Here is a 56,733-nt window from a genome sequence, read left to right as displayed (position 1 = left end):
CGCTGCTGACCGATATGGGCGTCGTTCCCGCCACGATCGCGGTGCTCGACGGGCAACTCAAGGCCGGCCTCACCGACGAAGAGCTCATTCGGGTGGCGAATGAGGACATCCCCAAGCTGAGCGTCCGCGACCTGCCGATCGCACTGGCGCGTGGCGGCAGCGGTGCGACGACGGTCGCCGCGACGTCGTACATCGCCGATCTGGCCGGGATCCGTGTCTTCGCGACGGGCGGGCTCGGCGGCGTGCACCGTGGGGCGAACGAGACCTTTGACGAATCGGCCGACCTCACGATCCTGTCGAAAGTGCCGATCACGGTGGTGTCGGCCGGTGTGAAGTCGATCCTCGACATCCCCGCCACGTTGGAGCGCCTCGAGTCGCTCAGTGTCGTCGTACTCGGCTACGGCACCGACAAGTTCCCGAGTTTCTGGCTGACCGATTCGGGCTACCAGCTCGACTGGTCCGTCCCGGACGCGAAATCGGTTGCCGACGTCATGATCTCGCGCGATGCGCTGGGTCAGGAAGCCGCGATCCTGGTCGCGAACCCGCTACCCGTCGAGGACCAGCTCGATCCGGCGGTGCACGACCGTGCGCTCACCGACGCCCTGCTCATGGCCGACGAGAAGGGCCTTTCCGGTAAGGACGTCACGCCGTTCCTGCTGCAGACCATCGTGGGTCTGACCGACGGCGACAGTCTCGCGGTCAACCTCAAGATCGCCGAGAACAATATCCGCGTCGCCGGTGAGATCGCGCTGTCCTGGTCGTCCCGATGAGGACGGCGTGGTGATCCTCGTCGTCGGCGATCTGGTCGACGACATCGGCGTCCGTCCACTCGGCACCGTCAACGCCGCGAGCGACACGGTCTCCGAGATCCGGATGACGGCCGGTGGTTCGGCAGCGAATGTCGCAGCGTGGCTCGGGCATCTGGGGGCCCCGGTCCGGTTTGTCGGACGTTGTGGCGCCGACGCCGTCGACCGTCACACCGGGGCGCTGCAGGCCTACGGTGTGGACGCCCGCATCACGGGCGACCCCGACCTGCCGACCGCCACGATCGTGCTGACTCTGGACGACGACGCCGATCGCACGATGTACGTCGACCGGGCTGCCAACACGACGCTGACCGCCCAGCACATTCCGGAAGATGTCTGGGATGACGTGACCTGGCTCCACTTGACGGGTTACTCGTTCTTCGATGACGGTGTACGCCCTGTCGTCACCGGCTTGATCGCCGAGGCCCGTCGTCGAGGCACAGGGGTCAGCATCGATCCCAGCTCATTGGGATTCTTGGAGGTTGCCGGCCGTGAGGTCGTCCTCGGTTGGTTGGCCGAGGCTGACCTGGTTCTTCCCAATGAGGACGAGCAGGGCTTCCTGCAGCTGACCGGCGACGGTGTCGTGTTGACCCTGGGAGCGCGGGGCGCGAGGTTCGCGGGTACCGAGGTTGCGGCGCTGGAGGCCGATGTGGTCGACACGGTCGGCGCCGGGGATGCCTTCGCCGCAGGATTTCTCAGCCGTTGGGTCACCGACAAGGATCCGGAACAGTCCTTGCAGACTGGGGCCGAGGCTGCTGCCGAATGCGTCGCGATCCGAGGCGCGCGGCCCCCTGGGCTGAAGGCCGTTGCAAACGGAGCCTAAGGCGTCATGTCTCTGGTGCGAGGCGGGTCGGCCCCCGGACGCGAACACGTGATCGCGGCGGCGCTCGCGGCATACATCGCCAGGTCCGTCAGCTCGGTCGTGTCCAGCTCACCGGCCCCGGGCCAGTCGTAGGTCGCCGACCAGGCGAGCATCGCAGCCATGAACGAGTCGCCTGCGCCGATCGTGTCGATGACTCGGGTTTCGGCCGGCGGGATGATTGCGAATCCACCGCCGCCGGCGATGACCGCACCCTCGCTCCCCAGAGTCACCGCGACGATCCCGTGGTCGGCGGCCAGTCGGCGTGCCAGATCGGCGGGATCCTCCCCGGGGAACAGCGTCGCGGCATCCTCGTCACTCAGTTTGAGGATCGAGGTGTAGGGCCAGATCATTTCGAAGACCGCCAGCCACCGGGCCGGATCGGGTTCCACAGCGAGTCTGACATTGGGGTCGTACGACACCGGGATGCCGAGTGCGTCGGCGCTGAGCACGAGCCCGGCGACCAAGGAGGCGCCGGGTTGCACCAGGGTGCCGAGCGATCCGACATGAACTGCGTCGAAGCGGGCGGGATCAGGCAATTCGGTCGGATTCCAGGTCAGGTCGAAGTCGTACGATGCAGCGCCGTCGGCCCCGATCGTCGCGGCTGCTGTCGACGTTCGTGGAGGCGCGGGCATCAGCTCGTCGAGGCGGACGTCGGAGTAATGGAGATGTTCGCGCAGCAGGTCGCCGTGGGCGTCGGGGCCGATCTGCGCCGCGAGCACTGTCGGCACGTCGAGGCGGGCCAGACCGACCGCGACGTTGAAAGGCGACCCGCCGGGATGGGCGGCTGAATCGACGATGTCGACGAGCGCCTCACCGATGACGAGCACAGTCATGTCGTTGATCCGATCGTGAGGGCGGCACTGGGTGCGAGGGGCAGATCGGGCAGGGTCAACGCGTTGTAGGCGTGATACGCATCGGGCTTGCCGCGCCAGGTACGGGTCGACGGGGCCATCGCCGGCGAGAGCTCATGGTGCCACGATCCGGTCTCATCATCGACGAAATGCTGGTCGATGTCGGACCACCAGCGACTCGCGAAACCCGAATAGCGCGCCGACCGGGTGTACGTGTGCAAGGCTTCTGCCGCCAACACGGCCTCGGCCAGAACCCAGTGGAACCGCTCGCGCACAATCGGCTCACCTGTCCAACTGGTTGTGTACGCGAGCCCCGGAGTGTCATCGTTCGTCGTGTCCTCGACCGCCCGGGCGAACAGCGACTCGGCGGCTTCCAGCATCCACGGGCGGGGCGCGTCGAGTCCTGACGCGAGCTGGAGGATCAGGCGCGACCACTCGAAGGCGTGTCCGGGCGTCGCACCGAACGGACGGAAGGGATCGGCAGGTCGCTCCTCGTTGTACGTCGGCACCGGCGTCCAGTCGTGGTCGTAGTGCTCGGGGATGCGCCAGTCATGCGCCCGCGCGTGGATGCCGATGATGCGCTCGCAGATCGACAGTGCGCGCTGGCGCCAGACCGCGTCACCGGTGACATCCGCCGCGACGAGATAGGCCTCCACAGCGTGCATATTGCTGTTGGCGCCGCGGTACGGGTCGATCAGGGCCCAGTCCTCGCTGGTCTCCTCGAGGCACCGACCATTCGACCGGTCCCAGAAATGCTGGGTGTGGATGCGGCCCGCCTGGTCGAGCAATGCGGCGGCCCCCTCGGCACCGGCAGCCTTGGCGGTCGCCGCGGCCAGCAGCACGAATGAGTGGCCGTAGCAGCGTTTTGCGCGGTCGACCGGCGCACCGTCGAAGTCGACCTCGTCGTACCAGCCCCCGTGGACATCGTCGTGGAACAATGTCGCCAACGCTGCGACGCCGTGCTCGGCCAACTGGAGATCATCCGATTCACCGGCCAAGTGGGAGAGCGCGAAAACATACGTCATCCGCGCGTTGATCCACAGCTCGAGTCGTTTGTCGGGATCGGGTTCACCGTGATCGTCGAGCCAGATGAACCCGCCCTCGGGGCGCTTGGAACGTCGCGCGAACGTCAGCAGGTCGCGACGTGCGGCGTGTCGCCACTTCGCGCTTCCGGGGTTCTCGCCACTCATGACTCCACGTTACTCATGACCGTCGCTCATCCATCGGCGCTCACAGGTCAGGGTCGACTCAGGGGCGATCAGGGGTGGTTCCCCGATGCCCGAAACACCTGCTGACATCGAGAGTGGAGCCATGACCACAACACACGGCGGGCGGCGGACGGCATGATCCGCGCTCAGGGACTGACCAAGACGTATGGCGACAGAACCGCAGTGGATGGCATCGACTTCACGGTCGAGCCCGGACGGGTGACCGGCTTCCTGGGGCCCAATGGTGCCGGCAAGTCGACGACGATGCGGATGACGCTGGGGCTCGATGCCCCGACCAAGGGTTCGGTGTCCGTCAACGGACACCGGTACACCAACTCACCGGCACCCCTGCGGGAAGTCGGCGCGCTCCTGGAGGCCAAGGCGATCCATCCCGGACGTTCGGCGAGGGACCACCTGCGCTGGATGGCGGCAAGCAACGGCATCCCGACCACACGGGTCGGCGAGGTGCTGGACCTCGTGGGTCTCGACAGCGTCGCGGGTCAGCGTGCCGGACGGTTCTCGCTCGGCATGGGGCAGCGGCTCGGGATCGCGGCCGCACTGATCGGCGATCCACCGGTCGTGATCCTCGACGAGCCCGTCAACGGTCTCGATCCCGAAGGCATCCGATGGGTCCGCCAGCTGGCACGTCAGCTCGCCGATGAAGGCCGCACGGTCTTCATCTCGAGCCATCTGATGTCGGAGATGGCGCTGATGGCCGATCATCTGATCGTGATCGGTCGCGGGCAGATCCTCGCGGACTGCTCGATGCAGCAGTTCATGGTCGACCACGCGGCGTCGTACGTACGGGTCAAGGCGCCGCAGGCCACCGATGTCGAGGCATTGCTGGTAGGCCGCGGGCTCGATGTGACCCGCACCCAGGACGAGCTGCGTATCCAGGGACTCGATGCTGCGGCGGTCGGCGAACTGGTCGGCTCGCACGGCCTCCTGCTCCACGAGCTGACCCTCGTGCGTTCTTCTCTGGAGGACGCGTTCATGGCACTGACGGCCGACAGCGTGGAGTACCACGCAAAGGCCGCTGATGAGATCAAGGCGGCATCGCGATGAGTACCCAAACAGTGGAAACGCCACGGGCGGTCGAGCTCGAACAGGTCGGATTCACCCACGCCCTGCGGGCCGAGTGGGTCAAACTCTGGTCGGTCCGCTCGACTTGGTGGACGATGGGCGCTCTCATCGTCCTCGGTGCGGGTCTGACGACCGTGATCTGCTGGGGCAACGCCGACTGGTTGGCCAATGAGTCACCTTCGGCCGGAGGAGAATCGCCCGGCTCGTTCATCACCTGGGGCATGATGATCGCCCAAGTGTGCGCGGTGATCGTCGGCGCTCTGGCGGTGACATCGGAGTACGGCACCGGGATGATCCGCACCTCGTTCGCGGCGGTTCCTCGTAGGGGGATGGTGTTCCTCACCAAGGCGATCGTCGTCTGCGGTGTGCTGTTCGTCATCGGCACGCTGACGGCTTTGGCGGGGTACTTCGGGGGAAACTACTTCCTCGACCGTGAGGGTATCGGCCTGGCGCTCGAGGGTGATGTCGCCCGATCGATGTACGGCAGCGGACTGTTCGTCGCGACGCTCGGCCTGCTCGCGATGGCAGTGGGATTCTTGGTGCGGCACACTGCCGCGGCGATCTCGATCGTCCTGGCTACGGTCTTTGTCATCGGGCAGATGGTGATGCTCGTCCCGGGTTCCTTGGGTGAATGGTTGACCAAGCTCATGCCGGGCAATGCGGCGTCGTCGCTGGTCTCCCCGGTCTCGTTCAACCCCGATGCGCTGGGCGCGTGGACGGGCTACGGGGTCATGGTCGCCGAGGTCGGCGTCCTGTGCCTCCTGGCCTGGTGGTTGCTCAACAAGCGCGACGCCTGACCGTCCTCGGGTCCTTACTTGACCGTGGGGAGAGTCAGGACCTGACCGGCGGTTCCCGTCGTCACCGATACCGGGTTGGCCACCAGGCCACCTCGGTAATTGGTGGATCCGCCGGCCACGACCAGACGGACCGAGTGGCCCTTTGCGAAGCGGTGCACGATGGCAGGCAGCGTCGCCGTGAAGGGCTTGTTGACATCGGCGACTCGCACCGGCGCGACCAGATTGCGGATGAACCTGGCCTTGCCGGTCGCATCGACGTCGAGCAGTTTGACGAACAGCACGAGTTGGCCGGTAGGACCGGCGGTCTGCGTCAATGCCGCAGTGGGCGAGTCGACTTTGAGTCGGAGGGTCGGCGATCCCACGACGTCGAGATTGCGGGTCAAAGGAGCACCGGTCCAACTCGAGGCCGTCCCAGGAAGGTCGAACTCGGGCAGCGGTAGCGCGCTACCGACGACGTCCAAGGGATCGATCGACGTCGGCAGCCCGGCCAACGGGGTCAAGAAGCTCTGGACACCGGCCGTGATGCCGGTCGCGCTGGTATGCAGCGACGTCCCCGACAGGTAGTACTTGGTCGCGGTACCGACGGGATACGACGCGGAACTGGCATACGCAGGTGTCGCGATGCCGGTGTACTTGACCCAATTGCGGAAGTACGAGAAGCCGGGTCCGGTGTCGACCTTCTTGCCCTTGAGATATCGGTCGAACCAGGCCGCGACCCGCTTGGCGACATGCTGATTGGACGGGTTGACTGTCTTGAAGTCGAGTTCGCCAGGAGCGTTGGCACCGGAGTGTCCGCCGTTGATCCAGATCATCTTGGTCGTGGTCTTCTGCTTGCGCAGTGCCGAGTAGGTCGCGATGCCCTCATTGAGGTTGAACAAGGTGTCAGTCTGACCTTGGACCACGAGCGTCGGGACGGTGATCCTCTTGACGTAGCTGGCGACCGAGGCATGTCGCAGATTCCTCGTCGCCGTGGCGTCGACGGTGCCGGTGACCGCGGCGGTCACCAGCGCGGGGCACACGAACGTCGCGAAATTGGGACAGCCGACGATGCGACCGGGATCGGCCGGCAGATTCTGTAGGCCGTTCATGATGCCGATACCGGAGAAGCCGAGCGCCCAGATGAGCTTGGCGGCACCCGGTGTCGCGGTGCTGACGCCCGACGTCTGCGACGTGTTGTTGGGCGAGAGCGAGTACGACAGGTCGTTCCAGGTGATGATCGGCACGATGGTGTCGATCCGCTTGTCGATCGCCGCGGCGGCGTACTGCACCTGACCGCCGTAGGATCCGCCGACCATGCCGACGCGGGGGTCATTGGCGGCCTTTCTGCCCGCGTGATCGCGCTTGTCCCGTTTCACAACCTTGAGCGCCGGTGCGGCGATCGTGTGCTTGGCGTCTTTGAAGGCGATTCCGGAACGCCCGCCGAGGTAACTCACGAGCTGGCTGGCGGCCTTTCCGTCGAAGTCGGGATCGTCGAGGGTGATCTTGCATCCCGAGCCGCCGAAGCCGAGACCCGAGTAGGACAGTACGACGTAGCCGCGCTTGGCGAATGCCGTGCCGATACCGGCCTGATCGGCCTTGGATCCGCCGAAGCCGTTGGTCGTCAGGATCGCCGGCGCCGGCTTCTTCGAGCTCGCGGTCGAGGGGACGTACAGATCGCCCACGATATTGCAGGTCTGGGCCGAGGTGGGCCCGATCTTGACCTTGAAGTTGAGCGCCGTGACCCTCACCTTGGTGGTCGCCTCAGCGGTCTGGGCGGTCGCTGCCAATGTGCTGGCGGCGAGGACGGTGGCCGAAGCGGCGATCACGGCATGGCGGAAACGGCGCATGGTGCTCCTCGAGACATGTGGGACGAACGTCTAGGTTGCCCAACGACAAAGGTCCGCTCGGAGTCACGGTGCGGCCTTGGTGACTCAGTGACGAAGGCGCCTGGTGATCTCCTGGGCGGTGGTGCGCGCGGCGTCGCTGAGGTCGTCGATCGACATGTCCGAGGGATCGTGCAGTTCCCAGGTGATCGCGACCGACGCGTGGATCGTTCCGGCTTCGATCGGCGCTGCGACGGATGCGAACCCGGCGGTGACCTCGCCGTCCTCGATCGCATATCCACGCTGGCGGGTCGTGGTCAGCAACCGGCGCAGCTCGGTCGGAGTCCGCGGCCCGGCGCCGGTGCGGGTCGAGAAGGCATCGCGGTTGGGGTAGAGGGCAGTGACCTGTGAGGCAGGCAACGAGGCCAGGATCGCGCGACCGGACGCCGTCAGGTGCGCGGGCAGCCGTACGCCGACAGCCGTGACGAGGGGTGGACGTTTCGGCGCACGTTCCTCGATGACGTACAGCACCTCGGTGCCCTGGAGCACGACCAGATGCGCCGACTGGCTGACCTGATCGACGAGGCGCGCCAACGGAATACGGGCCAGCCGGGCGAGCGGCTCTTGCCGCGCGAAGCCGTGGCCGACTTCCCATGCCGCAATCCCGATGCCCCAGGTGCGGTCGTCGGGATAGTGCACGATGAAGTCTTCGGCGGCCATCGCGGTCAGCAGGTGGTACGTCGATGAGCGTGGCAGATCGAGTTCTTCGGCGATCCGAGCGGCCGGTTCCGGGACCGGCCGCCCTGACAGGTAGCGCAGGATGCGCAGAGTCGCGGTGGCGGCGGGAACGGGTCGGACCATGCTCCATTGTCTCGTATCCGAGACAAGAACGCTGGTTGGACCATAGCGCGTGGCAGCTGAGCCGGCGTCCAATGGAGGCATGGCAATCGAAGTGGGTACGGGCGCGATCAGCCCCGAGGACGTCGTGCGGGTGGCGCGGCGCGGTGCCCGGGTCGAGCTGGGCAGCGAGGCGCGCGAGGCGATCGTGCGGTCACGGAAGTACGTCGACGATCTCGCCGCGTCCGCTACTGCCGTCTACGGCATCTCCACCGGCTTCGGTGCGCTTGCAACACGGCACATCGCGCCGGGTTTACGGGCCCAGCTGCAAAAGAGCCTGATCCGGTCCCATGCTGCCGGAACTGGGCCCCGGGTCGAGGACGAAGTGGTCCGGGCGCTGATGTTACTTCGTCTGTCGACCCTCGCGAGTGGCCATTCGGGCGTCCGGTTGGAGACCGCCGAGGCATATGCGGCGATGCTCAACGCAGGCCTGACGCCGATAGTCCATGAGTACGGAAGTCTCGGCTGTTCAGGAGATCTCGCGCCGCTGGCCCACTGCGCACTTGCGGCGATGGGGGAGGGGCAGGTCGACGATCACGGTGTCATTCGTCCGGCCGCCGAGGCACTGGCAGCTCACGGTCTCAGGCCGATCGAACTCGCCGAGAAGGAGGGGCTGGCGCTGATCAACGGCACCGACGGGATGCTCGGCATGCTGGTGCTGGCGCTGCACGACCTACGCCGGCTGCTCGACACGGCAGACCTCGCCGCGGCCATGAGCATCGAAGGCCTGCTCGCGACCGATCGGGTGCTTGCAGCCGATCTGCAGGCTTTGCGTCCTCATCCGGGGCAGGCGACGTCGGCGGCCCATATGGCCGCATTGCTGGCCGGATCGCCGATCGTGGCGAGTCACCGTTTCGGCGACGGCCGGGTGCAGGACGCCTATTCCTTGCGTTGCGCGCCCCAGGTCCATGGTGCCGCCCGTGACACCCTCGATCACGCTGCAGCGGTCGCCGCCCGGGAGCTGGCCGCCGCTATCGACAATCCGTCGGTTCTGGCCGACGGCCGGATCGAGTCGCACGGCAACTTCCACGGCGCTCCTCTGGCATATGTGCTGGACTTCCTCGCGATCCCGGTCGCCGACGTCGCGAGTATGAGCGAACGTCGGACCGACCGGTTCCTCGATGCATCGCGCAGCCAAGGGCTGCCGCCGTTCCTGGCTGACGATCCGGGCGTCGACTCGGGCCACATGATCGCGCAGTACACGCAGGCCGCGATGGTCGCAGAACTCAAACGGCTGGCGTCTCCCGCGAGCGTCGACTCGATCCCGTCGAGCGCGATGCAGGAGGACCACGTGTCGATGGGTTGGTCGGCGGCCCGCAAACTGCGGACATCGGTCGATCTGCTGACGCGTGTTCTGGCGATCGAGATCCTCACGGCTGCGAGGGGAATCGACCTGAGGGCGCCCCTGCAACCGGCCGCCGCGACGGGCGCTGCGATCTCTGTACTGCGTCAGCACGTCTCAGGGCCCGGCCCTGACCGCTACCTCGCGCCGGATATCGAGGCGGCCACCGAGCTCGTCCGTTCCGGTGCACTCCTGGGAGGAGACATTCATGACTGAACGCACCATCAGGGCCGCGCGCGGGAGTTCATTGACCGCGAAGTCGTGGCAGACCGAGGCGCCGATGCGCATGCTGATGAACAATCTCGATCCGGAGGTGGCCGAGCGTCCAGAAGACCTCGTCGTCTACGGCGGCACCGGCAAGGCCGCACGCAATTGGGAGGCGTACGACGCGATCGTCCGGACGCTCGAATCGCTCGAGGACGACGAGACGTTACTGGTCCAGTCGGGCAAGCCGGTAGGCGTGTTCCGGACGCACGAGTGGGCGCCGCGGGTGCTGATCGCCAACTCCAATCTGGTCGGCGACTGGGCGACATGGCCGGAGTTTCGCAAGCTGGAGGCAGCAGGCCTGACGATGTACGGCCAGATGACCGCCGGTTCGTGGATCTACATCGGCACACAAGGAATTCTGCAAGGGACGTACGAGACGTTCGGCGCGGTGGCCCGCAAGAGATTCGGTGGGACGCTCGCCGGAACTCTGACACTGACGGGAGGGGCGGGTGGCATGGGCGGTGCGCAACCGCTCGCGGTCACGATGAACGAGGGCGTCGCATTGGTCGTCGACGTCGATGAGACCAGGCTGGCCCGACGGGTCAAGCACGGCTACCTCGACGAGTACGTCACCGACCTCGATGAGGCGCTCGAGCGGGCGCTCGTGGCCAAACAGGAGCGCCGAGCCCTCTCCGTGGGACTCGTCGGCAACGCTGCGACGGTGTTCACCGAGCTGCTCGCACGGAGGGCGGCGATCGATATCGTCACCGACCAGACCAGCGCCCACGATCCCCTGAGCTACCTGCCCGAAGGGATCGAGGTCGCCGACTGGCAGAGCGAGGCGGTGCGTGATCCGGAGGGCTTCACCGACAAAGCCAGGGCGTCGATGACCAAGCAGGTGAGAGCCATGGTCGGCTTCATGGACGCCGGGGCCGAAGTGTTCGACTACGGCAACTCGATCCGCCAGGAGGCCCGGCTGGGCGGCTTCGACCGGGCGTTCGCATTTCCCGGATTCGTCCCGGCGTACATTCGCCCGCTGTTCTGCGAAGGCAAGGGGCCGTTTCGATGGGTCGCCTTGTCGGGGGACCCGGCCGACATCGCGGCGACTGACCGGGCGATCCTCGAACTCTTCCCCGCCGATGAGCACCTCGCCCGCTGGATCACGCAAGCGCAGGAGAAGGTCCATTTCGAGGGTCTACCGGCCAGGATCTGCTGGCTCGGCTACCAGGAACGTCACCTGGCCGGACTGAAGTTCAACCAAATGGTCGCCTCCGGCGAACTCAGCGCGCCGGTCGTCATCGGCCGTGACCATCTCGACTCGGGGTCGGTCGCGTCTCCGTACCGGGAGACCGAGGCGATGGCAGACGGCTCCGACGCGATTGCTGACTGGCCGTTGCTCAACGCGCTGCTCAACACCGCGTCGGGCGCCACCTGGGTGTCACTGCACCACGGCGGAGGCGTCGGCATGGGACGCTCGATCCATGCAGGGCAGGTCATCGTCGCCGACGGATCGGACCTTGCCGCGCAGAAGATCGAACGGGTCCTCCTGAACGATCCGGGCACCGGGGTCATGAGACACGTCGATGCCGGATATGCCCGTGCCGTCGAAGTCGCCGAGCAACGCGGCCTGCGGATTCCGATGCAGGAACACGGGAGCGTGGTCGCCGATGTTTGAGCCGATCATGGGTCTTGGCCGCGATCCGCATTCTGGCGGATACCGTCGCTACGCCTGGAATGACGCCGACCTGGAATTGCGCGAGTGGTTCGTCGGCGAGGCGAACGAGCGCGGAATGGACGTCATGGAAGACGGCAATGGCAATCAATTGGCCTGGTGGGGCAGCGGTGACGATGCCCTGCTGCTCGGTTCGCACCTCGATTCGGTGCCGGACGGCGGCGCATTCGACGGGCCCCTGGGCGTCCTCGGTTCGTTCGCGGCGGTGGATCAGCTTCGCGCCGATGGCTTCACGCCGTCTCGGCCCGTCATCGTGGCCAACTTCGCGGACGAGGAGGGTTCTCGGTTCGGTATCGCCTGCGCCGGCTCGCAACTCGCCGCAGGAATTCTCGACGCGGATCGCGCACTGGCGCAAAAGGACCGAGACGGCCACACCATGGCAGAGGTCATGACATCGCGTGGACGGGATCCACGTGCCGTCGGGAAGTCGGATTGGCTCGCCAAGATCGGCACGTTCGTCGAACTGCATATCGAACAGGGTCGGTCACTTGTGCACTCGGAGGATGCGGTGGGTGTCGCCAGCATGATCTGGCCGCACGGCCGTTGGCGTCTCGACTTCTGCGGTGAGGCCAACCATGCTGGTGCGACGATGATGCAGGACAGACGCGATCCCATGCTGGCCTATGCGGCGACAGTTCTGGCTGCCCGTCAACTGGCCACCGATGCGGGTGCCCGGGCGACGTTCGGGCGCCTCGAGGTCGAGCCGGGTGGCACGAATGCGATCCCATCGAGGGTCAGAGCCTGGCTTGATGCCCGTGCGGCTGATGAGGGCACGCTGGAACGACTCGTCGAGTGCCTCGTCGCCCGGGCCGAAGCAGCCGCCGAGTCCGACGGCACGACGGTCGAACTCACGTGCGAATCGCGCAGTCCCGCCGTGGATTTCACTCCTGATCTGCGCGATCAGATCGCTGCCGTACTGGATGCGCCGGTGCTGCCGACCGCCGCAGGCCACGACGCCGGTGTGTTCAGTGCGTTCGTCCCGACCGCGATGCTGTTCGTCCGCAATCCGACGGGCATCTCGCATTCGCCGAAGGAATGGGCCAGCACCGCTGATTGCGCGGCCGGGGTCGAGGCGCTTGTCGCGGTGGTCCGGGAGCTCGCGTGACGATGGTTTCGGCCTTCGCCAACTGCCACAGTCACGTTTTCCACCGGGCGTTGCGAGGACGTGTCGCGGGCGCCGAGACATTTTGGGCCTGGCGCGACCAGATGTATGCGCTCGCTGAAATCCTGGACCCTGATCTGCTGTTCGACCTCGCCTCCGCGACATATGCCGAGATGCATCTGGCCGGCATCCGCACGGTTGGGGAGTTCCACTACCTGCATCATCAGCCCGGCGGGGTCCCCTACAGCGATCCCAACATCATGGGCGAGGTGTTGATCGCCGCGGCGCGAGAGGCCGGTATGCGGATCGCACTGCTCGACACGTGTTACCTCGTTGGCGGGTTCGGGCGTGACCTGGATCCCGTGCAGATCAGGTTCGCGGACTCCGATGCCGACGCCTGGGCCTTGCGTGTGGCGGCGTTGGCAGATCGGCACCGAAGTGCAGACGACGTTGTGATCGGCGCCGCGATCCACTCGGTCCGGGCCGTGCCGCGAGATCAGCTGCGGACCGTGGCGACGGCGTTGCCAGACGCTCCGTTGCACGTCCACGTGTCGGAGCAGGTTGCGGAGAACCAGGACTGCCTGACCGCGACCGGCCTCACCCCCGTGGCCGTGCTGGCGGAGGCGGGGGTCTGGACGTCGCGGACCACGGCGGTTCACGCCACACATCTCACCGCTGCCGATATTGCGATGCTGGGCGATGCTGGTTCGTACGTCTGCTTTTGTCCGACGACCGAGGCCGAGCTCGCCGACGGGATCGGCCCGTCTGCGGAGTTGCGGGAGGCCGGTGCCCGGCTGACATTGGGCTCCGACAGCAATGCCGTGATCGATATGTTCACCGAGGCCCGCGCCGTCGAGATGCACGAACGTCTGAGGTCGGGACGGCGCGGGGCGTGGTCGGCCGAACAGCTGTGGGACGCGGCTTCGCGGACGGGCCACGAGTCGCTGGGTTTCGCGTCGCCGGAGCCGATCGAGATCGTCGAGAGCGTCCGCACGGCAGGGTCTGTCGAACTGCTGTGGTCGGCGGCTGCCCAAGATGTCGCCGGAGATTTCGACCGCCAAGAGGTGGCCCACCGGCTGCGAGAAGTCATCGACGTCTGCTGGAGCCGCACATGACGTCGCTGTTGGTTACCAATATCGGCGAGCTGGTCACGTGGGAGGACGACCTACCCGTCCGCCGTGATGCGGCGTTCGTCGTGGAATCGGGCCGGATCGCCTGGGTGGGCGACCGCATGGACGCCCCCTCGGCCGATGCCGTCCGTGATGTGGCAGGTCTGGCCGTCATCCCGGGATTCGTCGATTCCCATACCCATGTGGTGTTCGCGGGTGACAGATCGCTGGAGTTCGAGGCGCGGATGAGTGGCGAGTCCTACGCCGCGGGCGGTATCCGGACGACCGTCGCGGCGACCCGGGCGGCGACTGATGAACAGCTCTCCGCGCAGGTGCTGCGCCATGTCACCGAGATGCGGGTCCAGGGCACGACAACTGTCGAGATCAAGAGCGGATACGGGCTCACCGTCGTCGATGAGGCCAGATCGCTCGCGATCGCCCGGGATTTCACCGACGAGACGACGTTCCTCGGCGCACATGTCGTGCCGGCCGAGTCCGATATCGCTGCGTACGTGTCTCTGGTCACCGGGAAGATGCTGGAACGCTGCGCCCCGTATGCGCGATGGGTCGATGTCTTCTGCGAGGACGGAGCATTCGGAGCCGATGAGGCGCGGACAGTTCTGACTGCCGGTATGGCTGCAGGCCTCATGCCGCGGATCCATGCCAATCAGCTGGGCTACGGCCCCGGCGTCCAATTGGCTGTCGAACTCGGGGCCGCAGCCGCCGATCACTGCACATACCTGTCGGATGCCGATGTCGATGCACTCGCCGGCTCCGTGACGGTTGCGGGCCTGCTGCCGGGCGTCGAGTTCTCGACCCGGCAGCCGTACCCCGATGCACGCCGGTTGCTCGATGCGGGTGTCACGGTCTCGATCGCCTCGGACTGCAACCCCGGCAGCTCGTTCACCTCTTCGATGCCGTTCTGCATCGCCGTCGCGGTGCGCGACATGGGGATGACACCGCGAGAGGCGCTGTGGGCGGCGACTGTGGGCGGAGCGCGATCGCTGCGCAGGGACGATATCGGGCACCTTCGAGTCGGTGCCGCGGCGGACTACGCCGTACTGGACGCGCCGTCGTACGTCCACCTCGCCTATCGTCCGGGTGTTCCGCTCGTTGCGGAGATGTCGCCGGCCTTGCCCTTGCGGCGCTGACCCCATGGTTTGGTCACCGACAGGATCGTCGCCAGGACCAACAACAGACCCGAGACGACAGGGGGAAACAGGAACATCGCCGGATCGTCCAGTGCTGCGCGGACCTGATCGCCGGTTGTCGCGCTGGTGACCTCGAGCGATGAGACGGCAGGCAGGAGCGCGACGAACACGAGTGCGGTCAGGATGATCGAGATGACGAGTTTTGTCGTGACCCACCAGTAGCGCAACAGCCCCACTTCGTCCCCAGGCCGAGGACGATGCCGGTCGTCAGGATCAGCAGGGACAGCGCCGGAACGGTCCAGGGCACGAGGACCGCGATCGCCCGGTAGCTGGCAGCCGCGGCTTCGCCGTCATCTGTCGTGAGACCTGTGATGACGAGCGGCAGCAGGGCCAGGTCGACGCCGATCCACCCGACACCGACCATGATGTGCAGGACCAGGATGGCTTTGCGCCATCGTCGGGGCAGTCGTGGAATGGTCATACCGACATCGTCACCCGATCAGGTCGTGCCGTCGAGGTAGAGCCACGTGCCCGCTTCGCGGACGAACCGGCTGGTCTCGCGTTGGCTTCCGGGGCCCGACGGCGACCGGTAGAACGCCTCGAACTGCACGATGCCCGCCGATTCGAAGGGGCCGCCCTCGCGTGTGGAGATGATGTCGAGGCGGTACCACCGCATGCCGTCGTCGAGCTCCAGCTCGGTGGGGCGGGTGCGTGGATGCCAGGTCGCGAGCAGATATGCCGGATCGCCCACCGCGAACGCGCTATAGCGCGAACGCATGAGCTGCTCGGCCGTCTGCGCGACGGCTGCACCGGAGTGCAGCCGCCCGCAGCACGCGTCGTACGTCAGACCGCTCAGGCAGGGGCAACGAAGATTCGACACTTTTTCAGTATTGCGCGTTACCTTCTCAAAGCCCCGTCGTTATCCCTTTCGAACCGGGCACACTCCCTCCCGCCCGGTTGCGACGCTTGTCCTCGGAGAAGCAAAAAGTCCGGTCCGTGGCTCCCTCCCGACCGGGCTTTTCGCATTCCCGCAGGCGTCGTCGGTTTCCCATGAGGCCTAGGTTCTTGGTTACGCCTTCAGCGTCTCAGCGCGCGGTGCGTGACCAAGTCCCTTGGTGAGTGCTGCGTCCGACGAACGGGCGGACCCGAAGGCCCGCCCGTTTGCCTTCCGCTACTTCTTGGTGATCTTGGTCTTGTCAGATCCCACGCGATCGGTAAATGATCCGATGACCTTGACGGTCTGCTTGCTGGGCACAGCGCTCGACGAGATCTTGAGTTTCCGGTTGATCTTGCCCTTCGAATCGGCCTTTCCGCTGGCGAAGGTGAAGCCGAACATCTTGATCGTGTAGCGCTCGCGCGGAGCGAGTCCGGAGACCTTGACCGTCAGCTTCTTGCCTCGCTTGACCTTGGATGAGACCGAGACTTTGAGCTTCGCCGCGCCGACCTCGACGCGTCCCACCACGGGTGTGCTGTCGATCGGCTCGTAGCCAGCCTTGATCGCTGTGACTTTGAGGCCCAGCGTGCGACCGAGGTCGGCACTCGTCGGTTTGTACGACGTGCCGCGCGCTCCGCTGATGTTCGCGCCGTTGCGGGTCCACTGGTAGGTGTAGCTGTCGGCGGTCGGCTCGGATCCGGTGACCCGCACCGACACAGCCTTGCCGACTCGAGCGGCACCGCTGAACTTCGTGGACGGGCTCATGCCGAAGTAGGCCGGTTCGACGGCGTCTGTCGGCTCGGACGTCTGGGAGATGCTGACCCAACCGTCTTTGTGTGCGGTCTCGGTCACCGTCAGGGTCTTGCCGACAGTCGCGGCGGATGGGGCGTACGTCGTCCCGGTTGCCCCATCGATCGGAGTGCCATTCGCGTTCCACTGGTAGGTGTAGGAATCCGGTGTGGCCGAGTAGGTTCCGGGCTCGACGGTGATTGAGTCGCCGAAGGACGGGGATCCGTTGATCCACGGCTCGGATTCCGAGGTCAGCGCACCGTAGGTGGCCAGTGCGCCGTAGCGGGTGGCCTGAAGATCGACGATCTTCTTGCCGGTCAATGCTGGGGGCACAGTCGTCTGGCCGCGATCGGCCTCTCCCCACGTCACGATCTGACCCTCTTGAGTCAGGGCCATGGCCCAGTCACCCTGGGTCGAGAAGGCCGTGACGGTCTTGCCGTCGAGGGACGACGGGATCGGCTGAGTGCCGATGCCGTTGTTTCCCCAGGTCAAGAGCTTGCCCTCGTCGTTGAGGGCCAGCACCGACGGTCCGCCGACCTCGACGGCGACGAACGTCTCGTCGTCGTAGGCGCTCGGGGTTGCCATCAGATAACCCCAGGTCGTGATCTTGCCGTCAGAGGTCAACGCCGCCGGGCCGAAGGCGCCGTTGGAGATCTGAGTCACTGTCTTGTCGTCGAGGCTGGCCGGTATGTTCAGCCCGCCGTAGGAGTTGTCGCCCCACGCCAGCACTTCGCCGTTCGATGTCAGAGCCACGTCGCTGTTGAAACCGGCGGCAAAGTCGACGATGTCGGCGTCAGCGACTTCTTGGGGGATTTCGGCTGCTGCTTGCTCGCCGTCGAGGTAGAAGCCCCAGGTCGTGAGCTCGCCGTCGTCAGTTTGGGCCAGGCCGTGGTTGTAACCCTGGGAGATCTTCGTGACGACCTTGGAGTTGAGACTGACGGGAATGTTCAGTGACCCTTGAAACGGATTGCCCCAAGATTCGATTTTGCCCTCTGCGGTCAGACCGATACCCGCCCAGTATCCCTCCGAGACCTGGGTGAAGGTCTTGTCTTGAGGTACCTGGGTGTCTCCCCAGCCGATGGCGCGCACTGCGCCGGGAACTTCGCCGACGCTGGTTGCTTGCGCGGGTCCGGGGACGAAGGTGAGGAGGGCCGGGACAGCTAGGGCGACGACGCTGACGCGCGCCCATGTCGGGTTACCTGGGAATCTGGACACGGTGATCTGCTTTCGGGGGGACGACAGAAAAACAATCTCCCCCGAGCAGAGTCAATGTAGTCTCATCTGCTGGCCTGTATCGCAGAAAACACGAAAAGGGCAGACCCGAAGGCCTGCCCTTTCGTCTGGATCTACTGACTACGGCTTGGTTTCGTCGTCGGTCGACTTCTGGGTGCCGCCTTCTTCGACCCACTCCTCGACGGCTTCCTCGTCCGTGCTTTGGTTGTGGTGATCGACATCTGGCACTGCAGCGGTCGCGGCGGCGCTCAACTCCTCACCGCTGGCGTTGGCATCGCTCAGTTCGACGACGTCGTCGCTGACGGGATCGGCGGTCGACTCGGCGTCCTCGACCGCGATGACCTCGGCAGGTGTCTCGGCAGTGTCGGTCTCGACGTCGTCGACCGGCGTGGGCTCCGGTTCCGGCTCGGGCTCCGGTTCCGGCTCGGGGGTCTCGGCCGGCGTCAGATCGGTGTTGACCGCTCCGACATTGGCCCAAGCCGCGTCTTCCTTCTCGCTGGCGGGAACCGCTGGTGCCGGTTCGGGAGCGTCGTCGGCCGTGCCTGCCTCGTCGACCGGCACATTGTGCTCGGCGGCCACGGTCTGATCGTCGGCCGAAGGCTCAGGTTCTTCCACCGTCGGATCGCTTGCAGTAGCTGCTGCACCGACCGCAGCGGTGTCGCTGATCGACGCCGGGTTGACTTCGTCTGCGGCGTCCGGCTCGGCCTCGACCACAGCAGGCGCCGGGGCCCGCTTGACGCCAGCGAGCAGCATCTGCGCGATGTCGATGACTTCGACCTCTTCACGGGCCTGACCCTCGGACTGCTTGAGCGTCAGACCATCCGACAGCATGACCCGGCAGAACGGGCAACCGACCGCGATCTGGTCGGCGCCGGTGGCGATGGCCTCTTCGGTGCGGTTGACGTTGATACGCGAACCGATGGTCTCTTCCATCCACATGCGGGCGCCGCCGGCGCCACAGCAGAAGGACTTCTCCTGGTTGCGGGGCATCTCGGTGAAGTCGGCGCCCGGGATGATGCTGAGCAGTTCGCGGGGCGCTTCGTAGACCTGGTTGTGACGGCCCAGGAAGCAGGGATCGTGGTACGTGATCTTCTTTTTCTCGGCGGCCGGATCAGGTGCGACCGGCGTCAGCTTGCCCTCGCGCACGAGACGGTTGAGAAGCTGCGTGTGGTGCACGACCTCGAGCTCGACGCCGAACTCTGCGTACTCGTTCTTGAGCGAGTTGAAGCAGTGTGCGCAGGTCGAGACGACCTTCTTGACCTTGGTCTCCTTGAAGACTTCCGCGTTCTGCATCGCGAGTTGCGCGAAGACGATCTCGTTGCCGGCACGGCGGGCCGGATCGCCCGTGCAGGTCTCGCCGTCACCGAGGACGGCAAATGAGACGCCGGCCATGTCGAGCAGCTCGGCGACGGCCTGGGTCGTCTTCTTGGCGCGATCTTCGTACGCTCCGGCGCAACCGACCCAGAACAGCCAATCGACCTCGTCGAGGTCTTCGATGTCTTTGCCGACCTGCTTGACCTCGAAGTCGAGGCCCTTGGTCCAGTCCATCCGGTCCTTGGGAGCCATGCCCCAGGGATTGCCCTTGCGCTCGAGGCCCTTGAAGATGTTGTTCAGTTCAGCCGGGAAGTTCGACTCGACGAGCACCTGGAAGCGGCGCATGTCGTCGATGTGGTCGACGTGCTCGATATCGACGGGACACTGCTGGACGCAGGCGCCGCAGTTGGTGCACGACCACAGCACGTCGGGGTCGATGACGCCGTACATCGAATCGTCGCCGATCAGCGGACGCTCGAGCTCTTGCTTCTGCTCGTCGGTCAGCTTCTCCTGCTCCTCTTCGGACAGGGCAAGAAGCGGGGCCTTGGCGTAGGCGTGCTCACGCAGGCCCATGACCAGGAGCTTGGGTGACAGCGGCTTGTCGGTCGCCCATGCGGGGCACTGACTCTGGCAGCGTCCACACTCGGTGCAGGTCGAGAAGTCGAGGATGCCCTTCCAGGTGAAGTCTTCGACCTTGCCGACGCCGAGCTTGGCGAAGTCCTCTTCGTCGAGGTCGTCCATGTCCTCAAGGTCGAGCGGCTTGCCCTTGACGTAGATCGGCTGCAGGCCGCCGAGGGCCGTCTTGCCGCTGCTGTTGCGCTTGAACCAGATATTCGGCCAGGCCAGAAAACGGTGCCAGGCAACACCCATCGTGAGGTTGAGGGCGATCACGATGAGCCAGATCATCGCGGAGACGACCTTGATCATCGCGATGATGTAGATGATGTTCTCGAGCGTGTCGATCGAGTCCGGCCCGGTGGGGAACAGATTGCCGAAGTACTGCGAGATCGGGAAATGGAATGCGGTCGCGTGCTCGGCATGCTCGCCGCCGTGCGCCTTCGCCAGGTTGTACTCGGCGCCGCGGATGAACAAGATCGCGATGCTCTCCAGGAACACCATGGCCTCGACGAAGTACGCCTGGCCCATGCGTGAACCGAAGAAGCGGCTCTTGCGCTCGAGGCGGCGGGGGTGCTTGACCTGTCGGTAGACGATCAGCGGCAGGATCGCGAGTGCGCCGAGCAACCCGATGACATCGCCGAGCCACTCGTAGAGGAAGAACTTGCCGATGATCGGCCAGGTGAAATCGGCGTCGAACAGCTGGAAGAATGCCTGAGCGACGGCAGTGCTGAGCACGATGAAGGCGGCAAATGCGAACCAGTGCAGGATGCCGACCCAGGTCCATTGGAGCATCCGGGTGTGACCGAACGTTTCGATCAGCATGTTCGCGGTGCGCTTGGCGGGATTGTCGGTACGTCCGATGACGGGCTGACCCGAACGGATGACCTGCAGCATGTTGAGGACTGCCTTGGTGATCAGCGGCAGAGCAACAGCTGTGACGACAAGCGATACGACGATCGCGACGACCTGCATGGAGGCCCCATTTCCTGTGATACGACCCTGACAGTTAGGCCTGACATTATCCGGTGGTTGTCGGGTGCATCGAGTAAGGCTTGCCAAAGCCGGGTCGGTGAAGTGCAGCTCACATACTGACAGTGTGCTCAGTTCTTGCGCTTGGGCAGGTCTGCGTGGATCTTCTTGGTTCGGTACGAACCGTCCTTGCGCCGCTTGACCCAGAGTTCGCCGGTGACGACGATGCGGCGACCGCGTTTCGTTGCGCCGAAGACTTGCTGGTGCACCCATTCTGGGAGGTCGGTGTGCCCGGCGAGCTCCCGGCCGACCATGACGGGGGTGTTTTCCGGGCGGGCGCCGGTGTCGAGCCACACAGGGATGGTTCGCTCCGGATCGTCGTCATCGTCGTCTTCGGCTGCTTCGTGCCAGGCGCCTACGCGTGCTGTGAAGAGTCCCGTGGGTCTGAAGGGAAGTTTCTCCTCATCCCACAGGCCCCATTTGCTGGCTGGGCGAAGGCCTGCGGGCAGCTCGAACTGTTCGGGTGAATCGTCTCTCAGACCGTCCCGGAGTCTCCCGAAGCGGTACTTCAGGATCACCCCGTGCATGTGGCTGGGACGACGCCCCTTCTCCCAGGATCCGAACAGGACGCGGTGCAGCCGGGTTTCCGGGCCGTATGCGCTCTCGATGACGTTGCGGGCCTTGAGCGCGGCGACCAGCAGATCTGGGGACGTGCGGCCGGTCGCCTGGCGTTGGGCCCAGGCGTCTTCGTACGCCGCGAATGCCTGTTGGTTGGTGTTGGGCTCAAATGTGCCTACGCCCGATTCCGCAGGGTAGAAGTCGTCCATGGGCTCGACCCTAGGTGCTGACGGTCTCGCCCTTGACCGGAACCAACGGGATCGCCAGGAGGGGGAAGACAGCGACGAGACCGAACGCCCAGCCGTATCCGGCGCCGGTGATGAGCGCGCCGATGACCGGAGGTGCCGCTGCCGCAGCAAGGAACTGGCCGGTGTTCTGGGCGCCCAATGCGCGGCCCGACCAGTAAGGGCCGCTGATCTCGGCGACCGACGTGAAGGCCAGCCCGTTGTCCGCGACGGTGATGATCGATGCCAGAACGACGATCCCGATGGCCACCGGCGTGCTCTCGAAGACACCGAGCGCGACCAGGGTGACGGCAGCGACGACCGCGACGGTGCGCATGGGCCTCAGGCGACTGCCGGCCCGGTCGGACCAGGTGCCGGCGGCGATGCGTCCGGCGGCGCCGAGCACCTGGGTCGCCGCGACGAGCAGGCTCGCGGCCAGGGTTGACCAGCCCTTCTCGTCGATGAGCCACACGAGGGTGAATGTCCAGACCGTGAACTGCGGGACGACGAGCAGGATCGACGCCGCATGGATGCGCCAGAGCCGGTCGTCGCGGGTGTAGGGATTGTCGAGATGTCCGAGGTCGGCGGCCTCGGCCCTGGTGGGTCGCGGCGGGTCGACGATGAGCGTCGCGGTCAAGACGGCGGTCAGACCGCAGATCACCGCGATCGTCAGCATCGTGGTCCGCAGGTCGAAGGCATCGACCAGATTGGGGATCACGAGCGCCGCGATGCCGACGCCTACTGGCTGAGCGGTCTGGCGGATGCCCATCGCGGTGCCGCGCCGATCGGGCGGGAACCAGCCGATCACGACCCGGCCACTGGCCGAGTTGGTGCTGGCGCCGCCCATGCCGCCGATGAACATGAAGATCGCCAGCCAGACGAAAGAGGTGCTGAACGCGGCGGCGGTGGCGCCTGCCGTCAGGATCGCCAGTCCGACAGACATCGAGGTGCGTTCGCCGATGCGGTCGACGACAGCGCCCCACGCGAACAGGGTCAGCATCATGCCGACCGTGGCCGAGGATGCGACGAGTCCGGCTTCGACCAGACTGAGTCCCTGTTTGAGGTGCAAGTAGGGGATCAGGAACGGCGTCGCATTGACGTACATGCTGCTGGCGGACTGGCCGATCATCGACACCGCGAGCATGAGCCAGCGGTTCGGGGTCGAACTCCTTGCGGCCATTTTGTCCACATCCTGATACGAATCGTCTCAGGATTCAGACTACTCCATCCACATCGCCCGGGGGCCGGTGCGTTGGCGTCCACGTCGACGCACGAAGTGGACGCCAGCGCACCGCCCCAGGTTTCGGGTGGACGCCAACGCACCGCCCGGGGGGTGGGAGGGGCTTACTGGGTCAGGACGCCCATGTGGGCGAGGGCTTCCTTCAGGAGGGAGCCACGGCCGCCCTCCATGTCGTTGAGTACCTCGGGATCGGCCGCCTCGGTCGGCGTGAGCCAGGTCAGTTCGAGCGCGTCTTGGCGAGGATCGCACTCCCCGGTGACCGGAACGACGTAGGCCAACGACACCGCATGCTGACGCGGATCGTGCAATGCCGTCACACCCGGCAGCGGGAAGTACTCCGCGACCGAGAACGGTACGGTCGACGCCGGGAGCTGAGGGAATGCGGTCGGTCCGAGATCCTTCTCGAGATTGCGAAGCAGCGCTTCGCGCACAGACTCGCCGTGCAGGACGCGACCGGACACCAGGGTGCGGCTGATGACGCCGGTTGTTGCCGATCCGCGCAGCAGGACGCCGATCAGGTCGACCTGGCCCAGTGGGTTAATCCGGACCGGGACCGCCTCGACGTACAGGATCGGGACGCGCGCTCGCGTCTCGTCGAGTGCGAAGTCGGGAAGCCAGCCGGGATTGGGATCAGGAGTGCGCACGGACATGGCCACATTCTGTCCTACGGCTGGTGATGACGAGCGGGCCCGCGCGCGGATAGCACATGAAAAGGCGCGAGTGCGGTGCTGAGATTTAACCTGACGGGCCGTCATGAAACCGCGGCGAAACTGCTTTTGAAACGATTCGAAACCAGTGTGTCGGACTCTGATGACCTCATCGAAGGAGTCTGTGTGATCTCAGAACAACGACACGGGTGGCGGACCGGACTGGCCGCCGCACTCGTATCCATTCCCCTGGCCTGTCTACCGTCAATCGCTGTGGCCGCCGATGGCGACCTCGCCTCAGGATCCGGCTGGGAAGTGACCCAAGCCCCCGGCGGCTACCTCGTCACAGTCGAGCTCGACAAAAAGCTCCCGATCGTTTCGGATGCGCCGACGATCGAGGTTGACGGAGTCTCGATCGGCCTTGCGACCGAAGCTGCGGACGGCAAGAGTCTGTCGGTTTTCACGACCGACCCAGACGTTGCCGAAGCCGACAACGCCGAAGCTGGTTGGTTCAGTAAGCCGAGCGGTGGCACCGTCCAAAAGGCCGCGGCGGTCCCGGCAGCAGACGCCGATCCCGAACCCCTCGACGAGAACCCCGCCTCGACAGGCTCGTACGCATTCACCGAGGCGGTCTACAACTTCGGCGCCCAGGCGATCCCGCTCGCGGGGATCGGTGGCGTCCGCGGCGAGCTGCAGGGCAAGGTCTACCTGCCCAAGACCGGAGGGGCCCGCCCGACGGTGATCCTGCTGCACGGCCGTCACACCTCCTGCACGTCACCTCCCGGCAGCGGCGGAGTCTCCAATCCGCTGCGCTGGCCGTGTGGTCCCAATCAGGTCAACATTCCGAGTTTCGCCGGCTACGACGGCACCGCCCGCGCGCTGGCGAGCCACGGCTACGCCGTTGTGTCGATCGCTGCCAACGCGGTGAACTCCAATGACAATGAGCTCGCACTCGACCGCGGCGCCCAGGCCCGCGGACAGCTGCTGCTCGACACCCTCACGATGCTCGACCAGGCAAGCAAGGGCGAGCCGGTCAGCTATCGCGACGCGCAGAAGGGTCAGGACGTCACACTGGCCGATGCGCTCGCTGACCAGGGCCCGTTGCCCGGACTGACTGTCGGCACCGAAGGGCTGAGCGCTGCGGATTTCGTCGGCCGCTTCGACCTGACGAACGTCGGCATGATGGGGCACTCGCGCGGCGGTGAGGGCGTCACCTCAGCGGCGACCCTCAATCAGGCGCTCGACAAGCCGTGGGGAATCAAGACGATCCTGCCTCTCGCGCCGGTCGACTTCAACCGCATGACGGTGCCGAATGTCGCGATGAACGTCGTCCTGCCCTACTGCGACGGCGACGTCTCCAACCAGCAGGGCCAGCACATGCTCGACGACACGCGCTACGCCTTCGACGACAACTCGTTGCGCAGCGCCGTGTGGGCCATGGGTGCCAACCACAACTTCTACAACACGGTGTGGACGCCCGGCGTCTACCCGTACTCGGTGAGCGATGACTGGGGCGCGAACTCGGCGGACGCCGTGTGTGGACCGCAGGCCGCCACCAATATCCGTATGACGGCACAGGAGCAGTACGACATGGGCACGGCCTACATGGCCGGCTGGTTCCGTCTGACGATGGGTGCCGAGAAGCAGTTCCTGCCCATGTTCGACGGTTCGGGATCGGTTCCGGCCGTCCTGAACGGCGAGGATGTTCGCAGCGTGTCGACGGCTCCGGCAACAGAGCGCGCGACGATTGCGACGTTCGAGTCGACCAGCTCGCTGATCCGCACGCAGGGCGCCGCGACGGCGACGCTGTGCGCCAGCGCCTGGGGACGGACGCTCCCGACGCAGTTGCCGACGTGTTCGACGGCCCTGGGAACCAGCGCGACACCGCACTGGACTCCCGCGACCAATGGCGGCAACGTTCCGGCGACACCCATGACGAAGCTGTCGTGGAGCGCGCTGTCGACCGGCAACACGACCCAGACGCCCAGCGAGGTGCGGGTCACGGTTCCGGCAGCTGCCCGCAAGGCAAGCGGGTACGACCGCCTTTCGGTCAAGATGGCGGCCGAAGAGACGGTCGTGACCGGCACGGATGTCAAGATCACGGTTGTCGATGGCAATGGCGTGAGCTACTCGGTGCCGGTCTCGGCGCTGAACCCGCTGGCGGTCAGCCGTTTCCCGGGCTCGACGTCGGCGTTGCTGAAGAAGATCGTGCTGCAGCAGGTCAACCTCCCGACGTCGACGTTGGCGGACGCAGGCCTCAATCTGTCGGACATCCGCGAAGTGCGGCTCGGCGCGGCGACCGGTGCAGACGCGACCGCGACCGGTTCGGTCTTCCTGTCGGACCTGGCGTTCGAGAACTCGAGCGTCGGAACCCCGGTCGTCAAGAACGAGCGCACCGTCGACTTGTCTGTCCCCAAGGTCGCCGAGGGCAATGCGCCTGGGTCGGCCGACATCGCGGTGTACCTCGATGCGCCGTCGAGCAAGCCCGTCACGGGGTACGTCTCGGTGCTGGGCTCGACCACGAGCCGGGGCGGGATCACGATGGAGAAGGTGTCGTTCGCACCGGGTGAGACCTGCAAGGTCGTCACGGCGCAGGTCAACGGCGACACGCTGACCAGCTCCACCGCGAGCACGTCGATCACCAGCTCGATCATCAACGTGAACGGTGCGGTACAGGGTAAGAAGGCCTTGGGCAGCCTCGTCGTCGTCGAGGATGACGGAGTGACCGGCTCGGCCACAGCCCTTCCGGCACCCGGTATCCAGGGCGACGCGTGTGCTGAGCTCGCGGCGTCGAAGACGACCGGGGAGGTGACGATCGACGAGGAGATCGTGGCGCCCGGCGATGCTGTCGGGCTGACGGCGACGGGCTACCGGGTCGGCGAGTCCGTGGCGTTCACGCTGGCGGGTACGGCACTGGCGACGGGGATCGCCGACGGCGCTGGCAAGGTCGCGGTGACGGCTTCGGTTCCCGCCGACGCGGTGCTCGGCGTCAACGAGGTATCGGCGGTCGGCGCGGGAACGCGCTTCACGTCCACCGGCTCGATCGAGGTGCTCCAGTCCACAGCGACGACGCTGTCGATGTCGCCGGCGATCCCGGAGATCAACGAGTCAGTCACGCTCACCGCTCAGGTGACAGGTGCTGACACGGCTGGAACCGTCGAGTTCTTCGACGGCACCACGTCGCTCGGCACCGGCACCGTCGCAGGCGGTGCTGCGACCGTGACGGTCGACGGTTTCAAGGCCGGAGACCACGCGATCACCGCCACCTTCGCCAAGACGGCCACGGCCCAGGCGTCGGAGTCCAACGTCATCGGCCTGACGCTGGCGAAGGGCAAGTCCGGAATCGCGATGCTGCTGGCCACCGACTCCACGGTCTACGGCACCGCAGTCAAGGGATCGGTCGCCGTCGCCAATGGCGATGGCGGAACCGTCACCGTCAAGTTCGGCGGAAGGACGATCGATCTTCCACTGGGAGGTTCTGACTCGGTGGCGTTCACCGTGCCCGCCGGGCTGGTGCCCGGAACGTACGGCGTCGATGCGGTCTTCAACGGCACCGACAAGGTCGATCCGAGCGGTGTGGCCTCGACGGGACTGAAGATCCTCAAGAAAGCCACGACGGCATCGGTCTCCTCGAAGTCGTCGATCAAGAAGGGTAAGACGCTGACCGTCAAGACGACGATCAAGGGCGCCACGGCCGGGACGTTCCCGACCGGATCGGTCAAGATCTACGTCAAGACCGGCAAGGGCGGTTACATCCTGAAGAAGACCGTCTCGCTCACCGCGAGTAGGAAGGGAACTATCGCCACCACCGTGAAGGCGCCCAAGAAGAAGGCGACTCTGCGGATCAAGACGGTGTTCTCCGGCGATGCCAAGTACGTCGGAAGTGCGACCACAACCAGGGTCGTGAAGGTCAAGTAGGGCCCGATAGGGAACTGAGGCGGGGAGTGCCCACGGGGCGCTCCCCGTCTCGCCGCGTCCAACCAGGCCTGGACGCCTGTGGTGGCAGGATGAAATCGTGATCAACGGCGGCGTCTCGTTCTGGTGGAATCAAGTCGGCATCCCCGCGCCGCGTCCCTCGCTCGACGGCGATCTCACCTGCGATGTGTGCATCGTCGGTGGTGGACTCAGCGGTCTTTGGACGGCGTACGCCCTCGCGGCCGCCGAACCGGATCTCGACATCGTCGTTCTGGAGGCCGAGTTCGCCGGCTTCGGGGCATCGGGTCGCAACGGCGGCTGGCTGTCGGCCGAGCTGTCGGGCAGTAAGAGGCGCTATGGCGCAACGCATGGGCGCGACGGAGTCACGGCACTGGTCGGCGCGATGGAGCGTGCCGTCGACGAAGTCATCGAGGTCTGCCAGGTCGAGGGCATCGACGCCGACATCGTCAAGAACGGTGTTCTGTACGTCGCCCGGTCGAAGGCGCAACTCGTCCGGCTGCATGAGGGACTGGCCGACGACGAGGCGTGGGGCATCGGTGCCGAGCATCACCGAGAGCTTTCCGCAGGCGAGCTTGAAGACAGGATCCACGTTGCCGGCGCGATCGGCGCGACGTTCAGCCCGCACTGCGCTCGCGTCCATCCGGCCAAGCTCGTCGCGGGTATTGCCGAGGCCGTGGAGCGACGCGGCGTGCGTATCTTCGAGCAGACCAGGGCGAGTCGCATCGAGTCGGGCGTCGTGACGACAGACCGGGGCCGGGTGCGAGCCCCGCGTATTCTGCGCTGTCTGGAGGGATACACCGCAAGTATCCGCGGTCAGCGGCGCACCTGGCTGCCGATGAACTCCGCCATGATCGTGACGGATCCGCTGCCCGATTCGGTGTGGGACGAGATCGGCTGGACCGGGGCGGAACTTCTGGGTGACAGTGCCAATGCCTATTGCTACGCGCAGCGCACCGCGGACGGGCGGATCGCGTTGGGCGGGCGAGGAATCCCGTATCGATACGGTTCCCGCACCGATATCGATGGGCAGACGCAGGATTGGACGGTCGAGTCGCTGACCACGATCCTGCACGACATGTTCCCGGCGGCCCGCCGAGCTGGTATCGCCCAGGCCTGGTGCGGTGTGTTGGGCGTGCCGCGCGACTGGTGTGCGAGCGTCACCTTCGACGAACGGACGGGTCTCGGCTGGGCGGGCGGCTATGTCGGCAGCGGCCTGACCACGACGAACCTGGCCGGACGGACGCTGGCCGATCTGACCCTGGGGCGCGACACCGAGCTCACGGCGCTGCCCTGGGTCAACCGGACAGTCCGGCGCTGGGAGCCTGAGCCGCTGCGGTGGCTCGGGGTCAAGGCGATGTACGGGCTGTACCGCGAAGCGGACCGCCGCGAGAACAACGGGCTGGCCCAGCCGAGTCGACTGGCCAGGATCGGCAACGTCCTGACCGGCCGCTGAACCTGAGCTCGCTGGGTTTGACCAGAGAATCGGGTTTTGGCCCGTGAATCGCGGACAAAACCCGATTCCTTCGTCCCGGCAGGGCGATAAGTCGGTCGCGAGGTACGCTGATCTCACAAGACAGGGGAGCGCCTAACGCAGAGGGCGCTGAGAGTGCGGATCCGCCGCAGACCCTTGAACCTGCTCCGGTTAGTACCGGCGAAGGGAGTCACGATGAGTTCTGCAACTACGTCCACATCCAGGTCCTTGGTGCGTTATCGCACGATCGATCTGGTCACGATCACCACCCTCGGTGTCGCATTCGGCGTCATCTTCTGGGGGTGGGGCAAGCTGTACGAACCGCTGAGCGGTCTGGCGGTCTTCTCCTATCCGCCGACCTCAGCACTGCTCGGCGGTGTCTGGCTCACGGCGGGCGTCGTCGGCGGGCTGATCATCCGCAAGCCCGGTGCCGCATTTGCCACCGAGTTCGTCGCCGCGGCCGTGTCGACGTTCATTCTGGGCGGGACGCAATGGGGCTGGGGGGTGTACGCCTCCGGCTTCTGGCAAGGAATCGGCGCGGAGTTGATCTTCCTCGTCTTCTTCTACAAGCGATGGGGAGTTGTCGCGGCAGTGCTGGCCGGAATGCTGGCAGGTGCCTTCGGGTCGTTGTACGAGTGGAGCGCCTACATCCCGGACTACTCGATCGGCGCCAAGCTCGCTCACCTCGGATTCTTCATGTTGTCGGGCGCGGTCGTCGCGGGAGCGGGAGGCTTTTTCCTCGTCAGGGCAATGGCCCGAGCAGGCGTCCTGGATTCCTTCGGGGCGGGACGCGAACAGGCCACCGAGGGCTCGATCTGCTGATCGAGCCCGGCGAACGGGTTCTTCTGGTTGGTCCAAGCGGTGCGGGCAAGTCGACGCTCCTGCATGGCCTGGCCGGAGCGCTCGGGTCGACTATCGCCGGTGACCTCACCGGCACAGCCGAGGTCGAGGGACAATTGGGTCTGCTGCTGCAGAATCCCGCCGATGCGATCGTGGCCGAACGTATGGGACGCGACGTGGCTTTCGGCTTGGAGAATGCGGCCCTTCCTCGTGAGCAGATCTGGCCGCTGGTGGACGAGGCTCTTGTCGCTGTGGGCCTGACGTACGGGCATGAGCACTTCACCGCTGCCCTGTCTGGTGGCGAGCAGCAACGTCTGGCGCTCGCGGGGGTACTCGCGATGAGGCCCGATGTCCTCCTGCTTGATGAACCGACGTCGATGCTTGATCCGGCGACGGCCGCGAGCGTGCGCTCGGCGGTGCTGACGGCGGTCGGCGATCGCACGTTGATCGTCGTCGAACACCGCATTGAACCGTGGCTGCCGCATGTCGACCGGGTTGTCGTCCTGGGTGCCGGGGGAGTGATCGTAAGCGATGGGACCGTTGCTGAGTTCCTGGCCGGCGATGCACCGTCAGGTGTGTGGTTCCCGGGGCGACCGACGCCGACGCCGTTGGGTGTGCCGTCCGATCTGGCCGGTCCGAGCCATGACGTGCTGACAGTGAAGGCACAGGACGTGACGGTCGACTTGGTCATGCGAACGCTGCGAGGCAACCAACGCACGCGCGCGCTGAGCGGTTTGACTGTCCGGCTGAATCCCGGCGAAGTCACCGGGTTCACCGGGCCCAGCGGGGCCGGGAAATCGACCGCGCTGGCCGTGCTCGGCGGCCTGCTCAAACCTGCGTCCGGGGTCGTCACCCCCCATCTGAACCGCATGAAGTCGAAGGCGCTGGCAGCCGTCGTCGGCTGGGTGCCGCAGAATCCCGAACATGGATTCTTGACCACGAAGGTCGCGGACGAGGTGCGGCACACCTCTGATCGGCTGGAGCGGCCGATCGATGTCATGGCTGTTTTGGAAGTGTTCGGTCTGGACCGTTTCGCAGACTCCCATCCCTACCGGCTGTCCGGTGGTGAGCAACGGCGCCTGGCGCTGGCCGCTTCCCTTGCTCACCGACCCGGCGTCGTCTTGCTCGATGAGCCGACGGTCGGTCAGGATCCGGGCACCTGGTCGGCAGTTGCGGGCTGGATCGTCGCGGCCGGGACGGCCGGTGCCGCGGTGGGCGTCTCGACGCACGATGACGAGCTGCCGCTCGACGTCGAACATCGCATGGCTTCGGGGGTGCTGGTGTGAGGTCGCTGGTTGTAAGCGCCAATCCGTTGGCTCAGTTGTCGGTGGGGTTGTTCTCGCTGCTGGGCTCGTTCTGGATTCGGAGTCTGCCGGTCGCCCTGATCGCGTTGGGCGCCTACCTGCTCGTCGCGATGCTGCTGTTGCCTGGTTGGCGATATCCGTTGGCCTGCCTGGCTTTCACCTCGATTGCTGCGATCACGATCGTCTACTCGACCTGGCGGGTTGGCGGCCGAGACATCGAGCAGGCCATAACCGCAGGCCTTCGGATCGTCGTTCTGGCCTGGCCCGGCTCGGTCATGGCAGGTTACGTCGACCCGACCCGACTGGCCGACTACCTGGCGCAGAGCATGCACCTGCCTGCGCGGTTGATGGCCGCATTCGCCGGCGCGCTGCAGAAGTTCACCGGCTTCGGGCTCACGTGGCAGCAGCTCGAGCGGGTGAGACGGGTGAGGGGATTTGGAGCCAGCCGCAATCCGTTCCGCAATGGCAAGCACGTGGCGAACATGTCGTTCGCTCTCTTGGTGCACGCGATGCGTGGTGCGACGACGGCGTCGATCGCGATGGATGCGCGGGGCTTTGCCGATGCTCAGCGGCGGACCTGGGCTGAACCGGCACCGTGGACACGGCTCGACGTGTGTTGCGTCGCTGCGGCGCTACTGCTCGCTCTCGTCCCGGTCGTTGCCAGGATCCTGCTCTAGACCCCGGACTCCCCACCGGCTAAGGTGCCAACTAAGCAAGCGCTTACCTAGCCGGAGGATTTGGAATGACTCGTGTATTCGACAGCATCGACGCTCTCAAGGCTGCAGCCGGGGAGGAGCTCGGTGCCAGCGAGTGGTTGACCGTCACGCAGGATCAGGTCAACACGTTCGCCGACGCCACGGGTGACCACCAGTGGATCCATGTCGACCCGGAGCGCGCTGCCAAGGGTCCGTTCGGCGGACCCATCGCTCACGGCTATCTGACCCTTTCGCTGCTGCCGGTGTTCTCCGCCGAGATCTTTACGGTCGAGAACATCGCGTTCGGCATGAACTACGGTGCCAACAAGGTCCGTTTTCCCGCCCCAGTCCCGGTGGGTTCGCGCCTGCGGGCGAGTGCGACGCTCAAGGAGACCAACGACATCGCGATCGGAACACAGGTTGTGATCACGTTTGTGGTCGAACTCGAGGGTGCCGCCAAGCCGGTCTGTATCGCCGAGGTCGTCTACGTCTACGCGGCGGCCTGACATGCATTTCGCTTTCGACGACAAGACCAATGACCTGATCGCACGCGTCACGGCGTTCATGGAAGCCGAGGTCTATCCGGCCGAGGCCGCGCTGAAGCAGCAGATCGAGGACAACGTCACCCACGACAAGTGGACGTTTCCGCCGATCGTCATGGAGCTGCGCGCGAAGGCGAAGGCGCAAGGACTCTGGAACTTCTTCGACCCGAGCGAGCACGGCGCAGGGCTGACCAATCTGCAGTATGCACCGATCGCCGAGATCACGGGACGCAGCATCCAGATGGCTCCTGCGGTGTTCAACTGTGCTGCGCCCGACACCGGCAACATGGAGGTGCTGGGCATGTTCGGCACCACCGAGCAGAAGAGCCGCTGGCTCACGCCCCTGCTCGAAGGAGACATCCGTTCGGCCTTCGCGATGACCGAGCCGCAGGTCGCCTCCTCCGACGCCACCAACGTCGAGCTGAGCATCGTCCGTGACGGCGACGAGTACGTCATCAACGGCCGCAAGTGGTGGATCACCGGTGCGATGAACCCCGACTGCAAGATCTTCATCGTGATGGGCAAGACCGATCCCGAGGCAGCGCGGCACCGCCAGCAGTCGATGATCCTGGTCGAACGCGACACTCCTGGGCTCGAGATCATCCGCGGGATGCACGTCTTCGGCTATCACGACCGCGACCACGGCGGACACGCCGAGATGCGCTTCACCGACGTGCGGGTGCCCGCGAGCAATCTGATCGGCGGCGAGGGCGAGGGCTTCGCGATCGCGCAGGCACGCCTCGGGCCGGGTCGCATCCACCACTGCATGCGTTCGCTCGGAATCGCCGAGCGTGCGATCGAGATGATGAGCAAACGAGCTTCTGAGCGGGTCGCGTTCGGCAAGCCGATCGCCGAACAAGGCGTCGTACGGGACTGGATCGCCGAGTCCCGCGTCAAGGTCGAGCAATTGCGGCTGCTGGTCCTGAAAGCAGCCTGGCTGATGGACACCGCCGGCAACAAGGCCGCGCACACCGAGATCCAGGCGATCAAGATCGCCACTCCGCAGACCGTCGAGTGGATCCTCGACAAGGCGATCCAGGTGCACGGTGCGGGTGGTCTGAGCCAGGACTTCCCGCTCGCCGAGTGGTTCGCCGGCATGCGCACGCTGCGCTTCGCGGACGGTCCTGACGAAGTGCACAAGAACGCTCTCGCCAAGGCCGAACTCAAGCGGCACGCCTGATGGACGTCCGGGGTAAAACTGCCGTCGTCACAGGTGCCGCCAGCGGCATTGGCGAAGGAATCGTCCAGCGTCTCCTCGAACACGGCGCGTCGGTCGTGCTCGGCGATCTCGATGCGGCCCGCCTCGAGGCGACCGCCTCGCGACTTGCGCAGGAGCACGTCGGACGGGTCGCGTTCGTGGCCGGCGATGCCTCCGACAGGGGTCACATCGACGCCCTGATCTCGGCGGCTCCCGGCGATGTCGACCTGTATGTCGCCAACGCGGGCGTCTTCCGCGGCTTCGGCCTGGAAGCACCGGAGTCCGACTGGACCCTCGGCTGGGAGGTCAACGTGATGGCGCAGGTGCGTGCCGCGCAGGCGCTCGTCCCGGGTTGGATCGAGCGGGGCGCGGGCTGCTTCGTCAGCACCGCGTCGGCGGCCGGGCTGCTGACTCAACTGGGCTCGCCGACCTACTCGGTGACCAAACACGCTGCGGTCGGCTTCGCCGAATGGCTCGCAGCGACCTACGGCGACCAAGGCGTTCAAGTCTGCTGCCTGTGCCCCATGGGGGTGCGTACCGACATGCTGCACGAGGGCGAGACGAGTGATGACGCGGTGGGCCGGTTGGCGATGAAATCAGTTGTGACAGCCGGTGCGACGCTGACACCGTTGGACGTCGCGGACACCCTGCTCGAGGCGCTCGACGCCGGTACCTTCTTGGCCCTGCCCCATCCGGAGGTCGGCGAGATGTACGCCCGCAAGGCCGCCGACCAGGATCGGTGGATCGCCGGCATGCAGCGCTTCCGCACCAGCCTGGAGTCACTAGGCGAGTAGGTGACGAAGTGGCTCGCACGCGTAGGGTTGCATCCGTAGAAAGGTGCAATGTGAAGTTCACGCGCAGTTTCATCGTGATGGCGGTGGCAGAAGCCGTCGTCTTGGTGGTGTACGTCCTTGCCCAATTGGCTGATGTCGACTTCGGCTCAGCGGCATCTGCGGTGAAGATCGCGGTCGTGGCGGCGGCAGCGGTCGTGGCGGTCATGGCCTATCAGGCCTGGTCGCATCGCAACTCACTCCACACGATCTGCGCGATGCTGCTGGGACTACTCGGCGGCGCTTCGCTTGTCTCGTCGGTGACGACGGCCAAGGGCAACGAGATCTACGGCAGCGCACCGATGGCGCTGGTCGGCACGGCCGCAGTCGTGGCGACAGTCGCCGTGAGCTTGGTCGCCATGTCACGTGAAGGGCAGGAAACCCGATGATCGAACTCCTCACACCCACCCAGCTCGACGAGATGCGGCCGGCTGGCCGCTTTGTCGGTTCAGTCCTGACGGCGCTGTCCGAAGCCGCCGACGTCGGCGTCGATCTGCTCGACCTCGATGCCTTGGCACACGACATGATCCGCAAGGAAGGTGCCGAGTCCTGCTATATCGACTATCACCCGTCATTCGGCGCGATGCCGTTCGGCAAGGTGCTGTGCACGTCGGTCAACGACGCGGTCCTGCACGGTCTGCCGCACAAGTACAAACTGCGTGACGGTGACCTGGTCAGCTTCGACTTCGCCGCTTCGGTCAATAGGTGGGTCTGCGATTCGGCGGTCAGTGTCGTGGTCGGCACCCCGCGCGAGGAGGACCTGCGCCTGATCGACCAGACACAGGAGGCCCTCGACGCCGCGATCGCGGTGGCCCGTCCCGGAAACCGCATCGGCGATATCTCTGCCGCTATCGGCGCTGTCGGCCGCAAGTACGGGCTCAAGATCAACACGCAGTTCGGCGGCCACGGTGTCGGCCGAACGATGCACGGGGATCCGCATATCGCCAACGACGGCAAGGCCGGTCGGGGACTTCCGCTCAAACCGGGCCTCGTGATCGCGATCGAGCCGTGGTTCCTGCACACCACCGATGAGATCGTCATGGATCAGGATGGCTGGACGATTCGCAGTGCCGACGGTTCGCGCGGCGCGCATGTCGAGCACACCATCGCGATCACCGACGGCGATCCCATCATCATGACCGAACGGGCCACCGTCAGCGCAGGATGAAGCGATTGCGCCCGGAAGCTTTCGCTTCGTACATGGCCTGATCCGCGGACTTGAGCATGTCCTCCGGCTCGATGTCCTGGCCTCCGGGGAAGATCGCGCATCCACAACTGATCGTGACCTGGCCGTAGGGCGATTTCGGGTGGGGTAGTGCGACCTCGTCCAGTAGTTCGAACAGGCGGCGAATCGCCGGTTCAGGGTCTGTCGTTCCCGTCTGGATCAGGACGAACTCCTCACCGCCGTAGCGCGCCACGGAGTCTGAGCGTCGGGCCACCTGTTTGAGGCAGCCGGCGAAGGTGACGAGGACGGAGTCGCCCTCGAGATGGCCGAAATGATCGTTGTAACGCTTGAAATAGTCGAGATCGATCATCGAGACGCAGACAGGATCGCCGGTGCGGCGGGCATGGGTCACGATCCGGTCGAGTTCGGCCGCGAGCGCGCGACGGTTGGGCAGCCCGGTCAGCGCGTCCTCGAGCGATTGCTGTTCGAGGATCGCGCGCTCCATCTGGAGGGTCTGATTGGCCTTCTGGAGTGCCATCTGGCCGTGGAGGCTGTCGGTGATGTCGATGACGAAACCGATCGCACGCGCTGGCTCGCCGTCTTGGTCCAGTACGAGACATGCCGCCGAACGCACCCAACGGACCTCGCCGTCGGGATGGACGATCCGGAACGTGTTGGTGTAGTCCTGTTCCGTGGCCATCAGCGTGGCCACGGTCTGGGGGATCTCGGTTGCCTTGTCCAGATCCTCGGGATGGATCATCGGGCGGAACTCGTCCATCGAGCTGATGGGGTGTGCGGGATCGCGTCCCATGATGTTGTGCCAGGTGTCGTCGCAGAACAGGCGATCGGTCTGCAGATCGAAGTCCCAGATCCCGATTCCGCCGACGCGCGTGGCCAGGGTGAGCCGTTCCTGGCTCTCACGCAGCGCTTCGCGGGCCGCATGATGATCTGACACATTGCGCGCGACGCACAGGATCGAGGTGACCGTGCCGTCGTCGATCATGGGGGTCAGGAGACAGTCCCAGCTCTCAGACGCCTTGTCGGTCTGTTGGATGCGTCCCGAGAAGCGTGCCGTGTCACCCGCGAGGGCTTCGCCGAATGCGGTCGCGGCGGTAGCGCGTACCTCTTCGGGCAGCAGCTGGAGCCAGTCCTGCCCGAAGCCGGATGCCGGATCTACGAGGAGCGTCTTGCACCCGACATCGTTCATATAGGTCAGGCGCCCCGTCAGATCGATCAACTTGATGCAGTCGCCCGAGGCGTCCAACAGGTCGCGCTGCATGCGGGTGTGGTCGGCGAGGATGTCGTATCTCGACTTGAGCTCGTCGATGTCGGCCGCAGTGCAGAGCCAGAGTCCGTCTTCGATCCGCTCGAATGGCTGGATCTGGATCTGGGCCCAGCGGCCGGTCGCGAGGTGGACTTCGAATGGCTGGGGAGCTGTCTTCGACGACAATCCGGTGATGCAGTCGTCCATCAACGGTTGATCGGCCGGCGCGACCAGCTGCCGAATGTGCTGCGCGGCGGGACCGGCTATGTCGACCCACGCATTGTTGACCTCTCGGACTGCCCCGGAGGGGTCGAAGATCGCCGCTGGCGTGTGAAGTATCCGGACAAAGTTGGCGAGCACGTCTGCCGCGCTGAGGTCACTGGCTTCTCGCTCGTTCACGAAGTCCACTATTCCCCCCTCAGTGATATTTGGAACGCGGAAATGACAAATTGTTTTTGCGGGAGCCTGCGAACTCTTCAGCTGAATCCAGCCGGACGACGATCCGACCACGGTGTGGCGGCCTCGATCTGAGCACACAGGCTGAACAGCAAGCCATCTTGTCCCGGATGCGTGGCGAGCATCACGCCCACGGGCAGACCGCCGTCAGTCCAGTGAAGGGGGAGGCTCGCGGCCGGCTGGCCACTCATGTTGTACAGCGCCGTGTAGGGAGTGAAGAGCAGTTCTCGGTGGTGGTCCTCGGCGGGATCGCCTGATTCGTTGAACCACTCGACCGTCTGCGGTGGCATCGCCAAGGTGGGAGTCAGGACCGCGTCGAATGGTTGAAGTCCGGTGATGACTTCGCGGGTCTTGGCTTCGAGGAACTGCATCGCGCGTGCCAAGTCGATCGCCGAAGCCCTCGAGCCTCGCTCCCGCCAGTAGCGGGTGTTGGCTCGTAGCAATGGTTCTGCCTCCGCAGGGATGGGTGCTCCTGCGATACCCGCGGACCAGATGACGTTGAACTGCGGCTCGAGTTCGGACGGGAAGGGGTTGGCCACGTCGACGACCTCGTGACCCAGAGATTCGAGTAGCGCGCTGGCTTGCTCCCATGCCGTGAGCGCGTCAGGTCCGGGTGCGATGCCGTCGAGGTGGGTCGCCGACCAACGGGCGATGCGCAACCTTCCGGGATCACGTCGGATGTGGTCACTGAATGCCATGGCCGGATCCGGCAGCGGTCGCAGGTCGCCGGGCATGGCATGGGCGAGGATATCGAGCAGAGCCGCTGCATCCCGCACGCTGCGACTGATCGGCCCGTCGACAGCGAGTCCGCTCCAGTCCGATCCCGTCGGTCCGACGCTGACCCGTCCTCGGCTGGGTTTGAATCCGAAGACCCCGCAGGCGCTCGACGGGATGCGGATCGAACCTCCGCCATCGCTTCCCGGCGCTACCGGCACGAGCCCGGCAGCCACTGCCGCGGCAGCTCCTCCGCTGGAGCCGCCGGCGTTGCGGGCCAGATCCCAGGGGGTGCGGGCCGGCCCGATCAGATCGTTGTCGGTGTACGAGGAAAGGCCGAACTCCGGAGTGTTGGTCTTGCCGAGGCTGATGAAACCGGCGCGCTGCACCAGTGTCACGACATGCGCGTCGACGGCGGGCGTGACGTCGCGCATCACCGCTGACCCCATCGACGTCGGCACGCCGGCAGTCGGGGTGAGGTCTTTGATCGCGGTCGGGACCCCCGTGAAGGGTGCGGCGTTTCCAGCGGCGAGCGCGGCATCTGCGTCGGCGGCGCGTGCCAGGGCCTGGTCCGGCGTCACGGTGATGAAGGCGCCGAGAGCGGCGGAATGCCGATCGATCCGGTCCAGATGGTGTTGGACCAGTTCGACCGCCGAGACGTCGCCGGTCCGCAGCGATTCGGCTTGAGCGATGGCATCCAACTCGTGCAGCTCGGTCATGGTCCGACCCTAGATGACCTCGATATCGACAGGGCGCCCGCTTGCGGCTTCGGGAGCCGCCGCCGGTCAACTGACAACACCTAGGATTGTCTGTGTGGCAACTCCCAAAGTTCTCCTCTTCTACGGCTTCGCCCCGTTGGCGGACCCCGACGCGATCCGTCTGTGGCAGCGCACACTGTGCGAGGCGCTCGACATCCGCGGTCGCATCATCGTCTCCAAGGACGGCATCAATGCGACATTGGGCGGCGATGTCACCCAACTGAAGAAGTATGTGCGGGGCACCAAGGCATATGCCCCGTTCAAGGACATGGATTTCAAGTGGAGTGAAGGGCGCGCGCGAGACGACGGCACGACGGCCGACTTCCCCCGGCTCAGCGTCCGGGTCCGCGAGGAGCTCGTGACATTCGGCGCCCCCGACGAGTTCAAGATCGATGAACAAGGTGTCGTCAACGGCGGCACGCACCTGAGTCCTGAAGAGTTGCACGCATTGGTGGAGGCCAAGGATGTCGTCTTCTTCGATGGTCGCAATCAGATCGAATCGGATATCGGCCGCTTCAAGGGAGCGATCCGGCCGCCGGTGGAGACCACGCGCGAGTTCATCGCGGCACTCGACAGCGGTGTGTACGACCATCTCAAAGACCAACCGGTCGTGACGTACTGCACCGGCGGTATCCGTTGCGAGGTGTTGACGCCGCTGATGAAGAACCGAGGCTTCCAGGAGGTCTATCAGCTCGACGGCGGTATCGCGACGTACGGTGACGCCTTCGGAGACGATGGTCTGTGGGAGGGCTCGCTGTACGTCTTCGATGATCGCATCACGATGGACTTCTCGGATCACGCGGTACTTGTCGGCGAGTGCGATGTCTGCGGCACGGCGACGAATCAGGTTGCCGACTGCGGTGACGTCTCGTGCGTCCGGCAGATGGTCCGCTGCGACTCGTGTCTTGGCCGAGACGCGATGTGCGCGCGTCATGCGGAGGCCGCATGACCGACGCCCGCTTCCCGCGGGATGTCTACGGCGAAGGCGATGAACCGGATGCTCGGTTCACGCTCGCCAATGAGCGCACGTTCCTGGCTTGGCTTCGCACTGCGCTGGCACTCCTGGCCGGCGCCGTCGCGGTGCACGCTCCGGCCGTCGATATCGAGGAGTGGGCCAAGACGGTGCTGTCGTTGGTCCTGCTCGTAGCGGCCGGACTGGCGATGGCCCAGTCGTGGCTGCGCTGGCGCAAGGTCGAAGTCGCCATCAGGACCGGGCGGCCTCTGCCTGGATTCGCCGGACCGGCCATGCTCGCTGCCCTGCTCGGGATACTGATCGTCGGCGTGGCAGTCGGCGTGGTCGTGGCCGCGCTCAGGGCTTGATGGTGCGGATGAGCCCCACGAGATCGTCGACGAGTCCGCGCACTCCGGGCAAGCGGGTCAACCGGAGCGCTCGATCGAGGATCGGCACGATCTGACGTACGAGTTGGCGGGTGCGCTGTTGATCGTCGCTGGTGTCGTGCACCCAGAACAGGACGACCCCCATCTGGGCGAGCCACAGCAGTTCGGGCAGCTCGGCGCGCAGCCCCTTCGCAAGCTTGAGGTCCGATCCGTCGATGACCTCGCGATGCAACGCGATCGCGGCTTCACGGGTGGGCTCGGACTCGCTGCTGAACGGTGACAACGGGCTGGAGGGCTCGGCCGCATTTTTGAAGAACTTGCCTGCGAACTCGTGATAGGGCTCAGCGACGTCGACCCAGGCGAGCAGGACGGCGGTCAATCGCTCGGTGAACGTCGAAGTTCCGGTCAACGCATCTTGCGCGACTGCTGCATGATCCACGAAGAGCTGGTCGTAGTAGGCCTGGATCAGATGTTCTTTTGACGAGAAGTAGTAGTACGCGTTGCCGAGCGACACGCCGGCTTCGTCGGCGATCGCACGCATTGTTGCCTTGTCATATCCCCTGGTCTGGAACTGTCGCATCGCCGCGTCGATGATTGATTTCCGGGTCTGCTCGGCCTTCGGCGAGCGAGCTGGGGTGTCGGACACGAAGTTCAATCTAGTCGTCATCGTGACTGCTGGGGGTGTGTCGGGTAGGGCATCGGTGCCATGGTCGGCTGGAATCGCACCGCATCGTGGCGACCCTTGCGCCGCATCGATGAGAACACCAAGACGTTGACGAAGTGCACGGCGCCGAGTATCAGCATGACCGTGCCGACCTTGACACTCAGCTGTTCGAACAGGCCCGTCAGATCGCGGACCTCGCTGCCTGCCCGGAGGAACAGCATCACGAAACCGAGGTTCAGCAGGTAGAAGCCGACGACGAGCAGCGTGTTGACGGCCTCGGCGAGTCCGGCCTCGGCTTTGAACACATCGGCGAGGAAGGTCTTGCCGTTGCGCGAAAGGGTCGTGGCGACCCAGATCGTGATGGGGATCGCGATGAGTAGGTAGGTGATGTAGGCGCCGACGGTCCAGGTCATGAGCTTCTCCGATTCTTGAACGTGTTCAACTTATGTACTCACCATAGCCAGATAATTGAACATGTTCAAGAATGCTCGACGAAAAGTTTCTGAGATTCTTTTGCGACGATGTCGAATCAGCTGGACGCCGTTCGACGTGAGGGTGAAGGCTGGCCACCAAGGCCCGCCGCGACAGAGGAGACATCATGCGATTCCTGACCTACATCGAGTCCGATCCCAGCCAGCCCTTCGGGCCCCCGCCGCCGGCACTGTTCGAGGCGATCGGCGCCTTCGGCGGCGAGATGGTCGCACTGGGCGTCGTGGTCGACCAAGGAGGCCTCGCGCCGGCCGAACACAGTCCGCACATCCGGGTGGCCGACGGGGTCATGACGGTGCTCGACGGGCCGTTCGCCGAGGCCAAGGAGGTCATCGGTGGCTACGCGATGTACGACGTGCGTTCACAGGAGGAGGCAGTTGAGTACTCACGTCGCTTCATGCAGATCCACCTCGACACCTGGCCCGAATTCGAGGGCACGAGCGTCGTGCGACAGGTCTTCGGACCCGACGATATGGGGGCATGAGTCATGCGTTTCGTCGTTCTGATCCACATTGACGAGAGCCATGACGCCGGAGCGCCGTCCGAGGCCATGTTCAAGGCGATGGAGGCGTTTCGCGCCAATACGAGCAATGGGCAGATCGTCGGCGATGGCGGTTTGGCGCCCAGTTCGACCGCCACGGTCTGGCGGGTCGGCGACGGAAAAGTGACCGAGTCGGACGGCCCATTCGCCGAGGCCAAAGAGGTCATCGGGGGGTTCTTCCTGGTGGAGTCCCCGTCGGCTGAGGCGATGGCGGTCTGGTCGCGCGACTTCGTCGATCTGCATGCCGAGCACTGGCCGGGATTGTCCTTGCTCGCCGAGATCCGAGAGATCGCGACACCCCCGAGCCAATGACGGTCGGTGTGGTTGAGACGGTGTGGCGTCTGGAGTCGACGAGGCTGATCGCGGCCCTCGTCAGGATGACCCGTGACGTCGATCTCGCCGAGGATCTGGCACAGGAGGCATTGGTGGCGGCGCTGTCCCAATGGCCCGATGCCGGAGTGCCGGCCAATCCCGGTGCTTGGCTGATGGCAGTGGCCAAGCGCCGGGCCATCGACGGCTTCCGCCGCCGTGAACGCCAGGACCGGGCCTACTCCGACTTGGCCGAGCAGGGCGCCAGGGCGACCGACGACATCGTGTCGGCCGTCGACCACGTCGAGGACGATGTGCTCCGGTTGATGTTCATCTGTTGCCATCCGGCCCTGGGGCCGGATGCGCAGGTCACGTTGGCGCTCAGGCTTCTGGCGGGTCTCACGACAGCCGAGATCGCGCGCTCCTTCTTGACCTCCGAGTCCACGATCGCGGCGCGCATCACGCGGGCGAAGAAGACCTTGGCCAGTGTTTCTGCCCCCATGGACGAGCCGTCGGGTGACGAGCGGCTCGAGCGGATGTCTCGGGTCATGAGTGTGATCTACCTGCTGTTCAACGAGGGCTATTCGGCAACAGGCGGCGAGGATTGGCTCCGCCCTGAGCTGTGTGCCGAAGCTGTGCGATTGGGACGGATCCTGGCTGCGCTGGTTCCCGCCGATCCGGAAGTACTCGGCCTCGTGGCGTTGATGGAGTTGCAGCACTCACGGGCGGCAGCTCGTATTGCGGCTACGGGTGAACCGGTCCTGTTGCTTGATCAGGACCGGTCGCGCTGGGACGGTCTGCTGATCCGGCGGGGCCTTGCGGCTCTGGCGAAGGCGAGCTCTTTGGGCGGAACGCCGGGCAAGTACGTGTTGCAGGCCGAGATCGCGGCCTGCCATTCTCGGGCCCGGCTGGCCGAACAGACCGACTGGAGTCGGATCGCCTCGTTGTATGCGTCATTGGCCGCGATCACCGGGTCGGGAATCGTCGAGCTGAATCGCGCCGTTGCCTTGTCGAAGGCCGAGGGGCCAGCGATCGGCCTGGCCTTGGTCGACCAGTTGGCTGAGGTTCCGGAGCTGGCTCGATATCACCTGATGCCGGCCGTACGTGCGGATCTGCTGGCCCAGCTCGGACGCCGGGACGAGGCGCGCGATGAGCTCACGCGTGCGGTCTCCCTGACGCAGAACGGGCAGGAGCGAGCCATGCTGGAAGCGCGGATCGTTGAAATCGGCCCGGAGTGATGTCAGGACGTCGGCGGGGACGCGTACCCCTTTTTCGCCAATTCGGTACGAACCTTCCGAGTGAAGGCTGCGACCAGTGCATTGACCTGATGCTCGACCCAGCCAGTAATCTTGATTCGGAGTACCTCGGTCTCCGCTGGATAGACATCCCGGAGATAGATGTCTAGTCGCTGGGTCCCATCGCGCGATGCGACGGTGAAGTCTGGTCCCATACTGTCTTGTCGCGCGGGCCAAACGACGAAATGGTCTATCTGTTGGATTTCAACCGTGAGCGAAATGTCCAACGCCACGCGAACGCCAAGTTGACCAGTCGACACCGACCTGAAACCGGTGGGTGCCTTGACGTAATTTCCGGGGTCCGACACCGTGAAGTGGCTGCCGGGAGGTAGCGCGAGCCTCTCCCCGGAGCGCTGGAACTCTTCGCGAACCAGGTCCCTCAACCGAGATGCGATTGCATCGAACTCCGGGTGCGACAGGCCTCCGCGTCCTGAGAGATCGCGGGTCAGTTGCGCAAGGGATTCGTCGGGTGAAGGGGGCTCACCAGCGCGCAAATGGAGTCTTACGATCTCGATCGTGTCGATGCACCGCTGCTCGATGAACGCAATGAAAGCTGAGACGTTGCCGGCGTCAGCCGCTTCGAGCGCGTCAATGTACGAGTCTTTCTGATCGGCGAAGATCACCAGCGGAACACCGGGCGAACGGTAGAGATATATCGAAGCCAACAGCCGCGATACTCGGCCATTGCCGTCGGCGAAGGGGTGGATGCATACGAATGCGTAGTGCGCATACGCCGCCTGGAGCACCGGATGCGCCGCTGCGAATTTCGCAGAACGCAATTCGTCAACAAACCGCGCCATCTCCGCGGCTGTATCTTGTGGCGGCGCGTAGTGGTGGATCTTGCCCGTACTTGCATTGGTCGGGCTATGGGGCATCGTCTTATAGACGCCCTTGGGTAGTGACTGTTTCTGTGGCCCGACCGCGGTGTAGACCGTGAAGAACTCCTGGGAGGCGGTCGTGATCTCGTGCAGTTGCCGGATCCAGCTTTCGCTGACCTTGCTCTTGCCTGTGACAACGTCCATGACGAACTCGAAGGAGTTCAGAGCGTCCTCGATGGATGTGGCGACATCTTCGCCGTGGACTTTGAGCGCTGCTTCCCAGGCTGCGGCCTCTGTGGCGATCGTCTTGGTGAATCCACGGTCGACGGTGTAGAGACCTTCGATAGCCCCGGTGTCGACCGCCGCATACCGGGTCGCGATACGAACGGCCGCTTCGAGCGCTGCTGCGTCGACACTCGCCTTGTCGCTATTCAGAAGTGCGGCGAACTGATCGATCGTTGATGTATCGAATGCGGGAGCCCAATCGGCAAAGCTGGCGAAAGGTGCGTAGGCGCCGGCCTGTGCGTCTTGGTCTTCGGTCATGGCTCGACCGTATCGCTGAGCGGAGACATCTGGCCGATCGTCAGCGATCCAGCAGTTCGCGCTCTGTGGGGGAGTAGCCGCGGGCGCGGGCAGTCAGCCTCACGTCGCCGAGAAACTCCGACAGTTCGGCGGCCTGCTGCTCGATACCGGCGCAAGCCTCAGCACCGACGTCGCCGAACAGTTTGACCACGACCTCCCCGCTCGGCGAGTGTGCCCAACCGCCGACGATGCGGCCGTCGGACCAGACGGTCGGTCCGGCGTTGCCGTTGATGTCGAACAGGGCCGGCCCGTGGTCGCCGAGGTACCAATCGCGCTGTTTCCAACCCATCGTGGTCGGATCGAGTGGCGGCAGCAGGGCCGTCCAGGGTTCAATCTCCGGGGTGGGCGCCAGGTCATCGGGCAGAGCCACGCCAGGGCCGCCGGATAGAACGACCTCGACAGCGCCACAGGCCGCAAGCGCCCGGCGAGTTCGTGTCTTGGTCCACTTGGTCCACCACGTCAGGTCGTCGGGCGAAGCCGGGCCGAACCGCTCAAGCCAACGTCTGGCCAGCGCGGCTTCGGCGTCGAGAGGGTCCATCGGGGCAGCCGCGACCGGACTCCAACGCTCGAGCGACGACCAGCGCATCTGGCTGGACGTCCAAGAACCGGTGGGCCGCGCCCGTACGACCCGTCCCTCCGCCGACAACACGAGAAGTAGCCGGCTCGCGAGCTTCTGCGTCGTTTCGTAACGCGTGCCCGGAGACAGCACGAGAGGCGTGGCCAGCAATGGATCTGAGGCGGCAAGCTGTGCGGCGCTGGCCTCGCCCAGTTCGGAGAGACGATCGACCGCGATCTGCTCGACCTTGTCGAGCCAGGATTCGACCTGGTCGATGCCCGAACTCGTGAGCATGGCCAGCATTTTCTTGCGCTCGATGCGACCGACGTCGTCGGATGCGCCATGGAGCAGGATGGGCGCCTCGGCGGCGGGCACCACGAACACTGTGCGCCGCATTGCCAGAACGCGCACCAGACTGCGGTCGTCATACAGCGCATGTTCCAGAGCGCTGATCGTGAAGTCGCTCGTGCGGGCGCGGGCAGCGAGAAATGTCGAGGCCGGATCGGTGCCGTGCAGGGCGACGACGGACGCGGCAGCGGCCACTGCATCGTGATCGGGATTCCCAGCCAGCCGGTGTCGGAGACCGAGGCGTCGGCGCCTCTCGGCGTCGTCGAACTTCTGCATATCGCTGACGGTATCCGCACCCACCGACACCGGTGATTCAGATCACGTACGAAACGGTTTCGTTTCTGTCCGACCAGCGTCTAATATCGAAACGAAACAGTTTCGTACCCTGAGGAGAATGTGGTGAGTCGACTGACAGCCGAGAGGCTTACGGAGCTCTATGCAGGCACCCTCCAGCTCGTCGCCGAACACGGCTACGACAAGTTGACGATGGACCAGATCGCCGAGACGACCAAGAGCAGCAAGGCGACGCTGTACCGCCAATGGGGCAGCAAGTCGGCGCTCGTCGTCGAGGCGTTGCGTTGTGCTGGCGAGGTCGAGCCGGAACTGCCCGACACAGGCACGTTGCGAGGCGATCTCATGAGCATGATCGAGCACAAGGAGGGTCAGGAGCACGATGCTGACCTGCTCGCGGCGATCATGCACGCAGTCCGTCAGGACGAGGAACTCGCCGAAGCCGTTCGCACTCAGATCATCGATCCCGGACGCGAGATGATCCGGGCCGTCATGGCCCGGGCAGTCGATCGGGGCGAGATCGCCAAGGACTGCCCGGGACTGGAGTTCGTCGACTACGTGTTCGTCGCCCCGGTCGTCTTGCATCACCTGTTCGAAGGCCAGGAGCCGTCGCCGGACTTCCTACGCCGCTACTTCGAGGGCGTGCTTCTGCCTGCCCTCGGCATCCACTGACCTTTACCGACCCTCGCAAGGGAGAACACCTATATGGCTTGGCACCTCTACCGATTTGGACGCTGGTCGTTCAGACACCGCCGCATCGTCGTGACCTTCTGGGTCGGCTTGCTCCTGCTGATGGGAGTCGCATCGTCGACCCTTTCGGGCAAGACGTCCGATACGTTCACGCTGCCCGGCATCGAATCGACCGAAGCGTTCGACCTGATCAAGGAGCGCACCCCCGACGCGGCGCCGGACGGCGCCACCGCCCGCATCGTCTTCCAGGCCCCCGAGGGTGAGACGCTGTCGAGCCCGGCCAATGCCAAGGCGGTCGAGGAGTCCCTCGCGGCGATCGACTCGAAGAACGTCTCGACGCCGCCCGAGGCGCGCGTCCTTTCGGCCACTTCCGAAGACGGCCGGACAGCGTACGCGTCGATCTCGTACGCCAAGCAGTCGATCGAGCTGACCGACGCTGATCGGCACGCACTGGAAGAAGCGCCCGAAGCCGCCGAAGCTGCCGGTCTCAAGGTCGCGATCGGCGGCGATGCGTTGCAGGAGATGCCGGCGCAGGGACTGACCGAGCTGATCGGTCTGGGCGTGGCCGTCATCGTTCTGCTCATCACCTTCGGTTCCTTGCTGCTGGCCGGCATGCCGCTGTTGACCGCCATCATCGGCGTGGGTATCGGCGTCACGACCATCACGACGCTCACCGGCTTCATCGATCTCGGTTCGTCGACTCCGACCCTGGCGTTGATGTTGGGCCTGGCGGTCGGAATCGACTACGCGCTGTTCATCGTGTCCCGCTACAACCACGAAGTACACATCGGACGCGAACGTGAAGAAGCCGCAGGACGAGCCGTTGGTACTGCAGGCTCGGCCGTGGTGTTCGCCGGACTGACCGTCGTCATCGCCTTGGCCGGACTCTCGGTCGTCAACATCAACTTCCTGACGCAGATGGGTCTGGCTGCTGCCGGAACCGTTGCGGTCGCCGTCATGATCGCGTTGAGCCTGTTGCCCGCGCTGTTCGGCTTCTCGGGCAACAAGATCGGCTGGGGCAAGGTGCCGTTCATGAACGTGCGCGACCCCGAAGACCCCACGACCAAGGCCCCGGCCGGACGTCGCTGGGCCGACCTGGTCACCAAGCACCGCATCAAAACCCTGATCGGCGGTCTCGTGGTCGCCGGTGTCGTGGCGATCCCGGTCGCGTCGATGCAGTTGGCTCTGCCCGATGACGGCACGGCGGCCGACGGCAGCGGACCCCGCGTCGCCTACGACCTGATCGCCGACAGCTTCGGTGCCGGCACGAATGGGCCGTTGATGGTCGTCGTCGACACGAAGGGTGCCAGCGACCCGGAGGCAGCCGTGTCGGCCGCGGTCAAGCGGGTCGAGTCGGTCAAGACCGACGTCGCCACCGTCATCTCGCCGGTCCCGGCAGCAGATGCACCGGCGGATGCCGTCCAGGCGTTCAACGACCAGCTCGACCAGGGGCAGTACGCGCTGATCACGGTCATCCCCAAGAGCGGGCCCTCCGACGCCGACACACAGACCCTCGTCGACGAGCTGCGTCAGGCGGTCGACGGGGTGGAGTCCGACACGGGTGCCCAGGTGCTCGTGACGGGTCAGACTGCCGTGGGCGTCGACATCTCGGAGTCGCTCGCAGACGCCTTCCCGAAGTACTTGCTGGTTGTCGTCGGACTCGCGTTCATCCTGCTGCTGATCGTGTTCCGCTCGATCCTGGTGCCGCTCAAGGCGGTCGGCGGGTTCCTGCTCTCAGTCGGTGTCTCGCTGGGCGCGACTGTCGCGGTCTTCCAATGGGGCTGGTTCGCCGATCTGATCGGAATCGACAAGTCGGGTCCCGTGTTGTTCATGCTTCCGCTGCTGCTGACCGGCATCCTGTTCGGTCTGGCGATGGATTACGAGGTCTTCCTGGTCTCCCGTATGCGTGAGGAGTTCGTGCACGGTAAGGAGGCGACCGAGTCGGTCGTCCTCGGATTCCAGTACGGCGCCCGCGTTGTCACGGCAGCGGCCGCGATCATGATCGGCGTGTTCGGGGCGTTCGCTCTGGGCGACGAGGTTGTCATCAAGTCGATCGGCTTCGGTCTCGCGATCGGTGTGCTCGCCGATGCGTTCTTGGTGCGGATGACGATCGTCCCGGCGTTCATGGCGCTGCTCGGCAACCGCATGTGGTGGCTGCCGAAGTGGCTCGACAAGGCGCTGCCGAATCTCGACATCGAGGGTGAGTCGCTCGCCAAGCACCTCGGCGAGGAGAAGGACAAGGACCAAGACAAGGACGAACTCGTCCCGGTCTGATCGAGGGTGTGATCCATCAGGGACGTCATCTCGAACGTATGCCGACTGGCTCGTTCGAGATGGCGTCCCTTCTCGTTGCGAGCCTCAGTCCTCCGTGTACTCGGCGACTTCGCCTTGCGATTCGTGGATGTAGGTCCGCTGCATCTTGACGTCGAGTTCTGCGACCATGTGGGCGATGATCGCCGCGATGAAGTCGTTGACCTGTGCCTGGAGATGCGGTGTGACTGCCGGATAGACGTCGGCAAGCGCGACCGGCAATGTGCGCTGCGAGTCGGATCGGGTCACCACGAACGCCGGATCGTCCGAATCGCCCTCGGTCGGCCAGACCGCGACCCGCATGTCTTCGTTGACACCGGCATGGCCACGAGCCGTCGCGACGACCCTAGTCGTGATGCAGCCGGACTCCGGCATGACGAGACCCGGCGGGGCCACATGTGATCCGTCGTCGGAGGTGTCGACCGAGATGTCGGCCAGATGGGCGATCTCACGCGAGATCTGCCTGTCCGTGGTCTGCCAGAGGACGCCGAGGATCGTGCGAGCCAGGGCCTCGGAATCAGGCTGCCCGGTCATGCGGTCCATTTCCATGAGCTGAGGACTGAGGCGGCGAGCTTGCTGCGATCTGCTTCCGGCACATCCTCACTGTGGGAGAACGTGATGAAGTACGTCGCGCCGTCATGCACGACGAAGTACTGCTCGGTGAGGTTCGAGGCCTGGGTCGAGGAGACGTGGACGGAGTCCTCGCCGTCGATCTTGCCGATTTCCTTGACCTCGACGTTCTGGCCGCCGGCCTGTTTGAGCTGGTCGCCGAGGTCGTCCTTGATCTCGGGGATCGGCTTGGGTGGCGCGGTGTCTTGTTTGATGACGTTGACGTTGTCGGAGAATCCGTCGGTGTCCTTCAGGTCGGCGACGAACGTGTCGGTCGCCTCCGTTCCGGGAATTTTCTTGGCCGGCACGTCCCAGCCCTTGGGCACGACGTATGTGTAGCCATCGCCTTCAATGGTCTTCCCGGTGGGAGCCGATGCCTTCGGCTTGTCCGCATCGGGCTTTGAATCACTGTCGCTGCCCCCGCAGCCTGCAAGCGCGAGAGCGGTCATGAGAGTTACGGCGGCTAGGCGGCCGGTGTTGGTGCGCATATCGAGAAACTATCGTGAATCGGCGCGAACCCGGAATTTTGGGTCGACGAATGAAGTTGATAACATCAGACTCAAGTCATCTGACACAAAGTTTTGAACTTCACGAACCACCCACAGCAGGAGGAAATACCATGGCAAGAGCGGTCGGAATTGACCTTGGAACCACGAACTCGGTCGTTGCCGTGCTCGAAGGTGGCGAGCCCACAGTCATCGCGAACGCCGAGGGCGCTCGCACGACGCCGTCGGTCGTCGCATTCTCAAAAGATGGCGAAGTACTCGCCGGCGAAGTCGCCAAGCGCCAGGGCGTGACCAACGTCGATCGCACGATCCGTTCGGTCAAGCGCCACATGGGCACTGACTGGAAGACCGACGACATCGACGGCAAGACGTTCAACCCCCAGCAGATCTCGGCCTTCATCCTGGCCAAGCTCAAGCGCGACGCCGAGGCGTACCTGGGCGAGACTGTGACCGATGCGGTCATCACGGTCCCCGCGTACTTCAACGACCACCAGCGTCAGGCGACGAAGGAAGCCGGCGAGATCGCGGGCCTCAACGTCAGCCGCATCATCAACGAGCCGACCGCGGCGGCGCTGGCCTACGGCCTCGACAAGGGCGATGACCAGACGATTCTGGTCTTCGACCTCGGCGGCGGAACGTTCGACGTCTCACTGCTCGAAATCGGCGACGGTGTCATCGAGGTCAAGGCGACCAGCGGTGACAACCACCTCGGTGGCGACGACTGGGACGACAAGGTCGTCGACTGGATCGTGGCCAAGTTCAAGACCAACACCGGCCTTGATCTGACCAAGGACAAGATGGCGATGCCGCGAGTCCGCGAAGCAGCCGAGCGGGCCAAGATCGAACTGTCGTCGAGTCAGTCGACCTCGATCAACCTGCCGTACATCACGGTCGACGCCGACAAGAACCCCGTGTTCCTCGACGAGACCCTGACCCGTGCTGAATTCGAGAAGATCACGCACGATCTGCTCGAGCGCACCAAGGCGCCGTTCAACAACGTCATCAAGGACGCTGGCATCAAGCTCAGCGATATCGATCACGTCGTGATGGTCGGCGGCTCGACCCGTATGCCGGCGGTCACCGAGGTCGTCAAGGTCCTCACGGGTGGCAAGGAGCCCAACAAGGGCGTCAACCCCGACGAGGTCGTCGCACTCGGCGCCAGCTTGCAGGCCGGCGTGCTGAAGGGCGAGGTCAAGGACGTGCTCCTGCTCGACGTCACGCCGCTGAGCCTCGGCATCGAGACCAAGGGCGGCGTCATGACCAAGCTCATCGAGCGCAACACGACGATCCCGACCAAGCGGTCCGAGGTCTTCACGACGGCCGACGACAACCAGCCGTCCGTCGCGATCCAGGTGTACCAGGGTGAGCGCGAGATGGCGGCGGGCAACCAGCTGCTGGCGACGTTCGAGCTGACCGGCCTGCCGCCGGCGCCGCGTGGCGTCCCGCAGATCGAGGTCACCTTCGACATCGACGCCAACGGCATCGTCAACGTGTCGGCCAAGGATCGCGGTACCGGCAAGGAGCAGTCGATGACGATCACCGGTGGCTCGGCGCTCAGCAAGGACGACATCGACAAGATGGTCAAGGACGCCGAGGCGTACGCCGAAGAAGACCGCAAGCGTCGTGAGTCCGTCGAGACCCGCAACCAGGCTGAGTCGCTGGCGCACTCCACCGAGAAGTTCCTCGCGGAGAACGGCGACAAGGTCGGTGACGACGTCAAGACCGAGGTGCAGGCCGATCTCGATGCCCTCAACGAAGCGCTGAAGGGCGAGGACAATGACCTCGTCGCGTCCGCGGTCGCCAAGCTGGGTGAGTCCAGCTCCAAGATGGGTGAGGCGATGTATGCAGCTGCTGCGGCAGAGGCTCAGGCCGCCGGTGCCGAGGCGCCGACCGGCGATGCGGCAGATGACGATGATGATGTCGTCGATGCCGAGATCGTCGATGATGAGGATGACAAAAAGTGACGTCGGACAACGTCGAGGAGACAGGCTCGGCCGACCCGTCGGTTGAGCCTGTCGAAACCCCCGAGGCGGCTGAGCCTTCGGTGCCCACTGTCGAGGAGCAGCTGGCCGAGCGCACGCTCGACCTGCAGCGTCTCCAGGCCGAGTACGTCAACTACAAGCGTCGGGTCGATCGCGATCGCGAACTGATCCGCGCACAGGGCGAAGCCAATGTCCTGATGTCATTGCTGACGGTGCTCGACGACCTGGGTCGTGCGGCTGATCACGGTGAGCTCGAAGGCGGCTTCAAGGCCGTCGCTGACGCGATCCAGCAGGCCGTGACCAAGCACAAGCTCGAAGCGTTCGGTGCCAAGGGCGAGCCTTTTGATCCGGCGTTGCACGAAGCGGTGTTCCACGCCGGCGAGTCCGACGAGGTCGACACCACGACGATCGACAATGTGCTCCGAACGGGCTACAAAGTCGGCGATCGGGTGCTGCGTGCCGCTACCGTCGGGGTTGTCGACCCGGCTGCGGCCGTTGCGCCTGAACCGGCAGCGGAGCCGGACGAGGCGACTGACGAGTCCAGCAGTACTGAAGAGAACTGAGTTGAGGGGAGGGGAGGAACATGGCAGCGAGTGATTGGGCGAGCAAGGACTTCTACAAGGTCCTTGGCGTCAAGAAGGATGCAACGGCCGACGAGATCAAGAAGGCCTACCGCAAGCTCGCCCGCGACAACCACCCCGACTCCAATCCGGGCAACGCGGCCGCCGAGGAGCGCTTCAAGGAGATCTCCGAGGCGTACGCGGTGCTTGGTTCAACCGACAAGCGCAAGGAATATGACGAGCAGCGCAGCATGTTCGGCCAGTTCCGAGGCGCCCCGGGCGGTGGCTTCGGCGGTCGAGGCGGTCAGCCGGACTTCGACGTCAGCGATCTTTTCGGTGGCTTGTTCGGAGGAGGCGGACGTGGTCGGTCGCGTCGTCCGCAGCCCCGCAAGGGCGACGATCTCGAGACCGAGGCAACGCTGACGTTCGAGCAGGCCGTCGACGGTGCCACCATGCCGTTGCGGATGACCAGCGACGAAGCATGCCCGACGTGCCACGGCACGGGAGCCAAGCCCGGAACGACCCCCAAAGTCTGCTCGAAGTGTCAGGGCAGCGGCATGCAGACTGCTGCTGCCGGCGGCGTCTTCGCGATGACCGAGCCGTGCGATCTGTGTCGCGGTCGTGGCCTGATCGTTGAACATCCCTGTGACACCTGCCGGGGTTCGGGCCGGGCGCCGTCGAGCCGCACGCTCAACGTCAAGGTGCCGGCGGGCGTCAAGGACGGGCAGCGTATCCGGCTCAAGGGCAAGGGTGGCAAGGGAGAGAACGGTGGCCCCAACGGCGATCTGTTCCTTGTCGTGCACGTCGAGCCGCACAAGCTGTTCGGCCGCAAGGGCGATCATCTGACGATCACGGTGCCGGTCGCCTTCGATGAGGCGGCACTCGGCGCACAGATTCAGGTTCCGACGTTGGACGGTCCTCCGGTTCGTATCAAGATCCCGGCCGGTACCCCGACCGGCCGCACGTTCCGGGCCAGCGGAAAGGGCGCGACGACCAAGTCCGGGTCGAGGGGCGATCTGCTCGTCACGGTCGAGGTTCAAGTGCCGAAGGAACTGTCTGATGAGGCTCGAGCCGCTGTCGAAGCGTTGCGCGAATCGCGCGGTGCGGTGTCTCCCCGCGACGGTCTCTTCGAGGCGGTCGGCTGATGAGCACCAGCGGATTCCAGCCTCCGGGTCCCGACGCCAAGGTCTTTGTGATCAGCGTCGCGGCAGAACTGTCGGGCCTGCATCCCCAGACCCTTCGCACCTACGACCGGCTCGGGCTCGTGGAGCCGGGACGCACTGGTGGCGGTGGACGCCGTTACTCCTTGCATGACATCGAACTGCTGCGTACGGTGGCGCGTCTGACGGCCGAAGGCCTGGGCCTCGAAGGCGTCAAGCGGGTCATCCAGCTGGAGTCTCAGGTGCTGGCATTGCAGAGCAGGGTGGCAGAACTTCAGGCTGAGCTGGCCGCTGCCAAACTGCCGCAGAATCTGCCCGCGCTGGTAGCCGACAATCAGGTCGTCATCTGGCGAAAAATGCGTCGCTGACCAACCGCTCCCGGCTCGTCCACAGACTCCTGGACAAGCGCATGGATCGGCTCGAAGGGCGATTCGATGGCGTTGATCTCGATGTCCAGGCGATCGCCCGGCGAGTCTTCCCCGAACCCGAGTAGGCCGCGGCGGTCGGCGCCTGAGCTGGTCGCGGGCGGTCACCGTTCGTCGCGGAGCGCAGCGACATGCCGTAACAGCGCTTCGGCCAGCCGGGCGGCGCTGTCGGGCGTCATGGTCAAGGCCTGCCCCAAACGATCATCGCGGCCGACGAACGTGATGACCTCTGTCGAATCGACGTGGCGTGAGGTCACGATCGTGACCTCACCGGAATCCATGGCCCACTGGCCAGGACCGGCCGCGCGATCACGCGCGGCAAAAAGCGTTGGCACCTGGGTGGCGGCGCTGTCGTGGTAGCGGTCATCTGGATGATCGTCATCGTGGTGCTCACGGACGCACCAGGTCGGACACGGCTCGGTTTGCCAGCTGGCACGATTTGGGTCGCTCTCCACGGGCGCCTCCCTTGGTTGACTGCGGTACCTGTTGCCGCTCAATTGACGTTAGTAGCCGACAGAGACATCGATTGAGTCCTCCGCCCGAGTTGTCCACAAGCACGCGGTCGGGGCATACCGCTCAGCGATTCAGGCGACCCACTCGTGGAATTCTCGACGAACTGAACCCGATCCCGATCATGCAAAGGAGTGCGAAAAGCGGTGCGTACATCGGCGCGATCAGCCCCGCAGCGGCAAACGGAACCGGGGCCAGCATCCCGGCCACCGCCCAGCGTCGATTCGTCGAAGCGGTCGACAATGTGGCCCGCGCCAAAATGATCGCGTCGTGGACCGAACGCACGTCGATCTCTGCCAGGCCGATGCCTCGACTCGGCGAGTCGCTCATAGGCGTGATCGCAAGATCCGCCGTGTCGAGTGCTGCGGCGTTGTCCTCGCGATTGCCGACCATGGCGACGATCTGCCCATCGGTCTGTAGTTTGCCGATCAGTAGCTGGCGATCATGCGCGGTCGACCGCGCGCGGCACTCGGTGATCCCACTCTGTTCGGCAAGATGGGCCGTATCAGCGTCGGCGAGGTCGGATACCAAGAGGGGATCGAGGCCCAGGGTCCGCAGCTGGGCGACTGATTCTTTGGCGTCGGCACGAATCGTGTCACCGACGGTGATGCGTCCGAGGATCCTTCCATCGACCTCGACTGCCGTCTCGACCCCGAGTCCGCCGCTTGCAGGAATGCCGATCCAGGGTGGTCGCCCCAACCGGACGGGATGGCGGTCGACGGAGCCGCTCATACCTTCGCCGTCGTGATTGACGACCTGGGCGACATGCCCTCGGCCAGAAAGCTTCGCAATGGCACGTCCCACAGGATGATCCGAACGGTGGGCCAGTGCCCCCGCGAACCAGCGAAGATTACGCAGATGTTCCGGCTCTACCGGATCGACCGACAGGACGCTCAACTCGCCCGTGGTGACGGTGCCGTTCTTGTCGAGGACTATCGCATTGATCCGCTGGGATACTTCGAGTGTTTGCGGCCCGTTCAGGACTATCCCGGCCTCGGCTCCGCGCCGCACGCTCGTGAGCTTGGCCGTCGGTCCGGCGATACGCAGAGCCGCCGGGCTTGCGATGAGCAGAACTGAGAGCGCGGCTGCGCTTGCTCCGTCCGCGATCCACCACGCGATCAACGTGCCGGCCGAGACTGCGAGGACGAGCGGCGTCAGCCAGCGGGGCGACGAATCATAGGGTTCGGCGTCGGATCCGGAACTCACAGCATCGGCGGCGACCATGAGCACAGTCGCGACCACGATAGGGACCAGATGTGCGCTGCTGTGTTCGGCGATGATGGCGTGGAACGACCAGGCCACCGCGGCAAGGATGCCGGCAGTGGCCAGAACGTCCGGCGTCGGCTGGCCGGCCATCGCGCCACGCGCCGCTGCACGGTGAATCGGCCAGGCGCACCAGGCCACGATCGGGATGACCAATGCGAAAGGGAGCCATCGCAGTTCCCCGGATTTCAGCGCGGGGACGAAGGTGGAGGCGACCCCTACTCCGCCCAGCACGGCGGCCACGGCAAGACGCGTCCATCGGCCCGTGACACGTGGCGCGAGCCGCTGAGGAGTCTCCACGGCATTGGACGTCATTCGGCGTCCTTCGTTCGAAATCGTTCGAAATCGCTCTGGTCCCCGGCCTTCCACAAAGGCACGCTGGCCTTGAGCAACATCGTCACCTGGATCACGAACTCGGGCTCACGCAGGTCATCGCCGAACAGTTCGTTGATCCGCTTCCAGCGATATCGGACGGTCTGCGGGTGCACTCCGAGCTTTGCGGCAATGGCCGGTGCGCTGTCGCGCGACTCGAGCCACGCCAGCAATGTCTCCGACAGGATCTCTCGCGAGTTCGGGGTCTCTGCCAGTAGCGGCTGCAGCAGGTCTTGGCACATGCGTTGCCGCAGGGCAGGTTCGGCATGCAGCCACAGCTGAGTACGGTGTGTGCCGCAATCGATCACCGGTGCTGGCGGGATGACACCGCGGGCGACGAGCTCCAGCGCGCGAGAAGTCCAACGCCATGCGTCGGGTGCATGCTCCAAGGGGATGGCCCAGCTGGT

53 protein-coding genes and 1 riboswitch (2 of these 54 running past the window's edge) are annotated in these 56,733 nt (G+C 65.2%); of the genes, 30 read left to right on the top strand and 23 right to left on the bottom strand.

The features are described 5' to 3' along the window. Together ACXJKC_RS07445 and ACXJKC_RS07440 are read left to right on the top strand one after the other, a co-directional pair. A protein-coding gene (locus ACXJKC_RS07445) for a pseudouridine-5'-phosphate glycosidase (protein WP_456696055.1) crosses the window boundary here: on the top strand, positions 1 to 770 show its 3' portion. Its footprint begins 139 nt before the window's first position; only the last 770 of its 909 coding nucleotides appear in the window; its start codon lies off the left edge, out of view; its stop codon occupies positions 768 to 770. Between the two features lie 7 nt (positions 771 to 777). Continuing rightward, a complete protein-coding gene (locus tag ACXJKC_RS07440) occupies positions 778 to 1,629 on the top strand; it encodes a carbohydrate kinase family protein (RefSeq protein WP_456696054.1) in 852 nt (283 codons plus the stop codon). Here the strand turns inward: ACXJKC_RS07440 and ACXJKC_RS07435 are convergent. After that, on the bottom strand, positions 1,626 to 2,501 hold the full coding sequence (locus ACXJKC_RS07435) for a carbohydrate kinase family protein (protein ID WP_456696053.1): 876 nt from the start codon (positions 2,499 to 2,501) through the stop codon (positions 1,626 to 1,628). The two genes, ACXJKC_RS07440 and ACXJKC_RS07435, sit on opposite strands and share 4 nt — an antisense overlap. Continuing rightward, positions 2,498 to 3,709 (bottom strand): AGE family epimerase/isomerase, encoded by a 1,212-nt coding sequence (locus ACXJKC_RS07430; protein ID WP_456696052.1) that lies wholly within the window; start codon positions 3,707 to 3,709, stop codon positions 2,498 to 2,500. Before ACXJKC_RS07430 ends, ACXJKC_RS07435 begins: the two co-directional genes overlap by 4 nt. 153 nt (positions 3,710 to 3,862) lie before the next feature. Between ACXJKC_RS07430 and ACXJKC_RS07425 the strand changes: the two genes are divergently transcribed. Together ACXJKC_RS07425 and ACXJKC_RS07420 are read left to right on the top strand one after the other, a co-directional pair. Beyond that, positions 3,863 to 4,792, top strand: a complete 930-nt coding sequence (locus tag ACXJKC_RS07425) for an ABC transporter ATP-binding protein (protein ID WP_456696051.1) — start codon at positions 3,863 to 3,865, stop codon at positions 4,790 to 4,792. Beyond that, the gene (locus ACXJKC_RS07420; protein WP_456696050.1) at positions 4,789 to 5,607 is read left to right on the top strand and encodes an ABC transporter permease subunit; all 819 of its coding nucleotides are present in this window, start codon (positions 4,789 to 4,791) and stop codon (positions 5,605 to 5,607) included. Before ACXJKC_RS07425 ends, ACXJKC_RS07420 begins: the two co-directional genes overlap by 4 nt. A 14-nt stretch (positions 5,608 to 5,621) precedes the next feature. On the opposite strand, the gene ACXJKC_RS07415 is transcribed toward ACXJKC_RS07420, so the two are convergent. Next, complete coding sequence (locus tag ACXJKC_RS07415; protein WP_456696049.1) at positions 5,622 to 7,433, bottom strand: CocE/NonD family hydrolase; 1,812 nt, start codon at positions 7,431 to 7,433, stop codon at positions 5,622 to 5,624. 84 nt (positions 7,434 to 7,517) lie between these two features. After that, the gene (locus tag ACXJKC_RS07410; protein ID WP_456696048.1) at positions 7,518 to 8,270 is read right to left on the bottom strand and encodes an IclR family transcriptional regulator; all 753 of its coding nucleotides are present in this window, start codon (positions 8,268 to 8,270) and stop codon (positions 7,518 to 7,520) included. 79 nt (positions 8,271 to 8,349) lie between these two features. Between ACXJKC_RS07410 and hutH the strand changes: the two genes are divergently transcribed. The 5 genes from hutH to hutI are packed head-to-tail and all read left to right on the top strand — an operon-like array spanning position 8,350 to position 14,949. Then, positions 8,350 to 9,864: a histidine ammonia-lyase gene (gene hutH / locus ACXJKC_RS07405; RefSeq protein WP_456696047.1), complete on the top strand. Its 1,515-nt coding sequence runs from the start codon at positions 8,350 to 8,352 to the stop codon at positions 9,862 to 9,864. Continuing rightward, positions 9,857 to 11,530, top strand: a complete 1,674-nt coding sequence (hutU, locus tag ACXJKC_RS07400; RefSeq protein ID WP_456696046.1) for a urocanate hydratase — start codon at positions 9,857 to 9,859, stop codon at positions 11,528 to 11,530. Before hutH ends, hutU begins: the two co-directional genes overlap by 8 nt. Further along, positions 11,523 to 12,692 (top strand): allantoate amidohydrolase, encoded by a 1,170-nt coding sequence (locus ACXJKC_RS07395; protein ID WP_456696045.1) that lies wholly within the window; start codon positions 11,523 to 11,525, stop codon positions 12,690 to 12,692. The genes hutU and ACXJKC_RS07395 overlap by 8 nt, the downstream gene beginning before the upstream one ends. A 2-nt stretch (positions 12,693 to 12,694) precedes the next feature. Next, positions 12,695 to 13,804 (top strand): formimidoylglutamate deiminase, encoded by a 1,110-nt coding sequence (locus ACXJKC_RS07390; RefSeq protein WP_456696150.1) that lies wholly within the window; start codon positions 12,695 to 12,697, stop codon positions 13,802 to 13,804. Continuing rightward, positions 13,801 to 14,949: an imidazolonepropionase gene (hutI, locus tag ACXJKC_RS07385; protein WP_456696044.1), complete on the top strand. Its 1,149-nt coding sequence runs from the start codon at positions 13,801 to 13,803 to the stop codon at positions 14,947 to 14,949. Before ACXJKC_RS07390 ends, hutI begins: the two co-directional genes overlap by 4 nt. Here the strand turns inward: hutI and ACXJKC_RS07380 are convergent. From ACXJKC_RS07380 to ACXJKC_RS07345, 8 genes are all read right to left on the bottom strand, one after another. After that, positions 14,889 to 15,176 carry a hypothetical protein gene (locus ACXJKC_RS07380; protein ID WP_456696043.1) on the bottom strand — a complete coding sequence of 96 codons (288 nt, stop codon included), beginning with the start codon at positions 15,174 to 15,176 and terminating at the stop codon, positions 14,889 to 14,891. The two genes, hutI and ACXJKC_RS07380, sit on opposite strands and share 61 nt — an antisense overlap. Then, a complete protein-coding gene (locus ACXJKC_RS07375; RefSeq protein ID WP_456696042.1) occupies positions 15,128 to 15,430 on the bottom strand; it encodes a hypothetical protein in 303 nt (100 codons plus the stop codon). The genes ACXJKC_RS07380 and ACXJKC_RS07375 overlap by 49 nt, the downstream gene beginning before the upstream one ends. 18 nt (positions 15,431 to 15,448) lie before the next feature. Beyond that, complete coding sequence (locus ACXJKC_RS07370; protein ID WP_456696041.1) at positions 15,449 to 15,829, bottom strand: YchJ family protein; 381 nt, start codon at positions 15,827 to 15,829, stop codon at positions 15,449 to 15,451. Positions 15,830 to 16,120: 291 nt separating this feature from the next. Continuing rightward, positions 16,121 to 17,887, bottom strand: coding sequence for a hypothetical protein (locus tag ACXJKC_RS07365; protein WP_456696040.1), 1,767 nt, complete (start codon positions 17,885 to 17,887; stop codon positions 16,121 to 16,123). 138 nt (positions 17,888 to 18,025) lie between these two features. Then, positions 18,026 to 20,809, bottom strand: coding sequence for a heterodisulfide reductase-related iron-sulfur binding cluster (locus ACXJKC_RS07360; protein WP_456696039.1), 2,784 nt, complete (start codon positions 20,807 to 20,809; stop codon positions 18,026 to 18,028). Positions 20,810 to 20,937: 128 nt separating this feature from the next. After that, positions 20,938 to 21,633, bottom strand: a complete 696-nt coding sequence (locus ACXJKC_RS07355) for a hypothetical protein (RefSeq protein ID WP_456696038.1) — start codon at positions 21,631 to 21,633, stop codon at positions 20,938 to 20,940. 10 nt (positions 21,634 to 21,643) lie between these two features. After that, a complete protein-coding gene (locus ACXJKC_RS07350) occupies positions 21,644 to 22,828 on the bottom strand; it encodes an MFS transporter (RefSeq protein WP_456696037.1) in 1,185 nt (394 codons plus the stop codon). A gap of 164 nt (positions 22,829 to 22,992) precedes the next feature. Then, positions 22,993 to 23,538, bottom strand: a complete 546-nt coding sequence (locus ACXJKC_RS07345) for an NUDIX hydrolase family protein (RefSeq protein WP_456696036.1) — start codon at positions 23,536 to 23,538, stop codon at positions 22,993 to 22,995. Positions 23,539 to 23,721: 183 nt separating this feature from the next. Here ACXJKC_RS07345 and ACXJKC_RS07340 point away from each other — a divergent pair, with 183 nt between their 5' ends. The 10 genes from ACXJKC_RS07340 to map all read left to right on the top strand — a co-directional run bounded on the left by ACXJKC_RS07340 (position 23,722) and on the right by map (position 35,519). Continuing rightward, complete coding sequence (locus ACXJKC_RS07340) at positions 23,722 to 27,453, top strand: Ig-like domain repeat protein (protein WP_456696035.1); 3,732 nt, start codon at positions 23,722 to 23,724, stop codon at positions 27,451 to 27,453. A 97-nt stretch (positions 27,454 to 27,550) separates the two neighbouring features. Further along, the gene (locus tag ACXJKC_RS07335; protein ID WP_456696034.1) at positions 27,551 to 28,924 is read left to right on the top strand and encodes an NAD(P)/FAD-dependent oxidoreductase; all 1,374 of its coding nucleotides are present in this window, start codon (positions 27,551 to 27,553) and stop codon (positions 28,922 to 28,924) included. A 112-nt stretch (positions 28,925 to 29,036) separates the two neighbouring features. Then, positions 29,037 to 29,148, top strand: a riboswitch (TPP riboswitch). Continuing rightward, a complete protein-coding gene (locus ACXJKC_RS07330) occupies positions 29,138 to 29,764 on the top strand; it encodes an ECF transporter S component (protein WP_456696033.1) in 627 nt (208 codons plus the stop codon). It overlaps the preceding riboswitch by 11 nt. Beyond that, positions 29,758 to 31,068 (top strand): ABC transporter ATP-binding protein, encoded by a 1,311-nt coding sequence (locus ACXJKC_RS07325; RefSeq protein ID WP_456696149.1) that lies wholly within the window; start codon positions 29,758 to 29,760, stop codon positions 31,066 to 31,068. The genes ACXJKC_RS07330 and ACXJKC_RS07325 overlap by 7 nt, the downstream gene beginning before the upstream one ends. Then, the gene (locus ACXJKC_RS07320) at positions 31,065 to 31,763 is read left to right on the top strand and encodes an energy-coupling factor transporter transmembrane component T family protein (protein WP_456696032.1); all 699 of its coding nucleotides are present in this window, start codon (positions 31,065 to 31,067) and stop codon (positions 31,761 to 31,763) included. Before ACXJKC_RS07325 ends, ACXJKC_RS07320 begins: the two co-directional genes overlap by 4 nt. A 65-nt stretch (positions 31,764 to 31,828) precedes the next feature. Next, complete coding sequence (locus tag ACXJKC_RS07315; RefSeq protein WP_456696031.1) at positions 31,829 to 32,287, top strand: MaoC family dehydratase; 459 nt, start codon at positions 31,829 to 31,831, stop codon at positions 32,285 to 32,287. Between the two features lies 1 nt (position 32,288). Next, a complete protein-coding gene (locus ACXJKC_RS07310) occupies positions 32,289 to 33,503 on the top strand; it encodes an acyl-CoA dehydrogenase family protein (RefSeq protein WP_456696030.1) in 1,215 nt (404 codons plus the stop codon). Next, positions 33,503 to 34,315 (top strand): SDR family oxidoreductase, encoded by an 813-nt coding sequence (locus ACXJKC_RS07305; RefSeq protein WP_456696029.1) that lies wholly within the window; start codon positions 33,503 to 33,505, stop codon positions 34,313 to 34,315. Before ACXJKC_RS07310 ends, ACXJKC_RS07305 begins: the two co-directional genes overlap by 1 nt. A gap of 50 nt (positions 34,316 to 34,365) precedes the next feature. Next, positions 34,366 to 34,740: a hypothetical protein gene (locus ACXJKC_RS07300; RefSeq protein ID WP_456696028.1), complete on the top strand. Its 375-nt coding sequence runs from the start codon at positions 34,366 to 34,368 to the stop codon at positions 34,738 to 34,740. Further along, complete coding sequence (gene map, locus ACXJKC_RS07295; RefSeq protein ID WP_456696027.1) at positions 34,737 to 35,519, top strand: type I methionyl aminopeptidase; 783 nt, start codon at positions 34,737 to 34,739, stop codon at positions 35,517 to 35,519. Before ACXJKC_RS07300 ends, map begins: the two co-directional genes overlap by 4 nt. On the opposite strand, the gene ACXJKC_RS07290 is transcribed toward map, so the two are convergent. Together ACXJKC_RS07290 and ACXJKC_RS07285 are read right to left on the bottom strand one after the other, a co-directional pair. After that, positions 35,506 to 37,179, bottom strand: coding sequence for a diguanylate cyclase (locus ACXJKC_RS07290; protein WP_456696026.1), 1,674 nt, complete (start codon positions 37,177 to 37,179; stop codon positions 35,506 to 35,508). The two genes, map and ACXJKC_RS07290, sit on opposite strands and share 14 nt — an antisense overlap. A gap of 77 nt (positions 37,180 to 37,256) precedes the next feature. Further along, positions 37,257 to 38,669: an amidase gene (locus ACXJKC_RS07285; protein WP_456696025.1), complete on the bottom strand. Its 1,413-nt coding sequence runs from the start codon at positions 38,667 to 38,669 to the stop codon at positions 37,257 to 37,259. 94 nt (positions 38,670 to 38,763) lie between these two features. On the opposite strand from ACXJKC_RS07285, the gene trhO reads away from it, so the two are divergent. Both trhO and ACXJKC_RS07275 read left to right on the top strand, forming a co-directional pair. After that, positions 38,764 to 39,657: an oxygen-dependent tRNA uridine(34) hydroxylase TrhO gene (gene trhO, locus ACXJKC_RS07280; protein WP_456696024.1), complete on the top strand. Its 894-nt coding sequence runs from the start codon at positions 38,764 to 38,766 to the stop codon at positions 39,655 to 39,657. Then, positions 39,654 to 40,028: a YidH family protein gene (locus ACXJKC_RS07275; RefSeq protein ID WP_456696023.1), complete on the top strand. Its 375-nt coding sequence runs from the start codon at positions 39,654 to 39,656 to the stop codon at positions 40,026 to 40,028. The genes trhO and ACXJKC_RS07275 overlap by 4 nt, the downstream gene beginning before the upstream one ends. Here the strand turns inward: ACXJKC_RS07275 and ACXJKC_RS07270 are convergent. Then, complete coding sequence (locus ACXJKC_RS07270; RefSeq protein ID WP_456696022.1) at positions 40,018 to 40,692, bottom strand: TetR family transcriptional regulator; 675 nt, start codon at positions 40,690 to 40,692, stop codon at positions 40,018 to 40,020. The genes ACXJKC_RS07275 and ACXJKC_RS07270 overlap by 11 nt on opposite strands. Positions 40,693 to 40,709: 17 nt before the next feature. Then, positions 40,710 to 41,123, bottom strand: coding sequence for a hypothetical protein (locus ACXJKC_RS07265; protein ID WP_456696021.1), 414 nt, complete (start codon positions 41,121 to 41,123; stop codon positions 40,710 to 40,712). A gap of 185 nt (positions 41,124 to 41,308) precedes the next feature. Here ACXJKC_RS07265 and ACXJKC_RS07260 point away from each other — a divergent pair, with 185 nt between their 5' ends. The 3 genes from ACXJKC_RS07260 to ACXJKC_RS07250 are packed head-to-tail and all read left to right on the top strand — an operon-like array spanning position 41,309 to position 43,287. Then, complete coding sequence (locus ACXJKC_RS07260) at positions 41,309 to 41,683, top strand: YciI family protein (protein ID WP_456696020.1); 375 nt, start codon at positions 41,309 to 41,311, stop codon at positions 41,681 to 41,683. Positions 41,684 to 41,686: 3 nt separating this feature from the next. Continuing rightward, positions 41,687 to 42,052, top strand: coding sequence for a YciI family protein (locus tag ACXJKC_RS07255; protein ID WP_456696019.1), 366 nt, complete (start codon positions 41,687 to 41,689; stop codon positions 42,050 to 42,052). Then, positions 42,049 to 43,287, top strand: coding sequence for an RNA polymerase sigma factor (locus ACXJKC_RS07250; RefSeq protein ID WP_456696018.1), 1,239 nt, complete (start codon positions 42,049 to 42,051; stop codon positions 43,285 to 43,287). The genes ACXJKC_RS07255 and ACXJKC_RS07250 overlap by 4 nt, the downstream gene beginning before the upstream one ends. A 2-nt stretch (positions 43,288 to 43,289) precedes the next feature. Here the strand turns inward: ACXJKC_RS07250 and ACXJKC_RS07245 are convergent, their stop codons facing one another. Together ACXJKC_RS07245 and ACXJKC_RS07240 are read right to left on the bottom strand one after the other, a co-directional pair. Next, complete coding sequence (locus ACXJKC_RS07245; RefSeq protein ID WP_456696017.1) at positions 43,290 to 44,705, bottom strand: Fic family protein; 1,416 nt, start codon at positions 44,703 to 44,705, stop codon at positions 43,290 to 43,292. 40 nt (positions 44,706 to 44,745) lie between these two features. After that, positions 44,746 to 45,924, bottom strand: a complete 1,179-nt coding sequence (locus ACXJKC_RS07240; protein ID WP_456696016.1) for a winged helix DNA-binding domain-containing protein — start codon at positions 45,922 to 45,924, stop codon at positions 44,746 to 44,748. A gap of 123 nt (positions 45,925 to 46,047) precedes the next feature. On the opposite strand from ACXJKC_RS07240, the gene ACXJKC_RS07235 reads away from it, so the two are divergent. Next, a complete protein-coding gene (locus ACXJKC_RS07235) occupies positions 46,048 to 46,611 on the top strand; it encodes a TetR/AcrR family transcriptional regulator (RefSeq protein ID WP_456696015.1) in 564 nt (187 codons plus the stop codon). Between the two features lie 33 nt (positions 46,612 to 46,644). Then, complete coding sequence (locus ACXJKC_RS07230; protein WP_456696014.1) at positions 46,645 to 48,903, top strand: MMPL family transporter; 2,259 nt, start codon at positions 46,645 to 46,647, stop codon at positions 48,901 to 48,903. Between the two features lie 84 nt (positions 48,904 to 48,987). Here ACXJKC_RS07230 and ACXJKC_RS07225 read toward each other — a convergent pair whose 3' ends face one another. Continuing rightward, on the bottom strand, positions 48,988 to 49,473 hold the full coding sequence (locus tag ACXJKC_RS07225) for a hypothetical protein (protein WP_456696013.1): 486 nt from the start codon (positions 49,471 to 49,473) through the stop codon (positions 48,988 to 48,990). Beyond that, positions 49,470 to 50,036, bottom strand: coding sequence for a hypothetical protein (locus tag ACXJKC_RS07220; protein ID WP_456696012.1), 567 nt, complete (start codon positions 50,034 to 50,036; stop codon positions 49,470 to 49,472). Before ACXJKC_RS07220 ends, ACXJKC_RS07225 begins: the two co-directional genes overlap by 4 nt. 131 nt (positions 50,037 to 50,167) lie before the next feature. On the opposite strand from ACXJKC_RS07220, the gene dnaK reads away from it, so the two are divergent. From dnaK to ACXJKC_RS07200, 4 genes are read left to right on the top strand one after another with little or no spacing between them, the layout of a single operon-like run. Then, on the top strand, positions 50,168 to 52,018 hold the full coding sequence (gene dnaK, locus ACXJKC_RS07215) for a molecular chaperone DnaK (RefSeq protein ID WP_456696011.1): 1,851 nt from the start codon (positions 50,168 to 50,170) through the stop codon (positions 52,016 to 52,018). Next, the gene (gene grpE / locus ACXJKC_RS07210) at positions 52,015 to 52,599 is read left to right on the top strand and encodes a nucleotide exchange factor GrpE (protein ID WP_456696010.1); all 585 of its coding nucleotides are present in this window, start codon (positions 52,015 to 52,017) and stop codon (positions 52,597 to 52,599) included. Before dnaK ends, grpE begins: the two co-directional genes overlap by 4 nt. A 20-nt stretch (positions 52,600 to 52,619) precedes the next feature. Then, positions 52,620 to 53,741, top strand: a complete 1,122-nt coding sequence (gene dnaJ, locus ACXJKC_RS07205; RefSeq protein ID WP_456696009.1) for a molecular chaperone DnaJ — start codon at positions 52,620 to 52,622, stop codon at positions 53,739 to 53,741. Continuing rightward, positions 53,741 to 54,124 carry a heat shock protein transcriptional repressor HspR gene (locus ACXJKC_RS07200; protein ID WP_456696008.1) on the top strand — a complete coding sequence of 128 codons (384 nt, stop codon included), beginning with the start codon at positions 53,741 to 53,743 and terminating at the stop codon, positions 54,122 to 54,124. Before dnaJ ends, ACXJKC_RS07200 begins: the two co-directional genes overlap by 1 nt. Positions 54,125 to 54,285: 161 nt before the next feature. Here ACXJKC_RS07200 and ACXJKC_RS07195 read toward each other — a convergent pair whose 3' ends face one another. The 3 genes from ACXJKC_RS07195 to ACXJKC_RS07185 form a co-directional block, all read right to left on the bottom strand. Further along, positions 54,286 to 54,636: a DUF6907 domain-containing protein gene (locus tag ACXJKC_RS07195; RefSeq protein ID WP_456696007.1), complete on the bottom strand. Its 351-nt coding sequence runs from the start codon at positions 54,634 to 54,636 to the stop codon at positions 54,286 to 54,288. A 121-nt stretch (positions 54,637 to 54,757) separates the two neighbouring features. After that, on the bottom strand, positions 54,758 to 56,269 hold the full coding sequence (locus ACXJKC_RS07190; protein ID WP_456696006.1) for an HAD-IC family P-type ATPase: 1,512 nt from the start codon (positions 56,267 to 56,269) through the stop codon (positions 54,758 to 54,760). Further along, a protein-coding gene (locus ACXJKC_RS07185) for a PucR family transcriptional regulator (RefSeq protein WP_456696005.1) crosses the window boundary here: on the bottom strand, positions 56,266 to 56,733 show its final stretch. The gene runs 768 nt beyond the window's last position; only the last 468 of its 1,236 coding nucleotides appear in the window; the start codon falls outside the window, past its right edge — the gene reads right to left on this strand; the stop codon is at positions 56,266 to 56,268. The genes ACXJKC_RS07190 and ACXJKC_RS07185 overlap by 4 nt, the downstream gene beginning before the upstream one ends.

This window comes from Aeromicrobium sp. P5_D10, assembly GCF_054049535.1.
Note: the sequence above shows the minus strand (reverse complement) of the source record. Positions and strands in the feature narration are given on the sequence as shown.

Excerpts from the sequence above, each read along its gene's own strand:
- ACXJKC_RS07275 (WP_456696023.1), top strand. The coding sequence starts at position 39,654 with ATGACCGACGCCCGCTTCCCGCGGGATGTCTACGGCGAAGGCGATGAA.
- ACXJKC_RS07230 (WP_456696014.1), top strand. The coding sequence starts at position 46,645 with ATGGCTTGGCACCTCTACCGATTTGGACGCTGGTCGTTCAGACACCGC.
- ACXJKC_RS07305 (WP_456696029.1), top strand. The coding sequence starts at position 33,503 with ATGGACGTCCGGGGTAAAACTGCCGTCGTCACAGGTGCCGCCAGCGGC.
- map (WP_456696027.1), top strand. The coding sequence starts at position 34,737 with ATGATCGAACTCCTCACACCCACCCAGCTCGACGAGATGCGGCCGGCT.
- hutI (WP_456696044.1), top strand. The coding sequence starts at position 13,801 with ATGACGTCGCTGTTGGTTACCAATATCGGCGAGCTGGTCACGTGGGAG.
- dnaK (WP_456696011.1), top strand. The coding sequence starts at position 50,168 with ATGGCAAGAGCGGTCGGAATTGACCTTGGAACCACGAACTCGGTCGTT.
- ACXJKC_RS07390 (WP_456696150.1), top strand. The coding sequence starts at position 12,695 with ATGGTTTCGGCCTTCGCCAACTGCCACAGTCACGTTTTCCACCGGGCG.
- ACXJKC_RS07420 (WP_456696050.1), top strand. The coding sequence starts at position 4,789 with ATGAGTACCCAAACAGTGGAAACGCCACGGGCGGTCGAGCTCGAACAG.
- ACXJKC_RS07425 (WP_456696051.1), top strand. The coding sequence starts at position 3,863 with ATGATCCGCGCTCAGGGACTGACCAAGACGTATGGCGACAGAACCGCA.
- ACXJKC_RS07265 (WP_456696021.1), bottom strand. The coding sequence starts at position 41,123 with ATGACCTGGACCGTCGGCGCCTACATCACCTACCTACTCATCGCGATC.
- hutU (WP_456696046.1), top strand. The coding sequence starts at position 9,857 with ATGACTGAACGCACCATCAGGGCCGCGCGCGGGAGTTCATTGACCGCG.
- ACXJKC_RS07430 (WP_456696052.1), bottom strand. The coding sequence starts at position 3,709 with ATGAGTGGCGAGAACCCCGGAAGCGCGAAGTGGCGACACGCCGCACGT.
- ACXJKC_RS07285 (WP_456696025.1), bottom strand. The coding sequence starts at position 38,669 with ATGACCGAGCTGCACGAGTTGGATGCCATCGCTCAAGCCGAATCGCTG.
- ACXJKC_RS07200 (WP_456696008.1), top strand. The coding sequence starts at position 53,741 with ATGAGCACCAGCGGATTCCAGCCTCCGGGTCCCGACGCCAAGGTCTTT.
- ACXJKC_RS07350 (WP_456696037.1), bottom strand. The coding sequence starts at position 22,828 with ATGGCCGCAAGGAGTTCGACCCCGAACCGCTGGCTCATGCTCGCGGTG.
- ACXJKC_RS07255 (WP_456696019.1), top strand. The coding sequence starts at position 41,687 with ATGCGTTTCGTCGTTCTGATCCACATTGACGAGAGCCATGACGCCGGA.
- ACXJKC_RS07360 (WP_456696039.1), bottom strand. The coding sequence starts at position 20,809 with ATGCAGGTCGTCGCGATCGTCGTATCGCTTGTCGTCACAGCTGTTGCT.
- ACXJKC_RS07190 (WP_456696006.1), bottom strand. The coding sequence starts at position 56,269 with ATGACGTCCAATGCCGTGGAGACTCCTCAGCGGCTCGCGCCACGTGTC.
- ACXJKC_RS07435 (WP_456696053.1), bottom strand. The coding sequence starts at position 2,501 with ATGACTGTGCTCGTCATCGGTGAGGCGCTCGTCGACATCGTCGATTCA.
- dnaJ (WP_456696009.1), top strand. The coding sequence starts at position 52,620 with ATGGCAGCGAGTGATTGGGCGAGCAAGGACTTCTACAAGGTCCTTGGC.
- ACXJKC_RS07415 (WP_456696049.1), bottom strand. The coding sequence starts at position 7,433 with ATGCGCCGTTTCCGCCATGCCGTGATCGCCGCTTCGGCCACCGTCCTC.
- ACXJKC_RS07345 (WP_456696036.1), bottom strand. The coding sequence starts at position 23,538 with ATGTCCGTGCGCACTCCTGATCCCAATCCCGGCTGGCTTCCCGACTTC.
- ACXJKC_RS07315 (WP_456696031.1), top strand. The coding sequence starts at position 31,829 with ATGACTCGTGTATTCGACAGCATCGACGCTCTCAAGGCTGCAGCCGGG.
- ACXJKC_RS07355 (WP_456696038.1), bottom strand. The coding sequence starts at position 21,633 with ATGGACGACTTCTACCCTGCGGAATCGGGCGTAGGCACATTTGAGCCC.
- ACXJKC_RS07250 (WP_456696018.1), top strand. The coding sequence starts at position 42,049 with ATGACGGTCGGTGTGGTTGAGACGGTGTGGCGTCTGGAGTCGACGAGG.
- ACXJKC_RS07410 (WP_456696048.1), bottom strand. The coding sequence starts at position 8,270 with ATGGTCCGACCCGTTCCCGCCGCCACCGCGACTCTGCGCATCCTGCGC.
- ACXJKC_RS07375 (WP_456696042.1), bottom strand. The coding sequence starts at position 15,430 with ATGACCATTCCACGACTGCCCCGACGATGGCGCAAAGCCATCCTGGTC.
- ACXJKC_RS07330 (WP_456696033.1), top strand. The coding sequence starts at position 29,138 with ATGAGTTCTGCAACTACGTCCACATCCAGGTCCTTGGTGCGTTATCGC.
- ACXJKC_RS07240 (WP_456696016.1), bottom strand. The coding sequence starts at position 45,924 with ATGCAGAAGTTCGACGACGCCGAGAGGCGCCGACGCCTCGGTCTCCGA.
- ACXJKC_RS07220 (WP_456696012.1), bottom strand. The coding sequence starts at position 50,036 with ATGCGCACCAACACCGGCCGCCTAGCCGCCGTAACTCTCATGACCGCT.
- hutH (WP_456696047.1), top strand. The coding sequence starts at position 8,350 with ATGGCAATCGAAGTGGGTACGGGCGCGATCAGCCCCGAGGACGTCGTG.
- ACXJKC_RS07225 (WP_456696013.1), bottom strand. The coding sequence starts at position 49,473 with ATGACCGGGCAGCCTGATTCCGAGGCCCTGGCTCGCACGATCCTCGGC.
- ACXJKC_RS07260 (WP_456696020.1), top strand. The coding sequence starts at position 41,309 with ATGCGATTCCTGACCTACATCGAGTCCGATCCCAGCCAGCCCTTCGGG.
- ACXJKC_RS07395 (WP_456696045.1), top strand. The coding sequence starts at position 11,523 with ATGTTTGAGCCGATCATGGGTCTTGGCCGCGATCCGCATTCTGGCGGA.
- ACXJKC_RS07245 (WP_456696017.1), bottom strand. The coding sequence starts at position 44,705 with ATGACCGAAGACCAAGACGCACAGGCCGGCGCCTACGCACCTTTCGCC.
- ACXJKC_RS07310 (WP_456696030.1), top strand. The coding sequence starts at position 32,289 with ATGCATTTCGCTTTCGACGACAAGACCAATGACCTGATCGCACGCGTC.